Consider the following 51,035-nt stretch of genomic DNA (forward strand, 5'->3'; position numbering starts at 1 on the left):
CCGAGCAAGCTCGGCGGCCTGCCCGGGGGTCGGGTAGAAGCGGTACTTGAACGCCCGCTTCACAGCCCTGGACACGGCCCACACGATAACGGCCTGGATGGTGAACCTTGCGGTGACACCCGGGCAAACGCCTATCCGCCTTGGCGGCGGATCGGCTTTCCCTGCCCTGCTCCGCCGGAGTTCCGTTTCCTCCCCGGCCTGAAGGCCGGAGTATCCACGGAAGGAATCCGATGACGACACTCGTCGAACGTCCGGCCGCGGTCAAGGCGCCGCCTCGGCGCCGACCCGCGGCCCGGCGCTGGCTGCGGGCGGTGACGCCGCTGGCCCTGCTCGCCGGGTGGGAGGGCGGAGTCCGCGGCGGGCTGCTCGACCCGGACAAGCTGCCCGCGCCGAGCGCGGTGCTGGAGACCGGCTGGCGGCTCGCGCTCGAAGGCACCCTCGGCGACTACCTGCTCGACTCCGTCCAGCGGGCCGTCCTCGGGCTGCTCGTCGGCGGCCTGCTCGGCCTGGCGCTGGGCACGCTGGCCGGGCTCGTCCGGCTCGGCGACGACCTCGTCGACCCGACCGTGCAGATGGCCCGCATGCTGCCGCACCTGGGGCTGGTGCCGCTGCTCATCATCTGGGTCGGCATCGGCGAGTCCCTGAAGGTGACGCTCGTGGCGCTCGGCGCGTTCTTCCCCATCTACCTCAACACGTACTCCGGCATCCGCAACATCGACGAACGCCTCGTGGAGGCCGCTCGCACCTGCGGACTCTCGAGCCTCGAGCGCGTCTGGCACGTCGTGGTGCCCGGCGCGCTGCCGTCGCTGTTCCTCGGGGTGCGGCTCGCCTTCGCCGCGGGCTGGCTCAGCCTCGTCGTCGGCGAGCAGGTCAACGGGCAGGGCGGGCTCGGGTTCATGATGATGGAGGCCCGCGAGTTCAGCCAGACCGACGTCGTCGTGCTGGGTCTCGTCGCGTACGCGCTGCTCGGCCTGGTCTCCGACCTGCTGCTGCGCCTCGGTGAGAGGAGGTTGCTGGCATGGCGGCACGGACTGCGGGCCCGGTGACCGCGACCGGGGTCCGGCGGGCCTTCGGCGACGCCGTCGTCCTCGACGGGGTCGACATCAGCATCGCCGCCGGCGAGGTCGTCGCGCTGCTGGGCGGCAGCGGCTCCGGCAAGAGCACGCTGCTGCGCATCCTCGCGGGCCTGGACGGCGAGGCGACCGGCGACGTGTCCACCACCGGCGCCACCGCCGTCGTGTTTCAGGAGCACCGGCTGCTGCCGTGGAAGCGGGTCGCGGCCAACGTCGCCCTCGGCGTGCGCGGCCCCTCCCTCAGAGAGCGGGTCGATGCCGCCCTTGAGGAGGTCGGCCTCGCCGATCGTCGCGACGCCTGGCCCGCGGAGCTGTCCGGCGGGCAGGCGCAGCGGGTGGCGTTCGCCCGGGCGCTCGTACGGGAACCCGACCTCCTCCTGCTCGACGAGCCGTTCGGTGCGCTCGACGCCCTCACCCGCCTGCGGATGCAGACCCTCTTCGGCCGCCTGCGGGCGACGCATGGCTTCGCCGCGCTGTTCGTGACGCACGACGTGGACGAGGCGCTGCTGCTCGCCGACCGGGTCCTGGTCCTGGACGGCGGCCGGATCGCCGAGGACCGGCCGGTGCCGCTGCCCCGCCCGCGGGCCGTGGACACGCCGGGGTTCGGCGCTTCCCGCCGGTCGCTGCTCGATCTGCTCAACGTGCCGGTTGGTTGAGCTTCTCCACGCGATAGGTCAGATGGGTGGCCACGGCGGTGTGGTGCTGCTCCAGCGGGATGAGCGTCACCGGGCACGCCTCGGCGATCTGTGCGAACAGCGGCGTGCCGCTGCCGAGCAGCACCGGGGCAACGTGGATGGCGAGCCGGTCGACCAGGCCGGCTCGCAGCGCCTGCTGGATGATGCTCGCGCCGCCCATGATGTGCACCATCCGCTCCTGGGCGACGGTGGCCGCCGCGCGGATCGCCGCCTCGACCCCCTCGACGAACGTGAACTCCGTCTCGCCTCTGGTCACCGGCTCCTGCGGGCGGTGGGTGACGACGAAGACCGGCATGCCGTAGAGGCCGTTCTCGCTTGCCCAGCCGTCGGTCATGTCGTACACCTGCCGGCTCGTCACCACGGCACCTGACGCGCCGAACGTGTCCTTGAGCAGGCGCCTGCCGTCGTCAGTCCAGACCCATGCGTGCAGCGCGTCGCCGCCCGCGCCGAGCCCCGGGTGCTGCTCCAGGTCCGGCCCGGTGACGTAACCGTCCACCGACATCGAGATGTTCGCCTCGACCAAAGCCATGTTTTTGCGTCCTTCCGATGAGTTGCGGGTGTCGCCGTCGTCAGTATTGGAGTGTCCCTGCATCCGGAAGGACGAACCCTCGTGAACAAGATCATCTTCATGATGTCGATGTCGCTGGACGGCTACTTCGAGACGACCGAGCACAGTCTTGCCTGGCAGGACATCTCCGACGAGCTGCACATCCACTTCAACGAGGAGATCGCCGCCGCCGGCGGCATGCTCAACGGCCGGCGCACGCACTCGCTGATGGCCGGCTTCTGGCCGACGGCCGACGAGGACCCCGACGCGCCGAAGTTCGTCGCCGACTACGCCCGCATCTGGCGCGACCTGCCGAAGGTCGTCTACTCCCGCACCCTGCAGTCCGCGTCGTGGAACACCACGATCGTCCGCGAGGTCGTGCCCGCCGAGGTCGAGGCGCTCAGGGCGGCCGCGTCCGGCGACCTCTTCGTCGGCGGACCTGACCTGCTGACCACGTTCCAGCGACACGGCCTCGTCGACGAGTACCGCATCTACGTGCACCCGGCCGTGATCGGCGCCGGCAACCCGCTGTTCCACCCCGGCACCTCGCTGCGCCTGCGCCTGACCGAGTCCCGCCCGTTCACCAACGGCGTCGTCCTGCTGCGGTACGCGTCGTAGCCCCTCTTCGCTCTGTCTTGAGCGGCTTCAGTCGTGCTGCCCGGTGTCAGTGCTGCCCGGCTCAGTCGTGCTGCCCGGTGGCGCTCTCCGCGGCGCCGCCGGGTGGCGTCAGCAGCTCGAGCGCGGCGTGGTCGGGGCTGCCCGGATCGGCCCGGAACATGACGAAACGCTGCCCGTCCACGGCCGTCAGGATCTCCGACGTCAGCTCCAGGCGCCCCGCCCGTACATGTTGAAACGCCCGCCGCGAGCCGCTCTTCACCCGCACGTCATAGGTCGCCCACAGGTCCGCGAAATCGTCGCTGCGGTGCTGCAGGTCGGCGACCAGCGCGGCACGCTCCGGCCCGTCGGCGACCGTGCGCAGGTGCGCCACGCAGTCCTCCGCCATCCGCCGCCACGACACGAACACCTCCCGGGCCGCCGGGTGCGTGAACACGTACGTCACCAGGTTCCCCGGCACTGTCAGGCCTGGGAGCAGCGACCCGCCCTCCTCGTTGGCGGCGAGCAGATCGCTGGTCTGCGTCAGCACGTACGCCGGAGTCGGCCGCACCGTCTCCAGCAACTCCCGCAGCGCCGGCCTGACCTCCTTTCCCGACTCCTTGACGTCGTCCGCCGGACCGGCCAGGCGGTGCAGGTGCGCCCGCTCGTCGTCGTCGAGCCGCAGCACGCTCGCCAGCGCGTCGAGCACCGACCGGCCCGGGTTTGTGTCCCGCCCCCGCTCCAGCCGCGTGTAGTAGTCGACGCTCACCCCCGCGAGCGCGGCCAGCTCCTCCCGCCGCAGCCCCGGCGTCTGCCGCCGACCGGTCCCAGCGGGCAGCCCCGCCTCGGCCGGACTGACCCTGCCGCGCCGGTTGCGCAGGAACTCCCCGAGACTCACGGTCTGATTCTGCCGGTTGTCTGCTTCCCGGGAGGGGCCCTGCGAGGGCCCGGCCTGACCTGGTCCTCCCGCCCTTGTACGAACGGCGGCAGGCTGCTGGTCATGACACAGCAGCACGTCCTGGTGATCGGCGGCAGCTCCGGCATGGGCCTCGCCCTCGCCGCCCGACTCCTGTCCACTGGCCGCCGCGTGACGATCGCGGGCCGTTCCCCCGACCGCCTCGCCGCCGCGGCCGCCCGCCTCGCGTCCCCCGTCACCTGCGTCCAGGCCGACATCAGCGTCGAATCGCAGGTCGCCGCCCTCACGGACGACACCCTCGACCACGTGGTCGTGACGGCCGCCGACGCGGTGGGCGCCTACGCGCCGCTGCCCTCCTTCACGCTCACCGCGGCCACCGCGGTCCTCGCCACGAAGGTCCTCGGCCCCTGGCTGGTCGCCAAACACCTCGCTCCCGCCCTGTGCCCCGGCGGCTCGCTCACGTTCACGTCGGGCATCGCCGCATACCGCCCAGGCTCCGGCGCCTCGATGATCGCCACCGCCAACGGCGCCCTGGAATCCCTGGCCCGCTCACTCGCCCTGGAACTCGCCCCCATCCGCGTCAACGTCGTCTCACCCGGCTGGGTCGACACCCCCATCTGGGACACCCTCGCCGGCCCAGCGAAACACGACCGCCTGTCCGCCATGGCCGCCAAACTCCCCACCGGCCGCGTAGGCACCCCCGACGACATCGCCCAGGCCTTCCTGTCCCTCCTCGACAACCCCTTCATCACCGGCACCGTCCTCCACGCCGACGGCGGCCACCGCCTCGTCTGACGCTGTGCTTGCTCCACGGGCAAGCCCGCGGGGCGGCTTCGGTCATGGGTGGGGCGGCTTCGGCTACGTGCGGGGCGGCTTCGGCCGGATGCGCGTGACGGCGGTTGCCGCGTGGCGGGTGGTTGCCGTGTGACGACGGTGTTGGTGTGGCAGCGGCGGTGGCGTGACGGATTCCGGGCGGGCCGTACGGCACGCCTGCAGTCAGCGTTCGCGATTACGGAACGCACCGAGCGCCAACGGGACACCGATGATCCCGGCGAGCAGAGCGACCGCCACCCCGATCCAAAGTCCTGCACTCATGCGAGCCCTCGTGCCGCCACGCCTTCACGGCAAACCCACCCGAACCACCCGCACTCGCTCGACGTCCCGCTACCCGCCTCCGGTGCCGGGCCTCCTCCCGCCCCTGGCGCTCGCACCCTCCGGCACCCAGGGCGCTACCCGCCCGCCACAGAGGCTGGTCAATGCCCCTGAATGCGGCATTTGCTCCAGAGACGTTGCGCGATCTACACCCAATTTGATCTCCAAAATGTAGGTGGATTGCGCAACGTCGATGGCGAATTGAGGACAATTTGGGGCATTGATCAACGTCTGCATGTGGGGGTGGAAGTGGAGGTTCCTCACCGTCGCCGTATTCGCTCGCGCGGCCGAATCGCAAGCGTCGCCGTGGTGGTGCTTGCTGCGGCGACGTAATGGACCAGCGGCGTGTTCATCGCGAGGATGGGCGGCGCGTCATTTGGCGAGGGTTGCGGCGCTGGTGTTGAAGACGCTCCACGCCGTCGGCGGCTGCGCTGAGCGGCACCGGCGCGGGGTGCGGCGCCTTGCCGGGGTCAGCGTCGGCGGGCCGGTCGTACTCGCCGGAGTTCACACCCGCGCGTCCTTGCCTGCCACGCTCCCACGGCGTACTCGCGCCGGACCTGATGCAAGGAAGGCCGCGCCTCGCGGCGTGGCGGCAACTTCGGGCGGAGTCCACGCCCGCGGCAGCCAGCCTCGCGGCTCGGCGGTGAACTCGCGCCGGACCTGATGCTAGGAAGGCCGCGCCTTGCGGCGTGGCGGCAACTTCGGGCGGAGTCCACGCCCGCGGCAGCCAGCCTCGCGGCTCGGCGGTGAACTCGCGCCGGGAGTCCGCGCCAGCACGCTCCTGCCCGCCGCGCCCCTGCCGCCACGCCCCTGCTCGCCGCGGCCTTGCGGCGCGCCCGCCCGGCAGGGGCCGTGCCCGCGGAAGGCTGCCGATCGCTTCTGTGCTACCGGCGACCTTCTGGCCCGTCGCATGGGTGCCTGCTGAGCGGACGCCTGTTGCCAAGCGGCCCGCGCGAACAGACCTCCGCAGTCCAAGCGCTCTGCGAGTTAGAATTCCGCAGCCCAAGCGCTCTGCGAGTTAGGACTCCGCGATTGGAGCCTTCTGCGAATCAAAAGTCCCGTGCGTGGAGCCTGCTGCGGATCAGGACTCCTCGGGGGCGGGGGTCTCCTGCGGGCCGCCGCCGAAGCTGACCTCGTTGCCGTCGGGGTCGGCGTAGATGGCCTTTCTCACGCCGTTGTCATACGTCTCCGTTCTCGTCGGGGTGAGGCCGCGCTCGGCGGCTCGGGCCAGCCGCTCGTCGAAGTCGGCGACGAACACCGTGTGCATCGCGTGGCCGGCGCGTTCTGGAAGGAGCTCGATGTACAGATACCGGTGCTCGGCCAGCTCCCACACGGCCTCCGTGTCGTTCGGCTCGAACGCGGGCGGCTCGCCGAGCAGCTGCTCGTAGAACCGTCGCGCCGCTGTCAGGTCGCGCACCGCGATGCCCGCGAACAGGTCAACCGTCATGTCCACCATCCTCTCAATCGGCCCGTAGCGCGCGGGTCTGCTCGGTGATACGGGGTCATCCATCGAAGCCCGTGGCGCCGTCGGTCTGCTCGCGGAGGATGTCGGCGTGGCCCGCGTGCCGTGCGGTCTCCTCGATGAGATGGACATACAGCCAGCGCAGCGAAACCCGGCCCAGGCGCGGTGACGGCACCGTGTCGTCGAGCGCGAAACCGGCGCAGATCTCCCGCGACGTGGCGCACGCCGCCCGGTAGTCGGCGACGAGCGACTCGACGCTCGCGTCGCCGGGCACGTCCCAGTTGTCGCTCGGCGCCGCGCGGTCCCCGCCGAGCACGCCGTGGAACCACTCGCGCTCCACATCGGTGAGGTGCAGCACCAGCCCCGCTAAGGTGGTCCGGGACGGCACGAGCCGCCGTGAAGCGTCCACTGTGGACAGGCCTGAGACCTTGCGGACGACGATGTCGCGATACAGGTCGAGGAACGTTTCCAGCACATCACGCTCGCCGGCGGCGCTGACGAGCTCGTCGGGAGCGAGCGGTGGCGCAGGGCTCATAGGTCAACCATAGGATCTGGGTATGACACTTTCGCGGCTCCAGGACTCGCTCGACCTGATGTGCGCGACGGCGGCTCCCGATGCCGCCGCCGTGGCCGCGGTCGACGCATGGAGCCGGCGGACCGGGCTGGCGCTGCCGGCGGCCGTCCGCGAGTTCTACACCACCGACGTCTCCCTCGAGCTGTCCGACGGCGGCACCTGGACGCTGCCCTTCACCGACCTGTGGCGCGAGTTCAGCGGCGACGCCACGCTGTGGACGCTCGACGAGGTCCTCGCCGGGATGGGTGAGGAGAAGGTGTGCTTCGAGGCCGACGTCATGCGGATGCATCACGTGTACTTCCAGCCGGCGGGCGACGATCCGGTGCTGCACCACCACACGCGCGGTGAGGGCTGGAGCGTCGAGGAGGAGCCGTTCAGCGGCTGGTTGTTCGACTGGTTCGTGTCGTACTACAACGACTCCGGCAGCCCGGCATCGTTCTGGGGTCCGGACGCCGACCACGACGCGTCCGAGGAGCGCCAGCCGGTCCTGCCGTTCGGCAACGAACTGTGGCTGCGCGCCCGCGACCTGCCTGTGCCGGACGCGGTCGGGCAGGAGCTGACCCGCCGCCACGGCGAGCCGACGTCGGCCGGCGCGACGAGGTACTGGGGCATGCCCGACGGCCTCATCCAGGTCACCGGCGACGCCGGCGGGTCCGCCTGGTGGCTGCACGGCGACGACCCGGCGGCGTTGCAGCGGATCGCGGAGTCGGTGTGGTCGTTCGGCGACCTCGCGCGGACGCTCCGCAGCTCCACGATGTGCCACGACGAGACGGCCCGGAAACTCCTCGCGACGATGCGCGCCTAGTGCTGTGACTGGCGGGTTTCGGCAGCGAGGACCAGGCGGCGGAGGAGCTCGGCGAGGGTCTGCCGCTCGTCGGCGGTGAGCGCCTCCAGCAGGATCGACTCGCCGTGGTCCTCGCGGCCCGCCTGCTGCTCGAACGCGGCGCTGCCGGCCTCGGTCAGCCGTACGTGCACCCGGCGCCGATCCGCCGTGTCGCTCGTGCGGACTATCAGCCCAGCCTCCTCCATCGGCGCGAGCCGCGCGGACAGCGCGCCCCGGGTCAGCCCGAGCACGTCGGCGAGCTGTGACGGGCTCGTCGCGTACGGCGGACCCAGCCTCCGCAGCTTCATAAGGATCTTGAACTGCCAGTGCGGCAGCCCGTCCGCGGCCAGCGTGTCCCGGCGTAACTGCTGCGTGTGCCGGGCCAGGATCGAGAGCCGCACGAAGATCGCCTCTTTGACGGGATCGAGCCACGGCAGCTCCCGCTCCCACGCCTCGATGTGCTCTTCGACGTCGTCCTTCATCGCCGCTCCCGCCGCCCGAAGTAGTTTTCTTGAGGATAGTTTTTTCGATTACTACTGTCGCCGTCATGACCGAGATCGCAGTTCCCCGGCAGGTCCTCGCGTCGGCCGCCCGCGCCCTCGCCCACGCCGGCCGGTGGCAGGACGCAACGGCCCTGCTCGACTCGGCGCCGCCCGGAGACCCGCTGCTGGCCCTCACCTCGGCACAGGTGGCCGTCGAGTCGGATTGGTTCGCCGGTACGACCACCGCCCCCCAACGGCTCGCCATCGCCACCCGGCACGCTTCTTCACTCGACGACGAGGGACGGTGGGACCTCGCGTTCGCCGGCGTGCGGACCGAGTACCGGACCGTGCTGATGACCGACCAGGCCGACCGCGAGCCGGCCACGGCGCTCCTCCACCGCACCGCCACCCTCGCCACCACCGCGCCGGACGCGGTCCGCAACGGCTGGGCCGAGATGTACCAGGGCCTCATCTGCGACAACCTCCTCGACAAGCCGGACAACGCACCCGCCCACTACCTCGTCGCGCTGGAGGCAGGAGCCGCCGACCCGCTCCTCGCCCGCGAGGCGCTGCGCCACCTCGGCGGCCACGACCACGACCACGGCGACACCGAGACCGCCCTCACCCGCTGGCGCCTCGCCACGGAACTGGGCGCCGCCGCCGGCAACGTCCCGGGCACGCTGTCGCAGCAACTCCTCCTCGCCGTCGCGACCCGAGCCACCGGCAACGAAGCCGGCGCCCTCACCCTCGCCACCGAGATCGCCCGCTGGGCAACGGCCATCGGCGCGCCGGCCCTCGCCGCTCAGGCGACCGCCTTCCTCGACGGCACCGACCCATTCGCTCCACCTCCTCCGCTGGCAACAGCACCAACGCCCGCCCCGATCACGTCACAGCCGACCCCGAGGGGAACCTCGACAGCCACCGCAACCGAAGCCGCCATCACCGGCCAGATGCACACCGCGCCGGTGGTGGTCGTGCCGTTCATGACCGCGCCGCTGGCGACCACACCGCGGCAATGACGGGCGGGCGTCGCCACGCACACACCCAAAGCCACGGCGACCAGCCGCCCTCGCCGTCGGACGAAGCGCGGTGCCGTCGGTCAGGAGCGCCGAGCGGGCTCGTACATCAGCCGCCGACGCAGATCAGAAGTCATAGACCGTCACGGGCACATCGCGCTCGCACAGCGCCGAGACGACCAGCGGCTCGACCTTGTCCCACCGGCCGCCGGCCAGGCCGCAGCCGATCCTCGGCATGTGGACGGACGCGCCGAGGTCCAGCGCACGGTCACCGACCGCCGTCAGTGCCCGCCCGATCGCCTCATAACGAACCGGCGGACCGGAGCTGCCCGTCTTGATGCCGTGCTGCCCGATCATGTTGGCCACGAACACCGACGGCTGCACCTCCAGGACCCGGACGGCACCGAGGGCGAAGTCGTTGCCGGCGCGTTCGCGATGCCAGCGGCGGTAGTCGCGCTCGGGCTCGGGCCAGCGGCGGGACACGGCGAGGACGAATCCCGCGCCCCAGTGCCCCTGGTCGTTGCAGACGTGGGCGATGATCTTCGGGCCGCTCGCCTGCGGGCTGGTCGCGTCGCCTTTGGTGATTCGCAGTGGTGTCATGGCAGCGAGCATGCCAGCCGGGTACGACAAAATCGGCTCGGGTTCGTGACGTAGGTTCTCAGGATGGCTGAGCGGGTGGAGATCTGGACCGACGGGGCCTGCAGCGGCAACCCGGGCCCCGGCGGGTGGGGAGCGCTGCTGCGGTACGGCTCGGTGGAGAAGGAGCTGTGCGGTGGCGAGGCCACGCCGACGACGAACAACCGGATGGAGCTGACCGCGCCGATCCGGGCGCTGACGGCGCTGACCCGCGCGTCGGTCGTCGACCTGCACACCGACAGCACGTATGTCCGCAACGGCATCATGTCGTGGGTCGCGAAGTGGAAGCGCAACGGCTGGCGGACCGCCGCCGGCGAGCCGGTGAAGAACGAGGACCTGTGGCGGCAGCTCGACGACGCCGTCGCCCGGCACGAGGTCGCCTGGCACTGGGTCAAGGGCCACGCCGGCCACGTGGAGAACGAGCGCGCGGACCGGCTCGCTGCCCGCGGGCAGCGGGAGGCCCTGGAGGCGGCCGGAATGCCGGTGCCGGCGGCCGCTCCGGCGTCAGCGTCCCGCCCCGCACGCGCCACCGCTGCTCCCACCAGGGCCACCGCTGCCCCGGCCAGGACCGACGGCGTCCTCTGCCGGGCGCGGACGAAGTCGGGCAAGCCGTGCCCGATCGCGGCCCGCCCGTCCGGCCTGTGCCACGTCCACGACCCGGCGGTGCTCTGCGGCGCACCCACCAAGCGCGGCACACCCTGCGGCGTGGCGACCGGCGGCGGCCGCTGTCAGGCCCACGGCTAGGGCGACCTGACCACCCCCACGCGCCCGGCGAGCCGGACGGTGCGGAGATTCCCGCCAACGGGGATCATGCCGCAGCAGGCAACCGCGAGGCGCTCAGGGCAGGGCCTCGATGTCCGGACGGTCGCGGGCGATGCCGGCGGCCGAGGCACGCAGCGCCTGCTGCACCGCGAGAACGGCCGGAGCGCCGGCGGCCGTGGCGCGGGTCGCGGTGAAGATGGTCCGCTGGAGACGTTCCTCGCGGAGCGGGTGGGCGGCGATCTGCGGGAGCGCCGCGGTCAGCAGCGCGGGCAGGAGGGCGACGGCCCGCTGGGAGGCGACCAGGGCGCCGAGGACGAGCCCGTCGTCGCTGCGGTGCTGGATGCGGGGTTCGAAGCCGGCGAGCCGGTTGCAGACGTTGCGCAGGACCGCGTCCAGGCCGGTGCCGCGGTGACCGGTGGCCCACGCGGCGTCCTCACAGGCGGCGAGGGCGACCGGCGGGCGCGCGGCCAGCGGATGCGCCGGGTGCACGGCGAGGAGGACGTCTTCGCGTAGCAGGTCGCGCCGGTCGATGTCGCGCTGGCGGGCGACCGGGACCGGGTCGTATTCGATGCCGACGACGAGGTCGACGGCGCGGGAACGCAGCTCGTCCAGGGCCGGTGCGGTCTCCCGCTGGTGGACCTCGACCTGCAGGTCGGGGTTGGTGGCGGCGAGCCGGGCGAGCGTTGCGGGCAGGAGCGCGAGCGCGGGCGTCTGCACGATGGTCATGCGCAGGCGCCCGCCCGGGGTGTCGCCGATGGTGGCCAGTTCGGCGCGGACTGCCTCGTCGGCGGCGAGCGCGTCCGCGGCGTAGGAGGCCAGCCGGCGGCCGGCCGGGGTGAGTTCGAGGTTGCGCCCGACGCGGCGCAGCAGCTTGGCGCCCGCTTCCTGTTCCAGTTGAGCGAGCTGCACCGAGACGCTCGACGGGCTGTAGGACAGCGCGTCGGCGACCGCGGCGACCGTGCCGAGCCGGGCGAGCTGGTCCAGCAGGCGGAGCCGTCGCAGTTCCATCGTTCGGATTCTTCCACGGTTTTTCGTCAAGAACGTGCGCTGGTCACGAACGGTCTGCTCGGCGACCGTTGAGGGATGGTGCTCGTCTCTCTTGCCCTCGCCCCGGCCGTCATGGCCCTAGCCGCGCTGATCGAGCGGCGGCTCGGCCCGTCGGCGGCCGGCTGGATCGCGGCGCTGCCGGTCGCGTTCGCCGTGTCGGTGGTCGCCGTCGCCGTCGACACGACGCCGCACGCGGCCGCGGCGATGGCCTTGAGCGCGGCGCGGCAGGTGTCCGCGCAGGTGGCCTTCAGTGTCGCGTTCGCCTGGGTGCTGCGGCGGCGCGGGCTCCCGCTCGGTGTCGGGTGCGGCGCGCTGGTCTACGTCGCCGTCTCGCTGGTTGTTCAGCATGTACCGGACGCGCTCGCGCTTCTGGTCGCGGTGGGCGCGTTGGTGGCCGGCCCGCGGCTGATGCCCGCCGGGCAGCCGCGCCGGGCAGAGTTCCGGCACTGGATGGGCACGGCGCTCACCTGCGTCAGCGCGGCGGTCGTTGTGGGGGTCGCGGTGCTCGGCAGCCGGCTCGCCGGGCCCGACGTCGCCGGCGCGATCGCGGCCTTCCCGACGATGTGCGCGACGCTCACCGTGGTCGCCGCGACCCGTGACGGCGCGGCGGCGGGCGTGCACACGCTCGGGGGCCTGGTCCGCAGCCTGCCGTGCTACTTCACGTTCTGCCTCGTCGTCGCGCTCGTCACGCCGGTGATGGGTCTCGCCGCCGTGGGGTTGGGGCTGTTCGCGTGCCTTGCCGCGGCGGCGTTCACCTGGAGGTGGGTGCCGTTGGCTCCGAAGGTGGTGGCGGCCGGGGAGGGCTGACGGTAGAGGGGTGCGGTCACGAGGAGGGGCGCGGGCGGCGGCGGTTGAGGAGCCACCAGGCGGTGACGAGGTCCTCGGTGCGGTGCAGGTCGAGGCCGGTCAGCTCCTGGAAGCGGTGGACGCGGTAGCGGACCGTGTTCTGGTGGACGGCGAGGCGGCGGGCGACCTCGCGGACCTGCTGGTCGCACTCGAGGTAGACGCGGGTGGTGTCCTCGATGTCGGTGGTGGCGCGGGCCGGGGTGTCCAGGGCGCGCATGTGCCGGGCGGACAGGCCGGCGGCGATGCGGGTGTCGGACAGGACGAGCGGGCGCGGGCCGAGGTCGGTGAGGCGGACGAGCCCCGAGAGGTGGAACTGCTCGGCGGTGGTCAGCGCCAGGATCGCCTCCTGGAAGCCGTCGTGGAGCTGGTCGAGCGTCGCGGACGGGCCCGCGGCCACGAGGTGGCCGGTGAGGTGCTCGGGCGGGCCGGGGGCGATGAAGCCCAGGCACGTGCCGATCTCGGCGAACAGCAGCCGGTCCGCGGGCGTGCGCAGGGCCGAGGCGACGGCGCGGCGGATGGCGGCGGGGTCGGGGGCGCGGGCGGCGAGCGGCACGTAGCGGGCGCGGGGGTCGAGGGTGAAGAGGTGGGCGTCGCGGTTGATCTGCTCGGCGGGGAACGTGCCGCTGAGGACGCCGGCGGCGAAGGTGGAGCGGCGTTCGGCGTCGAAGTGTGCGCGCTCCAGGGCCAGGTCGTGCTGGACGCGGGCGAAGACGGACGACGCCTCGTTGGAGAACTCCCAGGTGCTGTCGTGCACGGCGAGGAGCAGGTCCATCGGCAGGCCCACCTCGAGGCCGACCTCGTCGAGGAGGGTGAGCATCTCGCGGGAGCCCATCTGATACCCGGCGGCGAGGACCTCCGGCGGGATGCCGCGCGCGCCGCGTTCGACGGCGAACTTGTTGAGCAGTTCGCGCAGCGCGCCGTCGGGGACGCGTAGGAAGGACAGCTCTGAGACCAGGGTGTCCATGAACTGTTGGGCGGTGGCGCGGATCTCCTCGTCGGTGAGGACGTCGTAGCCCGGCAGGTGGGCGCGGGCGAGTTTGAGGAAGCGGTGGCCGAAGGCGTCCTGTCTGGCGCGCAGCAGCTCGACGGCGGCGGCGATCGTGCGGCGGGTCGGCTCGTCGAGGGTGGCGAGGTCCGGCATGCCACGGCGGGACGGCCACGACGGCGGGATCGCGCTCGTCATCGGTTCACCGTACGGACTTTGTGCTCAGGAACAAAGGACGTTGGTTCGCACGCCGTAGCTGTGCAGGGGAAGCGCCGCCACACTGTGATGCACCTCATGGGCGCGTTTGTTCCCCGCGCCATCTCCTGCTTCCGCCAAGGCAAAGGTGACAAGGATGGCAAACAGGGCGTACATCCTCACGCTGCTGTTCGTCGGCAACCTGCTGAACTTCTACGACCGGGCGCTGCCCGCGGTCGTGCTCGAACCGATCAAGGAGGAGTACCGCCTCGACGACACGCAGGTCGGGATCCTCGCCTCGGCGTTCGTGCTCGTGGCCGCGATCGCCGGCGTCCCGCTCGGGCGGCTCGCCGACCGGATCCCCCGCAAGACCGTGGCCGGCTGGGGCCTGTTCGCGTGGAGCCTGTTCACGGCGGCCGGTGGCGTGCTGACCAGCTTCTGGGGGTTCCTGGCGTCCCGGGTCGGCGTCGGCGTGGGGGAGTCGAGCTACTCACCGGCGACCGGTTCGCTGCTGTCCGACCTGTACCCCAGCGAACGGCGCTCCCGGGCGAACGCGGTCTTCATGCTCGGCTTCCCGATCGGGACGCTGCTGGCGTTCTTCACCGCGGGCGGGCTCGCCGTCGCCTTCGACAGCTGGCGCGCGCCGTTCCTGATCGCGGCTGTTCCCGGTGTACTGGTGGCGTTCCTCGTCCTGCGCGTGCGGGAACCGGAGCGGGGCGCCGCCGAGCCAGCGCAGGACAACAGCCAGGAAATGCAGAAAATCAGAAGTGTCCGGTCCGTCTACGGGCTGATCATCGCGTTCGCCGGGTACAACTTCGCCGCGTACGCCATCGGCACGTTCCTCACCCCGGTCCTGCAGCGGTACTACGGGCTGGACCTGGTCGAGGCCGGCGCGGTCGGCGGGATCGTCATCGGCGTCACCGGCCTGGCCGGGCTGCTCGTCGGCGGCCGGCTGCTGGACGCCGCCGCCCGCAGGTCCGCCGCCGCCCGCGTCCACGTCGCCGTCGCCTGTCTCGCCGGGGCGGCCGTGTGCACCGCCGGCGGGCTGGCCGCCGGAGCGGACGCGTTGTGGCTGCTGGTTTTGCTGCTCAGCGTCGGGTACCTGCTCGGCATCATCTACCTCGCCGCCGCCGTCCCGGTCATGGCCGACGTGATCCGCCCGAAGCAGCGCTCCGGCGCGATCGGGCTCATGTCCGCCGTCGGCTACCTGCTCGGCGGCGCCGGCGGCCCGATCGTCGTCGGCATCGTCTCCGACGCGATCGCCGGCCCGGGCGCGTCCGCCACCGCGGAGGCGAACGGGTTGAAGACCGCCATGATGATCGCCGTGCCCCTGGCGTTCGCGGTCGCGGCGGCCGGCATGCTGCTGGCGGCGCGCTCCGTGCAGGCGGACCGCGAAGCGATGCTGGCGACCGCATGAACCACACCACCGTGCTCATCGTCGGCGGCGGCTTCTCCGGCATCGCGGTCGCCAGGGCCCTGCTGGCGGACAAGACGGACTTCGTCATCCTCGAGCGCGAGCCGGACACCGGCGGCGTCTGGCAGTCCAACACGTACCCCGGCTGCACCTGCGACGTGCCGTCACACCTCTACTCGTTCTCGTTCGCACCCAACCCCGACTGGTCGTCGACGTATTCACCGCAGCCGGAGATCCGCGTGTACCTGCGGCGCTGCGTCGAACAGTTCGGGCTGCTGCCGCACCTCCGCTTCGGCGTCGACGTGCTCGCGGCGCGGTGGGACGAATCCGAGCAGCGCTGGCACGTCACGACCAACGAAGGGGATTGGATCGCTCATGTACTGGTGAGCGCCGTCGGCCCACTGACCGAGCCGAAACTGCCGGACGTCCCCGGCATCGACCGGTTCCGCGGCACGACGATGCACTCGGCGCGCTGGGACCACGGCTACGACCTGACCGGCAGGCGGGTCGCGTCGGTCGGCACCGGGGCGTCGGCGATCCAGTACGTGCCGCACGTCGCGAAGCAGGCCGACACGCTGTACGTGTTCCAGCGCAGCGCCCCGTGGATCACGCCGCACGACAAGCGCCCGATCACCGACGCCGAACGGGCGGCCTACAGGAAACGGCCGCGCAAGCAGCGGTTCGAGCGCGGCAAGGTCTACGCCGGCAAGGAGCTGCTGGTGCTCGGCATGGCCAAGTACCCCCGGCTGATGAAGGCGCTGGAAGGCGTGGCGCGCAAGCATATGGAGCGGCAGGTCGCCGACCCCGAGCTGCGCCGCGCGGTTACACCCGACTACACCCTCGGCTGCAAGCGGATCGTGCCGTCCAACGACTGGTACCCGGCGCTGCAACGGCCCAACGTCGAGCTGGTGCCGCGGGCGCTGCGCGAGATCCGCGAGCACAGCGTCGTCGACGCCGACGGGGTGGAGCGCGACGTCGACGCCATCATCTTCGGCACCGGCTTCCACGTCACCGACATCCCGTTCGCCGACAAGGTCCGCGGCCGCGGCGGCGCGCTGATGAGCGACGTCTGGGCCGGGTCACCCCGCGCGTACCTGGGCGTGTCCGTGCCCGGCTTCCCGAACTTCTTCATGATGCTCGGCCCGAACTCCGGCCTCGGCCACAGCTCGATGGTGTACATGATCGAGGCGCAGGCCGAGCACGTCCGCCTGGCCGTCGCCGCGCTCGCGAAGGCGGGCGCCGGGAGCATCGAGGTCACCAGGGCGGCGCACGACTCGTACAACAGCGACATCGACCGCAAGATGGCCGGCACGGTGTGGGAGGTCGGCGGCTGCCGGACCTTCTACCAGGACGCCAACGGCCGCAACGCCACCATCTACCCCGACTGGACCTTCCGGTTCCGCCGCCAGGCCATCCGGTGGCGCCCGGACGCGTACACCCTGGAGGACGCCCGATGAAGGCGGTCACGCTCACCGACGGCCGGCTCGAGGTGGCCGAGCTCCCGAGGCCGCGGCCGGCCCCCGGGCAGCTGCTGCTCGCGGTGCGCCGGTGCGGCATCTGCGGCTCCGACCTGCACGCCCGCAAACACGCCGACGAGCTCGCCGACGTCCTCGCCGTGTGCGGCTATCCGCGGTACCTGCGGCCGGCGCAACAGGTCGTGCTCGGCCACGAGATCTACGGCGACGTCGTCGAACGGGGTCCTTCCACGACGGGCCGGATCCGCATCGGAACGCCGGTCGTGGCGGTGCCGCTGGTGCGCCGCGACCAGCAGGTCGACGGCATCGGCCTGTCCGCGGACGCCCCCGGCGGCTACGCCGAACACGTCGTCGTGCAGGAGTCGCTCACCCTGCCGGTGCCCAACGGGCTCGCCCCGGACATCGCCGCCCTCACCGAACCCCTCGCCGTCGCCTGGCACGCCGTCAACCGCGCCGAGGTGACGAAGAAGGACGTCGCGGTCGTGCTCGGCTGCGGCCCCGTCGGCCTCGCGGTCATCGCCGTCCTGAAGTCCCGCGGCGTCGCCACCGTCGTCGCCAGCGACTACTCGCCGGCCCGCCGTGCCCTGGCCACCCGCTGCGGCGCCGACGTCGTCGTCGACCCGGCCACCGGCTCGCCGTGGTCCGCGCTCGACGGCCACGGCTTCGTGACGGCGATGCCCGTCGAGTACGCCGCCGGCATCGACGCCATGGAAGGCCTCCACCGCCTGCCCGTGCCATGGTGGACCGCGTGGCGCGCCCTGGACCGGCTCGGCGCGACCCGCCCGAAACGCCCCGTGGTCTTCGAGTGCGTCGGCGTGCCCGGCATGATCGACTCCGTCCTGGCCGCCGCGCCGCTGCACTCCCGCATCGTCGTCGTCGGCGTCTGCATGGGCGCCGACGCGTTCCGCCCCGCCCTGGCCGTGAACAAGGACCTCGACCTGCGCTTCGTCGTCGGCTACACACCCCTGGAGTTCCGCGACACCCTGCACGCCCTCGCCGACGGCAAGCTCGCCGTCTCGCCCATCGTCACCGGCCACGTCGGCCTGGACGGCGTCGACGGCGCGTTCACCACCCTGGCCGACCCGGAGGTCCACGCGAAGATCCTCATCGACCCCACAATCCGATGACCCGACGCCACCTCAATGCCTGGCCGCTGGGCGCTCAGTCCGTCGGCTGAGCCTGCCGGGCCTGCCGGTCGCAGAACACCGCTTCGATCAGCCCGGCCAACGCCTTGGGGAACACTGCTGCCGGGTCGATGTCCCTGATGGTCAGCGAGGCGGTCAGGGTCTTGCTGCCGTCGGGCCTGCTGATCATCAGCGCTCCGTAGCCGCCCGGAGCGCCGCCGTTGTGGTGCACGATCGTGCCATTGCCCGGGCCCAGGTCCTGCACCCACAGCCCCAGCCCGAGGCCGAACTTGCCGTGCGGCGTGAGCATCTCGGCCAGCAGCGGGGCCGGCAGCAGCTTGCCGCCCAGCAGCGCGGTGATGAAGGTGCGGAGGTCGCCGGCGGTCGAGATCAGGTCACCGGCGCCGGCCAGCAGGGAGGGGTTCTGGCGGCTGACGTCGGCCACCTTCCACTCGCCGGCGTCCTGGTAGCGGTAGTAGCCGTGGGCGTGCGGCCCGGGGAGATCCGGCGAGGTGGCCGACACGACGGTGTCGGACAGATCGAGCGGCCCGAGGATCCGGCGCTGCGCCTGATCGGCGTAGGAGCAACCGGTGACCTTCTCGATCAGCAGCAGAGCCAGCGCGTAGTTGGTGTTGGCGTAGCTCTGGTCGGTGCCCGGCTCGAACCGCACCGGCTTGGCCAGCGCGAACCGCACCAGTTCCTCGGGCCGGTACGTGTGGAATCGATTATCCACCCACTCCTTGCCCTGCGAGGGGAGCCCCATCACGAACGTCCCGTCGGGGTCGGGCTCGCCTGTGTAGTTGTACAGCCCGCTGGTGTGCTGCAGCAGCATCCGGACGGTGATCCGCTCGTCCAGTCCGAGCTCGGGCAGGTGGTCGGCCACCGGGTCGTCCAGCCCGAGTTTGCCCTCCCCCACCAGCTGGAGCACCACGGTGGCGGTGAACGTCTTGAGGACGCTGCCCGCCCAGACCTGCCCGTTCGCCGGCGTCTCGGCGGTCTCGCCCAGCTTGCTCACTCCGGCGCGGCCGGCCCAGTCGCCCCGCTCGTCGTGGATGTGCATCTCCGCGCTGCCGAAGCCGGCGTCGACGAACGCCTCCAGGATCTGCTGCAACTCCGGACGATCCTGCCCGCCGGCCACGTCGTCGGCCGGGAGGTTGTGGGCGGTGATGTCGCCGTATTCGGTGGTCGCACGGATGTTCAGCTGGGCGGCGGCACCTTCGGAGTTCCTGAGCGTGTTGCGGATCCGGCCGGAAGAAGTGCCGGCGTCCAGGGAGGCCGAGACTCCGTGCGCGGCGCCGACCGAGATCGCACCGTGCTGCGTGCGCAGCACGACCGTGCCGCGCACGGCCTCGGTGATGCGGATGTCGCCCTTCTGGGTGCTGATCTCCGCGGGGCCGCCCAGACGGCCGACCGAAATGTCGCCGGCGTGGGCGACAAGGCGCACGCTCGCGGCCTCGTCGAGCTCGACCGCGCCGTGCGCGCCGTCGAAGATGACGTCGCCGAGCCGTCCCACGGCGCGGAACTCGGCGGCGGCCGCCTTCGCCTCGATCCGCGAGCCGGTGGGAAGCCGAACCGTCAGCTCGACGGATCCGGAGGGGCCGAGGACCTGGTTCTGCGTCGCGGTCCCGACCCGCAGGACCCCGTCGCTGTATGCAACGGTGGTCTGCTCCGCGGCCTTCACGTCGCGGCTTTTCGAGGCTTCCGCGGGCAGGACCTCGACCGTGGTGTCGGCCCGATCGGCGGCGACGACCCGGACGCGCCCTGCGGGGATGTCCAGTACGGCGGCAATCGGGGCCGGGGTGTCGAACTTCTGCATCATGCTCTCCAGGGGTTCGTTCGGGCATCCCCACTGATAGGGACGCCCATGGCGGATGTGGATGTGGAGGGATCGGTAAGCCGATCACGGGAGCCGTGCCGGGTCTTGTCGGGAGAGCCGCACGGATCCGGGCTCCAGCGGCCGTGACCGGATGGCGGGACACCGCTGCGCTCGCTGTGGACCTGCTCGAAGGCCGCCCACTGCGATGTGGGGAGTGACCGCCGGATCAGCGGAATCACCGCCTGTTCCTCGTGCGCCAGATGTCCTCGCAAGCCGGTGACGAGGGAATCGGCCAGAGCTCCGAGCTGGACGAGGCAGGCTTCAGGACCGGCCAGCAGTTCGTCGATCGTGGCGATGAGCTGGTCGATGGCCGCGTGTTCGGCCTCCATCGCCTCGAGCAGCACCAGCTCGCTCGGCCGGTCGGTGAGCTGCCGGCGCAGCGCCGGCCACAGCACCTCGTCCTCCGCACGGTGATGGCCGCGAACGGTTCGCTTGAACATTCGCCAGCCGGCCGCCGTTCGCAGGACCCGCCTCGGATCATCGTCGATCCGGACGGTGACACGGGCGATGTCTTCCAGTTCCCGACGCAGCACGTCGTGCGTGGCGTACATCGCGGTCATGTCCAGGGGCATGGTTGTGACTGTGCCGAGGGACCGTGTGGTGATCAACGACGACTTCGGCGGCTCTGCGGTAACACCCGGGTTACCACAACGCGCTGACCTCGGAGTTCACGTAGCCCCCGCCCCGCCCCGGTGGCGTTCGTGATCGTCTTCGGAGGCGTCGGCCGGTAGGCTGGTCCCACCGCGGACCGGAGGCAGGCATGGAAATACGAGACGTCGAGATTTTTTTGACCCTCGCCACCGAGCTGCACTTCGGGCGCACCGCCGAGCGGCTGCACGTCTCACCGGCCCGCATCAGTCAGGCCATCAACCAGCAGGAACGCCGCATCGGCGGAGCCCTTTTCGACCGTTCCAACCGCCGCCAGGTCCGGCTCACCCCGCTCGGCCGCCAGCTGCGCGACGACCTCCGGCCGGTCTACGACGGCCTGCGCGCCGGCCTCGAACGCGCTCACCTCGCCGCCCAGGGGATCACCCACGTGCTCCGCGTCGGCATGTTGCCCGTCAACGGCTACGACCTGCGCCCCGTCTGGGAAACCTTCCGGGCCCGCCACACGGGCTGGAAACTGCGCCTCCAGCAGGCATCCTTCGTCGACCCGTTCGCCGGGCTCCGCAACGGCGACATCGACGTCCTCGTAGCCTGGCTCCCGGTCGAGGAACCCGACCTCACCGTCGGCCCCATCATGTTCGCCGAGTCCCGGGTCCTGGGCGTGGCCGCCGACCATGAACTCACCCGGCGCACATCGATCCCGCTGGAAACGCTGGGCGATTTTCAGCAGCCGGAGGTGCCGCCGCCCACTCCGGAGTATTGGCTCGACAGCTACTTTCCCACCCATACCCGCACGGGCAGGGTCATCGAGCGCGGGCCGGTGGTGCGCAGCCAGGAGGAGTATCTCACCCTGATCAGCACCGGGGAGATCGTCACGCTCTTCCCGAGCCACGTGACCCGCTACTGGATGCGGCCGGACATCGCGTTCGTGCCGATGCGCGACATGAGCGCACTGGAATACGCACTGGTGTGGCACACCGAGTCAGAGACCGACCCCATCCGGGCCCTCGCCCGGACCGCGCGAGATCTCGGCCCTGTCAGCACATCGGACCTGACCGTGCGCTGACGCAACCGGATCGGACCAGGCACCATCCGTGCCGCCGGGGCAACCATGACAGTCCGTAGTGGATGACACACGATCGGGCGAGACCACAGTCGGATTCGAACCGGCGTCGACCGCTTTGCAGGCGGGCCCGGTTGCGGCAGCGATGCGTCCCGCCGTCGGCGCGGTTCGCGGCTGTGGCGCGGCCATTATTCTCATGTACGTGGGCGATGCGGACGAGGCCGCGCACGCGCGGCGGGATGCCCTGCTCGAAGAGGCGTTCCTGGCCGAGGAGCCGTGGGATCGCCGTCGGGCGCTGAGCATCCTGGCTCGCGACTGGCTCGCCGACCCCGACGTCCGCGAGTTGCTGCGCGAGTGCGCCCTTGGCGATCCGGACGGGGACGTCCGGGACGCGATGCTCGAAACCATCGCCCACCGCGGTCGTGCGGAGCCGGAGACGGTCGAGTGGCTGTTCGCGCTGGCGACCGGTGCCGATGAGCGGCGGCTACGGCGTACCGCGCTCGTCCAGCTCGCGCAGTTGCGTCCCGCCGATCCGCGGGTCCGGCCCCTGGTGCGGGTCCGGGCGGTCGACGACCCGGAGGGTTACGTTCGCCGCCAGGCCGTCGCCGCGTACGCGAGCGGCTGGCGCGACGAACCGGGCACCGTTTCGTGGCTGCTGGAGCGCGGCGTGGCCGACCCCGACCACAACGTGCGCCGGCAGGTGGTCAACTCGCTGGCCCGGCTGTGGCCGGGCCATCCGCGGGCGGGCGCGCACGTGCGCGGGCGCGTGCGCGAGGACGGACACAGCGCGGTGCGGCACGAGGCGGCGTACTGGCTGGCCCACGGCTGGCCCGACGCGCCCGGCACCGAGGCGGTGCTGCGCCGGTGCGCCGTCGCGGACCCGGCCGATAAGGTCCGCCGGTGCGCGATCGACGTGCTTGCCGGGTCGGCCTCGCATTCGCCGCCGTACGAGTACCGTCCCGGCCTGTGGCGTGACCGCCCCGGCGTGGTGGCGCTGGTTCGCGAGCGCGCGCTCGACGATCCGTCGCCGCTGGTGCGCCGCGCGTGCCTGGAGACCCTCGCCGCCGGTTGGACGGCCGACCCGCAAGTGCGCTCGATGCTGCGCGAGCGGGCCGTCGCCGACCCGGACTGTGCCGTGCGGATCGGCGTGTGGGAGGCACTGGTCCGCCGGTGGCCCGCCGATCCGTCCACAGTGGACCTCCTGCGGGAGCGGGCCGCCGCCGAACCCACCGACCTGGGGCGCCGCAACGCGCTGCGTGTTCTTGCCGAGGCGTCCGGTTGCGCCGAGTAGGCGCTGGCGTCACAGATCCAGGCGGTACCCCAGCCGCAGGCGCAGTTCCACGCACACCTCGTCGGCCGGGATCGTGTAGACCGCCGGGCCGCCCCAGTCGGCGTACTCCCGGTCGTGGTCGGCGATGTCGTTCTCGGACAGGTCGAGCAGGGTGAGCCTGTCGAGGGCCGCCGCGCGCAACAGTGCGCCCAGCCCGCCGCAGCGTACGTTGCGCAGCACCAGTTCCCGCAGGGCGGGCATCGACGCGTCAGCCAGTGCATCGAAGCCTTCCGGCGTCACCGGGTTGCCGCTGAGGTCGAGCCGGGTCACGGTGGTGCGCAGCGGGCTGTCGGTGAGTGCGCGGATGCCGTCGTGGCCGACCGCGTTGCCGACCAGCTCCAGGTGCGTCACGGCGGTCAATGCGGGGTTGGCCGCCAATGCCGCGGTCCCGCTGTCGCCGAGCTGGTTGTGGTGCAGCGCGAGCCGCTCCACGTCGGCGAACCGGGTGTCGGTGCGCAGCAGATCGTACGAGTCGGGCTCCAGCCCGACGTCGCGCAACGTCACCGACCGGGTCTGCGCGGCCCGGCTCAGCTGTTCGGCCAGCTCTCGATGCCCATCGCTCATGCGGTCTGCGCCTCTCCGTGGGAAGTACCGGTCATCGACCGTAGCGACCCATCGCTATGGTGCGGGGATGCCGGTTCGGCGGCATGGACCACCGAGTTGGAGTGCCTCCGTGCCGTTGCGACGCATCGCCGTGCTCGGGTTGACCATCCTGATGCTGACCTTGACGCTCGGTGGCAGCCGCGGCAGCAGCGGCCCGCCGGCGCCTGCTGTGGCCGCGCCGGTCGCGGCGGTGCCGGTGGTCGCCGAGCATCGGGAGCCGACGGTCCAACCGAGCGTGCCGAGCCCCGTGGCCTCGCCGTCCGTGTCGTCGCCGGTTGTCGTGACCGGCGACGGTCCGGCTGGGACGGTGCGCAAGACGGGGTCGGACGCGGTCGCGCTGACCTTCGACGACGGCCCGTGGGACGACACTCCCGCCGTGTTGGACCTGCTGGCCCAGTACCACGTCAAGGCGACGTTCTGCATGGTCGGCCGGCAGGTCGCTGCGCGCGCGGAGATGGTCCGGCGGATGGTCGCCGAGGGGCACACCCTGTGCAACCACTCGTGGAGCCACGACGAGATGCTGCGCACCCGTACGCCGGATCAGATCAGATCCGACATGCAACGCACCAACGACGCGATCCGGGCGGTCGCACCCGGCGCGGTGATCGGCTACTTCCGCGCCCCTGGCGGCAACTGGTCGCCCGGCATCGTGAGCATCGCGGCCGGCCTGGGCATGACGTCGATCTCGTGGACCGTCGACCCGCGGGACTGGAGCGGCCCGGGGGTCCAGTCGGTCGTGAACACCGTGCTGACGAAAACTCGTCCTGGTGGGGTCGTGCTCCTGCACGACGGCGCGGGGCCGCAGACGGTCGCCGCGCTGCGAACGATCCTGCCCGATCTGGCGGGCCGGTTCACCCTGATCGCCCTCCCGGCGCCGACCAGCGTGGCCCAAATACCACCACGCCGCATGAGCAGGGCGGATGAGTAGTCGGCAACCTGCGGTGCCTGGTGGCGCTCGTTTGTGCGGCACGTGCGCACCGGCCACGGTGGTCGGTGCGCACGTGTTCATGGTCGCTCCCGCGGCTCAGTGGAGCAGGTCGAGCCTGTTGTTGGTGTCGTCGACGAAGTAGACGCCGCGGTTCTCCGGTGCGATGGCGAGGCCGAACAGGGCGCCCGCGCCGAGGTCGTCGAGCGTGCGGAACGCGACCTGCGCCCTCTGGCACGGGTTGGTTTCGACGATGTTCCCGTCTCCGCTGTTGACGGTGAGCACGTTGCCGTTGGGTGCGATCGCCAGCCCGAGCGGGCCGGACAGGTGTCCGTTCTGGGTGATGGTGCGTCCGGTGCCGGCGCTCGTCTTGCGGTCGTCCGCATCCGGAATGGCGGCGATGCGGTTGGCGACGGTGTCGGCGACGTACAGCGTGCCGTCCCTACCCAGGCCGACTCCGGTCGGGCCGATGATCAGCGCATCCGGGTCGGTCTTCTCCGTGAATCCGGAACCGATGGTCGTGATCTTGCGCAGCGCCGGCGGCCTGCTTCCCTCGATCTTCAACTCGAGGCGCAGCACGGTTCCCTGGTTGGTGGTGGCGGGTACGCCGCCGACGATCCCGTTGAGGACATTCGTGACGAACAGGTCGACCGATTCCCCGTCATCGTCCGCGGTCATGTCCCACGGGCCGTTGATGCCGTGCCCGGAGAACGTCTCGCGCACCTTGCCCTTGCTGTCGAGGACGATCAGGCAGCCCGCCTGGGCCGTCGCGGAGGTGCCGTCGGCGGTGGGCAGGCTGCCCACGATGACCCAGCCGGTACGCAGGACCACGAGGGCGGTGGTCAACCCGACGCCGCCAGGGCACGCGCCCGGCAGTTTGTCGGCGTCGATCCGGGCGAACAGGCGGACTTTGCCGTCGCGGCTGATCTGCACGATCGTGGTGCCGGTGCCCTGCTGATTGTTGGCGTTGTTGAAGTTGCTGACCAGTACCTCGCCCTTGCGCAGATTGTCCTTGCTGCGTGGCACCACCGCGACGCCGTACGGGTTGACGTCGCCGTTGGCCGGCACCGTCGACGCGATGACGGAGGTCTTGTTGAACTGGTTGATGAACGGTGTCCTGGAGCGCCATTCGTCGGTCGAATGGGCCGAGGCGCTCGGGGCGAACGTTCCAGCCGCCAGCGCGGCAGCTGCCGCGCAAATGCCAGCCTTGAGTGCGAATTTCACGACCGTGCTTGCCTTCCTGTGTGTGGATCGTCTGACTCGGACGGCCGGAGTCTGCGACGGCCCGGATTTCCGATCGTCGGGTCAGACAGGTATGCGCTCCGCCATCGCCGCATCTCGCCGTGTCCGTCGCGGCAGTTGGCGGGTCGGCGGTGCCGAGTGCTTCCCCGATTCGTTCGGCAGAAACGTCGTAATCCCCGCCGCGGATACGAAATAGGTAGAAGAGTAGGAATAATTCCCAATTGGAAACCATTTTAAAAATGTTCTATATGTACGTTTTATAACTAAATTCGAGCAGGCGTGTCCGGACGCTCGCGGCTCGTGGCTGACGGGCCGATGGCACTGATGGTGCTGTTGCGTTTGCCGATCGGGGGCGCGTTCGAGCGAGTGCCGGCTCGGTCCTCAGGCGGCGGTGGCGAGTTCAATGAACGCTGCGGCGACGCGGAGCCCGCGCGGGGCGTCGGCGCCGAGTTCGTAATGTCCGCGGCGGAGGTTCTGCATGAACGCGTGCCCGGCGATGATCGTCTGCGCGGTCCGGTCGGTGCGTAACCCGCGCATCGGTCTGAGTCGCTGTTTGAGCTGACTATGGTGAGCGGCGCCAACCGCCCCTCGGCACCGGCCTGCCAGCAATTCTTGCGTCGTCATTGCCGTGGTCGCGGGTCCGGGTCGGTGGGTGGCGGCGCCGCGTATCAGGGCGTGCCGCGGAACGCGTCGACTCCGTTGCGCCATGTGGTGTCGACATCGGCGTGGGGTGGGAATCGATGGTTCAGCTCGAGGATGACCATCCCGTGCGCGAAGGCCCAGATGGCCCGCGCTCGTTCGAGATCGCCGCCTGTTGCGTTGACCAGCGGCATCGCGGCTGCCTCCTCGACGCCGGGAGTGATCAGGTCGCGACGCAGGGGCCTTTCGGTCATCAGCCGGTACAGGTTCGGCTGGCGGCAGGCGAAGTCGCGGTACGCGGCGGTGAGGGAGGCGATCGGATCGTCGGACCGTTCGACGGCCCGGGTGAACAGTTCGGCTTGTTCCTCGAAGCCCACTGAGATCAGCGCGGCCTCCAGCGCCTGCTTGTCGCGGACGTGTTCGTAGATCGACGAGGCGCGGATCCCGAGGTGGGCGCCGAGGCGACGCATCGACAGTGCGTCAGGGCCTTCCCGCTCGAGAAGCTCGCGCGCGGTCCGCACAATCTCACGGGCCCGCGGAGTGAGCTGACTCAGCGCCTGGGACGTCATCGGCCGTCCATGGGCCAAGACCCGAACATTTCGGAGGCAACCAATTCGAGGCCAACACGTGGAGCACGCATCTCACATCGCCCTTTCCGTGCCGCCCTAACGGTGTTAGGTTAGCAGCCTAACACCGTTAGGGTCAGGATTTCGGCAGTGATCCTAGCCGAGAAAAGGAGTACAGATGACTGTTAGTACCTCATCCGTAGCAGTCGGTGCCGTCGCCGGCTCCAGGCGGGTCCGTGGCCGCGTTGCGCAGGCCCTGCTCGTCCTCGCCGCATTGGGCGCCGTCGTCGCGGTGGTCAGCGCGGTCAGCACCGTCGCGGACGCCGGACCGGCCACGCGCATGGTCGAGACGTGGCGCATGCTCGGCTTCGGCGTCTTCGCCGGCGTGTTCCTGCTGCTGGCCTACCGGCCCCGGCTCTACGCCGGGATCTGGGAGCTTTCCATCCTCAACAAGCTCGGACTGAGCCTCGCCGCGCTGTCCTTCGGAAGCGAGACCGCCGACGCTCGCGCGGCCCTGATCGCCGACGGCGCGGTCACGCTCATGCTGCTGGCCGCATACATCCTCGCCCGGGGCTGGACGGCATGGTCAGCCGCACGGGCCATGGCGTGACGCAGGTTGATGGGCACCGACATGAGCAATGAATACAGCCGCAGGCTACGCAGCCTGCGAGTATTCGTTGATCAGGCCGCCGAGGATCGGACGCCGTTGGACCCGGGCGGCGGTGAGGTCGACGACCTGCGGTGGCGGGTTCGGTGGTCGCTGGCCGAGCGATCGGTGTGGCCGGTGGCCGTTGTAGTGCCCGGTATTACCGACGCGGCGGGGCAGCCGGATGACATGCAGCCAGCCCCATGCGGCGATCAGCTTTCGCATCGCGGCGCTGACGTGAGTGTTCAGGTCGTCCCAGATCAGCACGATCGGTCCGTCGAGTTGCTGGTGCGCGGCGTCGATCAGGGTGATGTGGTCGCGTCACCAGCGGATCGTTCACGAGCTTGAATCCGTCCAGGTCGATGAACAGGATCGCTGGGTTCGACCCCGAACTGGCGGCAGCGGCGACAGCCGCTTCGACACACTCGTAGAACAGTGAACGGTTCGCCAGCCCGGTCAAGGCATCGTGGAATGCCAGATGGTGAAGCTCTTCCTCGCGTTCGCGCAACCGCGCCTCGACGGCGCGGCGCCGATCGATGTCCTCCCGGAGCGCCGCGGTGGCACGGTCGACATTTCGCAGCGCGCGGCTCCGACTGCCGGCGAGGACGCCGATCAATGCGGCGAGCATTGCCGTCAGAGCCAGTCCACCGAACAGGGTCCAGGTGCTGGCGTTGCGGCTGACCGTAGCCAGCAGCTTCGTCGTCGGCGCTACCGTCAGCTGCCACTCCCGTTGCCCGGCGTTCAAGATGACGCGACGCTGAAGGTCGGCATCGAGCAGCGGAACGCCGCGTCCAATCGTCCCGATTTCCTCGTCAGCGTCCGACAAACTGACGCGTACAGCATCGTGAGGGACACTCGACAAGGCCTGATTCAGGAAGTCGATGCCGCGGACACTCATGGTGATCCAGCCTTCGAAGACCTTCGGCGCGAACTCGAGTCCTGGCTCGCATAGACCGGCGCGCCGAGCAGCACCGAGTGTTGCCGGTGTTCCGGCGCGATGTCCGCATCTCGGGGGACCTCGCACACCGGGCTGAACATGAGGACACCGTTCTGGCGGGCGGCGTCCAGCGCCGCGGCAACAGCGGGGTCGGCCGACACGTCGACGCCGCTCATGTCCGGGCCGTTGTCGAACGCCTCCTCGAAAATGACGAAGGCATGACTGCTGGAAGTCCCTCCGGGTGTCAGATGCAGATCCGGCTCGCCGCGATCCCGCCATTGGGTCTGGGTCCCCCCCAGCTCGGCGTTGCCTGCGGGCACGACGAACGCCACGCCCGATGCCCCGGGGAATCGGATCGCGTTGAACCCAGACGTCATGTGGTTGAAGTCTGCCCTGGTCAAATCGGGCCAGGCGCCGACAGCCCAAGCCAGGTCTGTGAGCGCTTCGCTGTAGAGGGCCACCCGGTCCGCCACGGTCAGGCGGATCTCCTCCGTGTAGCGGTCCATGACCTGGCCGGCGTAGCGGCTCTCGCCTCGACGTACGACATACGTCGCGCCGGTGGACAGGGCCAGCCCGGCCAGCAGCGTCGCGACGACGAGCAGGGCACCGACGAAGCCGCGCCGCGGCGGCACAACCTCACGGTCCAATTCCACGCTGGTACCTTCGGCACGCCACTCGACCGTCTGAGGTAATCGCCGTTTCCGCGCTCCGCCGTTGCCGTAACATGCGCCGCCACCCGCGAGGAGCTGGGGGTCAGCGGCGCCGGTAACAGGGCTACCGCGATCCCGGCCCAACCAGCCGGTACCGGCGCGAAATTGTGGGACAACGTGAGTCTCAGGCGCGGGATCGCACTGCTTGCAGGCGGCCCCGCACCTGATCCACCGTCAGCTGGACGACGGCTGGTGTCTGCCGGTACTCGTCATCGACGCCACATCCGCGTGTGGGGCGAGGTCATCGGATGTTGCGGCCGTGGTCCTGGGGTTGGGAGGTTTCCGGGTGCAAGGTGAAGTCGTAGATCTCGGGCAGTGCCGGCCTCTGCCTGGGCAGCCCTGCAACGCTGTCGGGCCCGCCGGTGCCCGTCCGGCGCTGCTGGCAGTCGTGCCACAGCTCACGGAGCGAGTTCTCGCCTTCCCTGATGGTCGCGACCTCGATCCCCTCATCGATGAGGGCGCGGCAGCGGTCAACATCGCCCGCGTTGAGCGCGGCCCGGGCCTCGAGTATCCGCACCCGGCCGTCGGCGCGGTGATCGGCATGCAGGCCCTCGACCGTCGTGAGAGCGAGGGAGGGGAGATCCGCGCGGACAAGGACATCCAGCAGTTCCTGAGCCAACGGCAGCAGATCGGGAGCCACCCGGTGGGCCTGCAGGTAGTAGCGAACCGCATCCGGCATCTGGCCGCGATGCGCCGCCAAGGCGCCGAGGTTGCGCCACGCCCACGCGTTCGGGGTGTCCTCGATCGACCGTGACCAAGCCTTCTCGGCTGCCTCGAGGTCGCCCTGGGCGGCATGCAGCACGCCCTCATGGAGCCGCGCGAGCCAGCCCTCCGCAGCTTTCAGATACGGTTCCCACGCCGCGTCGGTCTCGTACGACACCGGTGCGGTGCCCGGTGCCCCCGATGCCGCTGCCGGCATCTGGCCGGACGCGAGCAGGGTGATCCAGGGTTCCTGTTCAGGACCCAGCGTGTCGTCGGGAAACGGCGTTGCCGCGAGGACGAGGGAGTCGTCACCGGCCGCCGCGCGGTGACGCCGTTCCAGCGCCCCCCACCCCGATCCCAGACTGAGCGTCTCGACGGGCGGGTCGTCGGCCCATGTGGCGGCGGCGGCCAGCTCGGCATCGAGGCGCTCGCGCGTGATCAGGGAATCCAGACCGGCCTCGACTGCGGCCCGAGCCTGGCTCCAGTCGCTGCCGTGGGTCGCGCCCGGGTCCGCGGTCACCAGTCCGTATGCCTCGATCCATGACCAGCGGGTGCGGGCGGGCAGTGGAAGGTGTTCCAACTGTGTGCGGGCGAGCCCGGCCTGGATCTCCAGGTAGCCCTGTCCCGGTTCGGACAGCCATTCCTGCCAGCGCTTGCCGCCTGGGTGCTGGCCCCACAGGAACAACTTCCGGCCGGACAGGCGCTGTGTGGAGGCTTGCACGAGTCCCTCGCCGGCGCCGTCGAGGGCGGCGATCCAGCGCCGCTGCGTCGGTGCGATGTCGAAGAAGTAGTCGGCGGCTGCGCGGGCGCGGGTCGTGTAGGTGCGGTCAGAACCTTCGGACGTGGGAATTGGTACGCGGCGAACCACGCGCTCGTAGCTGAAGTGCCATGCGCTGTCCGCCGGTGCGATCACCCGGACGTCCGGTGCCTCCGGCACGGCAATGTTGGACCACCAGTAGACCGGCACCTCGTGGTCGTTGGGGTTGACGATCCGCACGTGGACGAGGAGCACGTGAGACCCGCGGGGGAGGTAGGCGTCGATCTGGAACACGATGCGTCGCATGCGTTCGAACTCGTACATCCGCAGTACGGGGGTGCCGTCCGGACGCTGCACTCGCGCTGCGTGCAGCGGCGAGCAGGTCGTCGGCGAGTGTCCGATCGTGCCGATGTTCCATTCCACTCCTCCGGCGACCCAGGCGTTGCGCAGCGCGAGGTTCGCCGGCTGGAACACCGGGTTGCGGAACAGCAGTTCCCGCCCGGTCGGCTTGTGGATCAACGACCAGAGCCGGCCGCCGACGTCCAGCAGGAACGTCGCTCGGAGCACCTCGTTCTCCAGCACGGCGACCCGGTGTTCAGCGGGTTGCCGGATCCGGTGGTAGCCGTCCTGCAGGAGGTACGGCATGACCGATGGCAGCCTGCCGTAGGCGATGTTCTGGCGCATCTCGTCGTCGGCTTCGGTGGCATCGGCGACGGCGTGGGTGTCTTCTCCGCCGAACAAGGGGGGAAGCGGGTTGTCCGGTCCGACCTCAGCGGTGGGCATCGCAAGGGTGGCAAGCCGTAGATCACTCACTGGTATACCAATCAGTCTTTCGCCAGGCAGGGTGGCGGATGAGGGGGAGGGACGGGCTACTTGCCGGCGCCGACGGTGAGACCCTCGACGATGCGCCGGCCGAGCCAGGCGTACACCGCGAGTACGGGCAGCACGACGATGACGATGCCGGCGAACAGGCCACCCCAGTTCGAGGTGTATTGCATCGTCCCGTACAAGCCGAGCAGTGCCTGCGGCAACATGTATTTGCTGGTGTCGGTGATGAGCACGAGTGCGAGCAGGGTCTCGTTCCACAGCGAGACGATGACCAGGATCAGCGCTGTGGCGATGCCTGGACGGGCCAGCGGCAGCATCACTTTGCGGAACGTGCGGAATCCGGAGCAGCCGTCGAGAGCGGCGGCCTCCTCCAACTCGGTGGGCAGCGTGCGGAAGAACCCGGTCAGCAGAAACACGGTGAACGGCAGGGAGGACGCCACGTAGATGAGGTAGAGACTGATCCGGTCGTCCCACCAGCCGACGGTGTCGTACATGGCGCTGCTGATGCTTTGCATCCACACGAAGATGGGGATGATGACCGCTTGCATCGGGATGCCCATCCCCGCGATGAAGAGCATGGTGATGGGGCCGCTGGACCGGCGGCCTGAGCGAGCCAGGACGTAGGCCGCGGGTGCACTCACCGCGATCACCGTCGCCGATGCCGCCGAGACGACCAGCAGCGAGTTGAGGAACGAGCTGCCGAGCTCGCCGACGGTCCACGCGTCTGTGAAGTTGCCCGGGTTCAGCGAGTCCGGCAGGTCGAAGGGGTCGGTGAAGATCTCCGAGCCGTTCCGGAAGGCCGTCATGGCCACCCAGAGCAGCAGGAAGACGTTGAAGGCGGCCCAGATCCACAGGATCGGGACACCGGCGAGGCGGAACGGCCCGGGCGGCCGTTGGGCGTGCCGGCCGAGTGCCGCTCGTTGTCGGGAAGGGGTTTCAGGGGGCGCGGCGGATGCCACGCTGTCGGTCAACTGCTCAGGCATGGGCGGGGTCCTCACAGGTGTGCTCAGAACTGGATCGCGTCGCGGCGCATCAATCGGCGCAGCAGGCCCACCAGCAGGACGATGAGCACGACCATCACGACTCCCATCGCGCAGGCGTAGCCCAGTTCGTAGGCCGGGTTCCGGCCGCCGGTGGAGACGAGGAACTGCTGGATGGTGAGCGTCCGGGAGCTCACCGGCGGGGCGTCGCCGGTGCCGGTGAACGCGTACACGAACTCGAAGATCCTGATCGAGTTGATGACCCACAGGACCGCGGCCACAGACACCACGTCCCAGGCCATCGGCAACGTGACGTGCCGGAACTTCTGGAACTCGTTGGCGCCGGCCAGTTCGCTTTCCTCGTAGTAGTACGCCGGGATCTGGTCCACTCCTGCCATCAGCAGGATGACGTAGAAGCCCGCGCTGACCCAGACGATGCCCACCATGATGGTCTTGAAGATGTTGTCGGGGCTGAGCCAGTTGGTCGCCAGGCCGTCCAGCCCGACCGCCCGCAGCAACGCGTTGACGAGGCCGTCCGGAGCCAGCAGCAGGCCCAGCGCCACACCGATCGCGATCGGCGAGACGATGTAGGGAAAGAACAGCACCGGCCGCAGGACCTTCTTCGCACGCATCCGGCGCAACAAGACGGTCGCGGCGAACGCCAGCAGGAAGATGCCGGCACCGCACGCCAGCACGATCTGGATGGTGTTGACGAAGGCGGTCTTGAAGACGTCGTCGTCCAGCAGGCGGCGGTAGTTGGCCAGTCCGACGGGCTTCATCTGGTCGCCCGCGCCCCGCCACCGTTGGAAGCTCACGTAGACGCCGAAGAACGCGGGGGCGACGAACAGCACGAGGTAGATCGCCAGTGCGGGGGTGATGAACGGCAGGTAGATCCGACGCTGCTGGCGGGCGAGTGCACCGTCGGCCCCGGTCCGGGGGCGGTTGCGCCGCCCCCGGACCGGTGTTGTGGCTACGGACATGCCCATCAGCCGTTGTTCGCGTGGAACTTGACGCTCTTGTCCTTGAGAGCGGCGACCAGCGCGTCGGCGCCGGCGATCTTGCCGTTGAAGAAGTCGGTGGCCGTCGTCGTCCAGACGTCGGTGACCCACCGGGCGGCCACCACGCCGCAGTTGTCGTCGGTCAGGAAGAAGTTGCCGTTGGCGGCGGCGTACTCCTTGGCGAAGTCGCTCAGCGTGGCGGGCGTGGGGACGTCGGTCCGAGGCGTCAGGTTCTCTGCCTGGGTGGCGATGGCGGAGATCTGGTCCTTGTTCAGGAAGAACTGGATGAACTTCTTCGCGGCGGCGGCGTTGCGGGCCTTCGCCGGGATCGCGAAGCCGATCGCCCCGGCCTCAGCTGCGGTGTTGCCCTTGCCGCCGTCCACCTTCGGGTAGGGCGTCGAGTGGTAGGAGATGACGGAGTTCGCGTCCTTGCCCGACTTCTTCAACGCCTCGCCGGTCTCGCTGGGCGCCCAGGTGCCCATCAGGAGGAAGTCGGTTTTGCTGCTGCCCGTGGCCCATGCGGTCTGCTGCGCCGGGAACTTGGTCGCGTTGAAGTCCGGCGGGAGGTACTTTCCGCTGACCAGTTGGGCGGTGTCTTTCGCCGCCGCGAGGATCGCCGGGTCGTTCCAGGTGGCTCCGGTCTTGTCCTGGCAGGCCTTGTTCAGCAGGCCGACCCCGCCGTGGCGCACGATGCTCCAGGTGAGCCAGTAGGTCACGTACCCGGAGATGTCACCGTCGAGGGCGATCGGGGTCCGGCCCTGTGACTTCAGCGCGTCCAGCCGGGCAACGAACTCGGACCAGGTCAGCTGCGGCTTCCCGACCAGGTCGGGGTGGTTCTTGCCGTTGAACCACATCGAGGTGCCGATGACCTCGTACGGCACGACGATGGGCTGCCCGTCGCTGGTCTGGGCGTTCTTGGTCAGCGCCGTGGGGATGACGTCGGAGATCTTCACCGACTCGCCGGTGATCTGCGAGGCGTACAGGTCCGCCAGGCCCAGCGCACCGTTGACAGCGCCGAGGTTGCTCTGCAGCGCACTGGCGTCCTGGTCGGTCAGGTCCGGCGGGTTGCCGGAGTTGAGCCGGGGGACGACCTGCTGCAGCACCTGGCGGCCGGCCCACTGCACCTCGACCTTGATGCCGGTCTGCGTGGTGAACGCGTCGATCGACGCCTGCAGCACCTTCTGCTGCGGCTCACCTTCCTTCCACATGGACCAGTAGGTGAACGTCGAGCCGGCTTCGGCGTCTTCCTTGCTGGAGCCGTTACATGCGCTGAGGCCCGTGAGGGCGAGCAGGCCGGCAGCCAGGGCCGCGACGGCGCGTGGAGCAGGTGTCGGATGAGGCATGTCTTCTATACCGCCTGTTCGGGTCGGTCGGCATCTTGCCGAGGGGACTTTGTTCGACTAGCGTCTGATCGAACTTAGTTCGAGCATTGTTTAGACTAAGTCCCGCCAAGTCAAGGCCCGGTGCCGTCCGGCGCTGAGGCGGACCAACGGAGGAGTTGTGCAGATGATGGCCGATGGGCCCGTGGAGCCGGTGGGGTTCGATGCGACTGCAGTGGCCGATCGCGGCTCGTCCCGACGGACCAACCTCGGGCTGATCCTGCGGCTGTTGCGTGACCACGGTGCCCGATCCCGCAGCCAGATCGCGTCCGATACCGGGCTGCCGAAGGCCACCGTCACCAGCCTGATCACCGAGCTCGTCGAGCGCGGTCTGGTCCGCGAGGGCAAGGTGGACCGCGGCAAGGCGATCGGGCGTCCCAGCCATGAGATCGAGATGGATGGGCGCAACATCTGCGGCGTGGGTCTGGAGGTGAACGCCGACTACATCAGCGCCGTCGCGCTCGACGGCCACGGCACTGTGGTCTTCGAAACCCGGGCCGGGGTGGACGTTCGCGGGTTGAGCGCCGAAGTCGCGGTGGGCGTGCTCGAACGGGTCGCCCGGCAAGGGCTGGAAGCAGTGCGGGCGAACGGTGTCGAGCCGATCGGGATGTGCGTCGCCACACCCGGCGTGGTCGATGCGGTGCAGGGCAACGTCGTCTTCGCACCGAACATCGGCTGGCGCGACGTGCCGCTGGCGGCGATGCTCCGGCAACGGCTCACGACGTCCGCACCCCGGCTGCAGGTGGAGAACGATGCGCGGCTGGCCGCTGTCGCCGAGCACGCCGAGTTCGCCCAGCGTGGCGTCTCGGAACTCCTCCTGATCACCGGCGAGGTCGGCGTGGCCGGCGGCATCATCTCGAACGGAAGACCGCTGCGCGGCTACGCCGGGCTCGCCGGGGAAATCGGGCACACCAGGTTTGGCTCGTCCGACCAGCCCTGCGTCTGCGGACGCACCGGGTGCTGGGAGACGGTGGTCGGTCTCTCGGCGCTGCTGAACCGCGCTACCTCTCCCGGCGACCCCGTCCGCGACCCGGCGACCGACCTCGAGGAACGGCTGTCGGAGCTGTTGCAGCGAGCCGCCGACGGCGACCAGCGCGCCCGCACCGCCCTGGACGAAGTCGCCGTCAACCTCGGAGACGGACTCGCCGTCCTCGCCGACATCCTGAATCCCGAGATCATCGTGCTCGGCGGCTACTTCGCGTTCTTCGGCGACTTCTTCGTGCCCAGCGTGCAGCAACGACTCGACAGTCGAGTCATGACGCCCGCGCTTCCGGGAACCACCGTCACCCGATCCCGGCTGGGCTTCACGGCCGCCTGCCGCGGCGGGGCGCAACTCGCGCTGGAAGCCGTCCTCCAGGACCCGAGTCTGGTGACGGCGCCCGCCATGGCCGGCAACCTCTGATCCACCTCTGTTGATTAACCCCCGATCTGCCCGAGCAGCGAACCCCCGTCGCCCGCAGGCAGCACACCCCCAAGGAGAGCCCCCATGCCCACCCCATCGCCGGAGTCAGCCAGACCCGACCAGCCGGACCCGACCCCCACCCCGTACAACCTGACCCGCCGTGGATTCGTCACCGCCGGCGCCGCGGCCGCGGCCGGGGTGCTGATGACGGTCTCGTTCGGTCACAACGCCGCTGTCGCCGCCCCCGACACGGACGCCCTCACGACGGACGCCCTCACTGTCGAACCGGATGACCTGGCGCCGATCACGATCTACTCGACGTCCTTCGAGGACGCCACCGATCCGACGTGGATCAGCAACTCCACCGCATACGACAGCAGCGCATCCCACACGGGAGCGAACTCGCTGCGCTACAGCCGCACCGACCCTGCCTCCTACACGGTGCCATCGGTGGCGGTTGCCGCGGCGCCGGCCCAGCAGATCACCGCATCGGTTTTCATCAAGGCGTCGGAACTGACCGGCGCCGGCGGCGCGACCCTCGCCATCGAGGCGTACTCCGCCGCTGGAGGCTGGCTCGGCGGTCGATACACCAAGGGCATCCGCCCCACCGAGTGGACCAGGCTCGAACTCGACACGTTCGACGTCCCGGCGAACGCCGCGAGGATCTCGACCCTGCTGTACCTCGAACGCGGCACGACCGGCACCGTGTCTTTCGACGACCTGACGGTCCTGCGCCTGCCCCCACGCTTGCTGCAGCCGGTTCTGGCCCGGCCGCCGTACCGCGGAACACTGCTGCCCGTCCCCGGCGAGGACCAGCGAATCCAGGTTCAGGTCCAGCTGCAGCCCCTTGACGGGGCGACGGCCCAGCACGTCGTCCAGATCGACATGTTCGACGCGGCCGGCGGGCTGGTCGATTCCCGTGTCTACCCCGGCGCCCCGATGCTGGAGCACTCCTACGACGCCGCCCGGCTCCCGCACGGCAGGTACCAGCTGCGCGTACGGGCACTCGCCGCAGGTACCAGCAACGTCGAACAGGAACGCCAGTTCACGATCACCAAGCTTCGCCGGCGTGACGTGCCCAAGTCGTACGTGGACGGGCACGGCCGGCTCATCCGCAACGGCAAGCCGTTCTTTCCCATCGGCATCTACGACGGCACCCGCGGTTCGAGCCGCGCGAAGATCATCCAGAACCTCAATGACATCCGCGGGTCGTTCAACGCGGTCATGGACTACAACCCGCCGAGCCGGGACACCCTCGACCGGGCGCACGAACGCGGCATCTCCTACATCTATTCGATCAAGGACTTCTTCTACAACTCGATCCAGCCGGAGAAGCCGGACGCGATCCGCACCGAGGCCGACGAGGTCCCCTACATCGAGCAGACCGTCCGGCAGTTCCGCGACCATCCGGCACTACTGGCCTGGTACGTCAACGACGAACTGCCGGTCGACAAGTTCGGCCGGCAGCTCGTCGCCCACCAGAACGCCGTGGTGGCCAACGATCCGCACCACCCCACGTACGCGGTGGACTACATCGTGCGGCCGGCGTACCTGCAGCTGCGCACCGCCGACCTGATCGGGATGGACGACTATCCGATCCGCGGCGAAGCCGGTGACACCATCGGCTCGGTCGGACGGCTCGTGGGCCAGGAGGTCCAGCTCTACCCCAACCGCGGCCAGTGGTCGGTGATCCAACTGCACAACCTCGGCAACTACGGGCAGCGCGGCCTCCGGCCGCCGACGCTCGCCGAGGTGCGCAACATGTCCTGGCAGGCGATCGCCGCCGGCGCCACCGGCCTGCTGTACTACTCCCGGTTCGACCTCGAACGGGATGCCTCCGGCGTGCCCTACCGGACGCTGCTCGACAACGCCAAGTCCGTTGTGAACGAGATCGGCAGGCTCAGCGACGTCATCCTGTCCACCGACCGGCTCGCCGACGTGACCACCACCGGCGGCCCCGGGCTGATGTGGACCACACGGGTGCACCGCGGCACCGGATTCTTGGTCGCCGTCAACGCCGCCAACACGAACCTGGGCGAGGTCACCTTCACGGTGCCCGGCCTCCGCAAGGCCCGCCAGTCCGGAGAAGGCCGGTGGCAGACGGCGAACGGGGCGCTCACCGTGGCACTGCCGCCCCTCGCGGTGCTGATCTACGAGCTCAAGCGCTGACCCGAACGACACACCAACTCAAGCGCTGACCCGAACGACACGCGAGCTCAAGCGCTGACCCGAACGACACACCAACTCAAGCGCTGACCCGAACGACATCCGCCGAGGATCGCCGTGCTCGGGCGATCCGCCATGCCCTCATGCGCAAGTTTCGACACCATCAGAGGAGAAGTAGATGAATGACGCAGAAGACCGTCCCGCCGAGGCGCAGGACGGCAAACACCCGGTCCACCGGCGCTCGCTGCTGCTCGGTGGCGCCGCGATCGGGTCAGCCGGACTCCTCGGCTCGGGCCTCCTGACCGGCCCGGCGTTCGCCACCGAGCTGGACACGACCGTGCCCGCCGCCGCGCCGGCCGGTATGACGCCGGCAGCCGCGCTGGCCGACACGACGCCGACCGTCGTGTACACGACCTCGTTCGAGGACGCCGACCCGGACTGGGTCTCGGACTTCACCGCCTACGACACGACCCAGTCCCGAACCGGCGCCACATCCCTGCGGTACACCAGGACGGACAGCTCGACCTACGTCTTCGCCGGCAAGAAGATCGCCGGCACCACCGACGCCTACGTCCCGTTCTCGGTGTCCGTGTGGGTGAAGACCGCCGGCATGCAGAACGGCGGAGCGTCCGTCTGCCTGGAGTGGTACGCCGAGGACGGCACGTACCTCAGCGGCGGGTACACGGGCGTCACCCAGTCCACCGACTGGATCCAGCTGACCGTCCCGCCCCAGGTCGCACCGGCGGGTGCGGCCTACATGAAGGCGATCTTCTTCCTCAGCCGCGGCGCCACCGGCTCGGCCTGGTACGACGACCTCACCATCACGAAGTACACGCCGAAACTGCTGCGTGCCACCCTTGCCGCACCCACCTACCGGGGGCTGCTCATCCCCGGCGATCACCGCGAGATCGACCTGCGGATCGGGCTGTATCCGCCCGCGGCGGCCCGAGCCTCGGACTACCGGGTGCAGGTGGAGCTCACCGATGCCGCCGGCCGGCGAGTCCACGCCCAGACCTTCGCCGGTGACCGCAAGCTGCGGTACACCCGCCCCGTCTCGAAGCTGGCCTACGGGGCCTACCAGTTGCGGATCAGCGCGAGGACCCGCAACGGCGAGATCGTGCAGGACAAGACCCTCCCGCTGCGCAAGCTCCGCCCGGACGAGGTCCCGACGACGTACCTCGACCAGCACGGACGGGTCCGCCACAACGGCGAGCTGTACTTCCCGATCGGCGCCTTCAACGGGACGACCACCGTCCAGAACCTCAACGACCTGCTCTCCGCGTCCTTCACCACGGTCCTGTCGTACCAGTTGCCGTCCCGACAGATCCTCGACGAGACCCACGCGCGCGGCATGACCACGCTCTTCGTCCACCGCAACGCCGATGCCAACGAGGTCCTGCAGTACAAGGACCACCCGTCGCTGCTGGGCTGGTACATCAACGACGAGACCCCCGCCGACACCGAAGCGGCCACAGTCCGGCCCCGCTACACCTCCGTCACCGACAACGATCCCAACCACCCGACCTACTCGGTCGACTACCGCGTCTGGGCCGGCGACGACGCCCAGTACGTCACCGACGCGTTCGGCACCGACCCCTACCCCATCTTCGGCAAGCCCACCGACCTGCCACGGCGCGTGTTCACCCACACCGAAGCCACGATCCGGGAGCTGCCCAACACCGCGATCTGGCCGGTCATCCAACTGCACAACCTCGGCAACTACCGGCACTTCGGGCTACGCCCGCCGAACCTCATCGAGGTCCGGAACATGTCGTGGCAGGCCATCGTGGCCGGTGCCACCGGATTGCTCTACTACTCCCGCTTCGACATCGAGCAGGACAGCACCGGTGTCCCGTACCAGATCCTGCTGGGCAACGCGCGGACCGTGGTCTCGCAGGTCCGTGAACTGTCGCCGGTCATCCTCTCCACCGAACGCGTGCCGCAGATCCGGGTCAACGACGACGACTGGTTGCGTTGGACCACCCGCCGACACGGCAACCGCGAATACCTGTTCGTGGTCAACCTGTCCAAGGAGCCGCGCAGCGTGACGTTCTCCGCCCCCGGACAGCGGCCGGCGCAGGTGCTCTACGAGCACCGAACGATCGAAAAGTCCCGAGGCAAGTACACCGACTCCCTGGACGGACTCGGCGTACACCTCTACCAGATGTCCGTCATCTGACGGCAACCGCCCCGGGGCTGCTGGGGCACCGCCAGCCCAGGCGGCCCCGGGTCGGACCCACCGCACCACCGATCGGGAGGAACGCACCAATGATCCGCCACTCATCAGCTGCACTCTCACGTACCACACGGCCACCCTGGCGATGGGCGGTCGTATCGGTACTCGGTATGACGAGCGCGCTGCTCGTCACACCGGTCGTCGACGCCACGACCGCACTCGGCAAGCCTGCGCAAGCAGCCGCGGCCCTGGTGGACCCTGCCACCCCGGCCAACGCCAGGCCGCAGGCAGCGAGCACGGCCCGGACCCTCGTCTTCAGCGACGAGTTCAACGGCACGACCATCAACACCGCCAAATGGACCAAACGTGACTGGGCCCGCACCGGCACCGTCGCCCCCGACACGTGGCGGTACGACCCGGCGAACGTGCTCACCGACGGCCGCGGCGCGCTCGCGATCGAGGTGAGGAACCCGGCGACGAACCGGTACACCGGGGGACTCATCGACAGCAACGGAAAGTTCGACTACACCTACGGCACGCTCGAGGCGCGGGTGCACACCCCGGTCAGGACCAACGGGCACCTCGCCGCCGTCTGGCTCCTGCCCACCGGAGGCCTCGCACCCGGCGGCAGGACCGACGGCACCGCCCGCGACGGCGCGGAGATGGACATCGTCGAAACCAACTACCAGACCGACAGGTACACGGTCACGCTGCACTGGGACGGCTTCGGCCCGCCCGCGCACCAGGGCTCAGGGACGATCGCCAACGCACCCGGGCTGCACAGCACCTGGTACCACACCTTCGGACTCAACTGGACCCCGACCAAACTCGAGTTCACCTACGACGGCGTCATCGTCCGCACCGTCACGGACCCCAAACTCATCAGCCAGGTGAAGGAGTATCCGCTGCTCTCGCACGAGATCCTCGACGCCTGGGCCGACGGATCCATCCGCGACACCGTCTTCGACTGGCACTCCACCATGTACGTCGACTACATCCGAATCTGGCAGTAAGCAGCGGCGTGCGACGGAGCACCCAGCTCCGGCCGCACCGCTGAACCGCGGCGGCCGGAGGCCCCCGCCGATCGATGACATCAGCAGGCCGTTCCCGGGTCAGTCGAACTCCTCGACATGACCTCACCTCCGGAGGCGGTCCGGTCACGTCCGTACCAGCGCCAGGCGGCCAGCCTGGCGCTGGTACGGGCCTGCGCCGGCACCGCGCAGCCCACACGCGCAGAGAGGAACACCGAGGTCATGCACCAAGGCCGAGAACGGCCGTCAGCCGGGGCGTCCGCAGCACGCGACGGCGCCGGGCACGTGGTGGCCCTCGATGTCGGCGGCACCGATGTCAAAGCCGCCATCGTCGCCGCCGACCACACGGTGATCCATCGCGTGCGGCGCCCGACCCGACGGGAGCACGGCGTCGAGTCCGTCCTGGCAACCATCACCGCAACGGCCGCCGACCTCGCCGCCGAGTGCCGGCGGCAGACAGGTCGCGCGCCGCTCGCCGCAGGCGTCGTTGTTCCCGGCATCGTCGACGAGCGAACCGGACGCGCCGTGTTCTCGGCGAATCTCGGGTGGCGGGACCTGCCGCTGCGGGATCTGCTCACCCAGCAACTGGACCTGCCGGTCGCGCTCGGCCATGACGTGCGCGCCGGTGGGATCGCGGAGGGCCGGCTCGGCGCGGCCCGCGGGGTGGACGAGTTCGTGTTCGTCGCCCTCGGCACCGGCGTCGCGGCCGCTCATGTGGTCGGCGGCCGCGCACAGCGGGGCGCCCATGGCGGCCAGGGAGAATTGGGGCACCTCGTCATCCGGCGGTGGGGCCCGCGATGTGGCTGCGGGAACGTCGGCTGCCTGGAGACCTATGCGTCTGCTGACGCGATCGCCCGCCAGTACATGCGCACAGCGGGGACCTTGTCCGACCCCCGCACAGACATCTCCGCCGAGCAGGTGTCCAGGTTGGCCCTCGCCGACGACCCGGTTGCCGGCGCAGTGTGGTCGCAGGCGGTGGCCGCGCTCGCGGACGGCCTGGTCGCGTGCGTGACGCTCTACGATCCAGCCCTGATCGTGATCGGCGGCGGCCTGGCCCGGTCCGGCCCCGCTCTGTTCGACCCGCTGCGTGCCGCACTGGCTGACCGGTTGACCTTCCAGCCGCACCCGGAGGTGGTCGCCGCCGAACTGGGCAGCGAGGCCGGCTGCCGGGGCGCCGCACTGTTGGCGCAGGACCTCATCACCTCGGCTGCATGGCACCCTGCCGCGGAAGCCACCGCATGATCCAGCACAGACACCGTCAACGCTGCTGTCGACGTCGGGCCGCAGGAGGACGGCACGATCATCCCCGAGCATGCCGACTCGACCTCTACCGCGGCGCAGGTTACGGCTGACGTCGCGGGATCCCGCACTCGTCAGGCATCGTGAGTCGCGTCGACGATCCGGGCCAGGGTTCTTGCGTCGGCGATGACGTGGGCGGGGTCGTCGTCGGACACGAACTCCATGAGGGCGTCGTAGGGGTGATCCGAGCGCTGCAGCAGCGCGAACACCTGCAGCCAGAGGGACGATCGGGCGGCCAGAGGCAGGCGGTTCGTGTGTGGCCACCAGGAGAAGACGTGCACTGCGGTGACCCAGGGCAGGACGTGCCGGAGGCCGGCGAGCGCGCGCGGGTCGTCGAGTCCCACCGGCGGCTGCCAGTACGTGCCCACCGCAGGGTGGTCAACCTCTTCGAGTAGCCGCACCGCGGACTCGGCCGTGTCGGTCAGGGTCCCGCCGTGAAATTCGAAGGCCAGCTGGACACCGGCGTCGGCGGCCTGGGCCGCAGCGGCGCGGGTCACCTTGATGACGGCATGCCGTTGGTCGGGTGCGGTCTGTGCAGAGCCGGTGTTGCCGGCCCAGATTCGGATCCGTGGGGCGCGCAGCGCCGCAGCGGCCTCCAGTACGGGAGCGAACTGGGTGATGCTGTCACGGCCGGGCCGGAAGTAGGAGCCGTACGAGGCGACTCGAATCCCCCGGTCACGGCAGTCCGCCCCCACCTTCTCGGCGCGGAGCGGGTCTCCGGGGGGCACGTGCACGTCGCCACCCCACTCGATGCAGGTGAGTCCGGTGCGGGTCATGGCGTCGAGGACACCCGCGACCGGCAGGTGTCGAAGCGTGACTGAACAGAGGCCCGTGCTGAGCGGTTGGTACGAATCAATGGACGGCATGTGTTCCCTTGGTTGCGGGCGACCGGCGGGCGGTGCGTCAGGACTACGGGGCAGGTGGTGTGTTGGGCCGGGGGCAGGTGTCGACGGGCTGTTGCCGGCCCGAGGCGGCGGAGGCGAAGGCGGCGGTGACCGTGGCGACCACGTCGCGACCGACGCGGGCGTCCACCGCGGGCGGGCGCTCGTGCCGGACGGCGGCCGTGAAGTCGCGGAGCTGGTCGCGGAAGGCGACGACCACGTCGGTGCCGACGTCGGGCGGCGGCGCCAGCTGCTCGACCCCGCCCGGGTGGGCGAGCCGGATGCCGCCCTCCCGGGATGCACGCAGGGTGGCCTCCGTGCCGAGGACCTCGATCTCGTCCAGATCGGCCAGGGCCTTGGTGGTCACCGAGACAGTGGCGAGAACGCCGTTGTCGAGCTCGAGATGGAGCAGTCCTTCGACCTCGACGGGGGTGTCGCGTCGTACGACAGTTGCGGAGACCCGGGATGGGCGGCCGTCGGCGATCCAGGTGACCCGGTCGATGCAGTGCGCACCGATGTTCATGATTGCTCCGCCGCCGGCGAGGGCGGGATTGAAGAACCAGGCCGGGCGTTGACAGGGTCGGTAGTCGGTGGCCCTGCGGTCCAGGATCGAGACCGGCCGGCCGACCGTTCCCGCCGCCACCGCCCGTTCGATCGCCACGGTCATCGGCAGATAGTGCTGGATGTGGCCGAGGAAGAGTACGACCCCGGCCTCGTCGCACGCTGCGGACATCGCGTCGCAGTCAGCCAGGGTGGTCGCCATCGGCTTCTCCATGAGTACGTGCACCCCGACCCGGGCAGCGGCGAGGGCCGGCGCCAGATGCAGGGCGTGCGGCGTGCAAACCGCGATCGCGTCGACGTTCATGACCAGGCTGTGGTGATCGGGGTGGACCGTGGCGCCGGTGAGCTTCGCGAGGTCCTCGGCCCGGCCCGGGTCCACGTCGTACACGGCTGTCACGTCGACCTCGGCGGGGAGGGACAGCGCGGCCTGTGCGTGGAGGCGGGCGACGCCGCCGGCACCGACGAGGCCGAGCCGAATGGGTCGAGGGTTGGGCATGGACTACCTCGCCGTCAGTCAGGGGAACCCGGAACATTGGCCGGAGGGCGGCTTCGTGGCTGTCGAGGCCTACATCGCGTCCTGGTTGCCGTGACCGCTCACCGCCGCACCAGGCGCGCCTGCACGGGACGGGCGTCGACGGTCCGGAACGACACCACCGTCTGGCCGCCCAGCTGGTGCGTCTTGCAGGGTTGGCCTTCGTCGACAGCCCGCCAGTGCCCGTGGAGGGTGACCCGCAGGGTGTGCGGCTTGCTGGGGTTCGCCAGCCACGGGCGGGAGTAGGGGCTGTAACGGCCGACGTACTCGCCGTTCTCGTACTGGTGCGGGTCTCTCCCGTCGTAGAGCCGCAGGTCGGGATCGCACACCGACAGCACGAGCCCTGCGGAACCGTCGGCTCGGGTGAGCAGCATCGACGGGGTGTCGACGCGGTGTACCGGGCCGTCCACGCCCAGGGAGCCGGTCGGGGTGAAGACCGCGTATCCGGTGATGCCGGTGGCCCGGTCGACGACGACGTGCGCGACGGTGTCGGCGCGCAGCACCTGGTAGGGCGCCAGTGCCGGATCCGCCATCGACGCGGTGAACGCGGCCATGCTCTCCGGGGTGGCGCCGACCACCATGGCGTACTCGTACCGGCCATCCCGAGGGGCGGTGCCGTGCCTGACCCACGCGGTGGCGAAGTTGCCCTGCGTCTCGGCGTCGGTGCCGTGGTGGCGTGAGGTCTGCGTGACCCGGGTCAGGCCGAGCCGCTGACCGGCGGGCACGAAGTAGCCCAGCCCACGGTCGTCGACCAGCCAGTGTGCCGCGTCGAGCAGGCGGTCGGGGCGTTCGTACGGGAACGCGGTGACCGGGATGGCCGCACTGTCGTACGTCGGGGCCGAGGTGCTGTCCAGCCGGGTCTGGAAGAGCGTGGTCTCGGTCTCGTTGGCATGGTCGGTGTTGGCGATGCCGGTGCCGATCGCGATGACGCGGTTGTCGAAGAGGAACACCGACTTGCGGGCCTCGTGGCTGCCGTCGTACTTGGGGTGCTCGCGTAGGTGCATCGCGAACATGCCGTGGTGGCCGTCAATGGTGTGTGCTCCGGCGAACGGTGACTCGGACAGCAGCATCTCCTCGATGGTGCCGGTCAGGTCGGCCTTCAGCTCCGGCCACGACTTGTGGATGCTGGTGATGCCGGGGCGGCGGTTCCAGTCGAAGCCGAAGGGGCTGTACCCGCTGTCGGCGTTGGTCACCGGGTCGCCGCGGTGCAGGACCTGGATGTGTCCGTAGGTGTTGTAGCGCCCGTACCAGTTGGAGCCGTCGTAGATCTCGGTGCTCCACAGGTAGCGGTTGTGTCCGCGTACGCTGACCTGCCAGTCGTCGCGCCGCTGGACCGCGAGCGCGCCGTAGTTGAGCGCCCACGCCCCAGCCGGCGCCCGCTCGGCACTGATCCCCCGGGCGGCGAGCCGGTCGGCGACCTTGCGCTGGCCGCTGTCGGGGGAGGCGGGCAGCAACCGCAGGAAGGCGGCACCGACCTCCGGGTCGAGGTCCGAGCTGCCGTCAGGCGTGCCGGCGATGGCCATCCACTGGTAGGCGCTGACGCTCATGCCGGTCGTCCCGCCCGGGTTGCGGCCGCTGATGGAGATGGGCCAGTGGTACTTGTTGCCATAGATCCGCATGGTCAGCAGCGCATGTTTCAGCGCGGCGTGGGCCGCTTCGGAGATCCGGAAGGCGCCACCGCTCAGCAGGTAGACGATCGGGGCCAACCCGTTGAAGGCGTCGCGTGCGTAGTCAGGGAAGAATCCGACGTGGTGGAACGCGGTACCGTCGATCTTGAGTCCGTCCTGAATCCCGGTGGTGGGCAACAGGGCAGTGCTGAGCCAGTCGACCAGCGCACGCAGGTGGGTGACCTGATCGGCTTCGGTGTCCTGGAGCAGCGCGACGGCCAGCATGCCCCGGGTCAGCGTGTTGAGGGTGTCCATGGTGCTGCCGTGCGCGTTGCGGTGCTTCCAGCCTCGGAAGATTCGCCCGTATCCGCTGAGCCAGGTCACGTCGGCGCGTAGCGCCTCGAACACTCCCGCCTCGCGCAGCACGTCCCGCATCAGGTAGATGGAGTTGTAGTAGCCGGGGGTGGCGTACCCGAGATGGTGGATCGTTCCCTGGCCGCTACCGTACGTCCAGCCCTGGTCGCGTAGCCGCGCCACGATCCGCAGGTACAACTCGGCCAGCGCCGGCCGGTGGGCTGGGCCGGCCGCGGCGTGCGCCTGCGCGATCCGCCCCATGAGGTCCATGACCGAGGTCAGGTTGACCGCGTTGACGAAGTTCCTGAGGTCCGCGGCGATCGCCGGCGGATAGATCTGCGACTGGTACGAGAACAGCGGCCGTCCGGGGGCGCCGGGATCGGTGCGTTCGGGGATGCTCAGGGCGTTGAGCTGGCTCGTCAGCGACGCGACGTACGCGTCGTCGACCCGGACGGGGTTGGTCACGTACTCGTTGACGTAGCGGGTCAGGAGGTTGTGCAGGGACGCCGTCTCAGCGCTGGTCGGCGCGGCCGGTGCGGGCCGGCGCTTCTGATAGAGCTGGTCGAACAGGTACAGCGCCTGCCAGTGCTGCTGATCCCAGTCGTCACCCTCGAGCCCCACCTCGGGTACCTGCGCGTCGCGGTTGGGGGCGTCGGGGCGCAGCGAGACGTTCAGCAGCAGCTGGTCGATCCACAGCGTGCCGGCCCGCCGCGGGGCGACGATCCGCAGCGTGTTCATGTCCGGGTGCGGCCGGCCGTGCATGTCGTAGTCGTACCGGACCCACGCGGTGCGCCAGCCCGTGAAGTTGAGGTGGAAGTCGAACCAGGCATCGGTCCGGCCGTCACGGCCGAACTTGAACCGCACCACGTCGTCCATGGCGGTTTCGTTGTAGACCCATACGGAGAAGGTGTCGACGGTGCCCTGCCACGCCTGGTCGGACAGCGGGGTCGGCCGGTAGGGGTCGCGTTCCCAGCGCAGGTGGGCGCGGACGGTGATGTCCGACCGGGCCGCGAAGTCCCACCGCATCGAGCGGGTGCCGCAGACGGCGGCACGGCCGCTGATGGCCAGCATGGAGCCCGCACTGGCCGTGATGTGCGCAGGGACGGCGGTCTCCAGCAAGAAGGCTGGTGGGTCAAGCTCCAGCGCACGCCGCTCCAGATCGGGCAGTTTCGCGCCGACGGCGAAGGCTGGTGCTGGCAGGAGGCCCGGGGCGGCGGGCAGGATCGACAGGGCGGCAGCGCCGTAGTACAGGAACCGACGCCGGGACAGGGCGGGGGAGCGACGCACGTCCATGGGCCTTCCTTCGGGGAGGTCCGGGCAGGTTGTGCGTGGACGCTAAGAAGCGCCGAGGGAAGGAATCAAGGCGTACTCGTTCCCGTATCGAAGACAGTGATGCAATGATTGCGCCCGTACTTGGGAGGGAACCGATGGAAGGGCTGTGGCCGCGCGCAGCCGGGACGGCGGACGGCGACGGGACCAGGCAGCCACAGACCTCCCGGGAGCTCAAGTTCCGGCGGCTCGCGGGGGAGTTGCGGCGCGGGATCATCGACGGCACCTGGCCGGCCGGAAGCAAGCTGCCGACCGAACAGTCCCTGGCCACGGAGACCGGCTTGTCCATCAACACCGTCCGCCGGGCGTACCAGGAGCTGGCCACGAGTGGCCTGGTGGTGCGCCGGCAGGGCGCGGGGACCTTCGTGACCACGCAGGTCGCCTCGGTGCCGGCGGGCCAGCGGGTGGTGGGTGTGCTCATCCCGGACATGACGCTGTACTGGCCGAGGGCACTGCACGGCATCGAGACTGCGCTGTCTGCGGCACGGGCCCGGATGGTGCTCGTGTGTTCCAACTATGACGCGCGGGCCGAGGACGCCGCGATCAAGGAATTGCTGGGGGCGGGCGTCGACGGCCTGTTGCTCGTGCCGTCGCTGCACGAGGTGGCCGACCCGCCGGCCCGGGTGGCCCAGTTGCGGGCGTTGCCCGTGCCGGTGGTCCTCGTCGAGCGCCGGCTGTTGGGTGTCGGTCCGGCGGACGCCATGGAACACGTGTGTACCGACCACGGCGGCGGCGCGTACGACGCGGTGCGGCACCTGCACGCTTTCGGTCACCGTCGGATCGGACTCGTGCTCCGGGCGGACGGCCCGAACATGGCCCCGATCAGGTCCGGGTTCGAGCAGGCCAGGGCCAGCCTTGGACTGCCGCGCATCCCGGTGCAGCAGGACCGGATGGCCGCGTGGGACGCGGAGCGGGCCGACCTCGCCCTGACGGGGCTTCGAGCGGACGACGTGACGGCGGCGCTGTGCTTCGGCGACCGGGAGGCCTGCCTGTTGCTGGGCGCGGCTCGGCGGGCTGGCGTGCGGGTGCCGCACGACCTGGCGATCATTGCCTACGACAACGAGTTCGCGGATGCGGCCGAGGTACCGCTGACCGCCGTCTCCCCGCCGAAGTTCCGGCTCGGCCAGCTGGCGGCGCAGGTGCTGTTGCAGCGCATGGAGTACGGCGAGGCCTTTCCGGTCCATCAGCTCCGCCTGCGTCCGCGTCTGGTGGTGCGGGCATCGTGCGGCGGACGGGGCGGTTCGAGCCCCGCCGCAAGGGGCACGGCACCGGCCCCCAGGGCGGGCTGACCGGGCGACGGCCCCTGCAGCACCGCCGGAACGTCCACACCCGCCGCCGCGGCGAACCGGCCAGCTCAGCGGACCCCGGCGCCGCCCTGATCCGCGCGGATCGCGTCACCCGGGCCGCCTTGCGTCGCCGCCGCGCGCAGCGCGGCACGGATCTGCTCACCGGTCGGCGGGCGCAGCACACACGCGGCTGGGCCGTGCGGGTCGGCGCCGGTGACGTCACGCCCGTCGACGAGCACCGACGGCGACGGGTAGTCCCCGACCCGCTCGAGCACCGTCACCGGCAGGCCGGCCTCCACCAGGCACGCGCGCAACAGGTCCCGCGTGGCGTCCAGGTTCGGGCAGTCCGGCACCGCGCGCAGCTCCACGATCACCCCACAAGTGTCAACCCTGTACCAAGGATCGCCCAACTCGACAACGCCCCTCCTCGCCGCCGAGTCGACCACTGCGGCGGCGGGGAAGGGGCGGTGCCGGACCTGCGCGCGTTCGGACGGGCGGGCCTACCCGGACGTGAGCGCCGGTCAGCCGGCGGCGGAGCGGAAGACCGGGTAGTAGCCACCGGACTGGCCGGCGGCGGTCGGGTGGTAGGAGATGCCGAGGTTGGCGTAGTTGAGCGCGTGCAACCACTTCTCGCCGTAGCTGCACAGCTGGTGGCCGACGAATATCGAGCGCACGTCGGCAAAGGTGAACCCGGCCTTGGCGGCGGCCGTCTTGGTGACGTCGTCGAGCAGGTTGATGCCCTCGTTGATCTTCGCGCGGGAGTTCGCGCTCAGCCCGACGCAGAACGTGCCGAGCTGGTAGAAGACCGGGTAGCCGACGACCACGACGCGGGCCGAGGGCGACCGGCCCTTGATGCCGTTGTAGACACTGGCGAGCTTTGCCGGCAGTTGGCTGCGCACCTTGTCCTCGGCGGCTTGCACGGCCGCGATGCAGTCGGTCTCGCCGTACAGCACACAGGCGGTCATGATGCTGGTGAACCCGATGTCGTTGCCGCCGACGGTGACGCTGACCAGGGTGGTGGTCGACGACAGGGCGGAGAGCTGGGTGTTGATGACATCGGTGGTCGTGGCGCCAGAGCAGGCGACTGAGCGGTACGACGCGGGCTTGACGTTGGTGTTGTACAGGGCGGGGTAGGCGTTGGTGCTGCGCTGGCACGAGCCGCTCTCGGCGGTGTAGTTGTCGGCGCCGACACCGGAGGCGTACGAGTCGCCGAGGGCGACGTAGCGACCGGTGGTGGCGGCGCTGGCGGGCGCCGCAGCGGCGAACGTGGCGCCGAGGGCGGCCGCCAGGCTCAGGGTGAGGGTAACGAGTCGGGATCTCCGCACGTCGCACTCCTGTTGTAGGGGGTGTGTCCGGAGATTGATATCAAGCTATGAATGCGGCAGATAGATCTATTCGCGCCAAATGACCAGACTGATCTATCGGTACGAATCGTCCGAATCGAACTTCCGAAGGCTGGGCAGGCTCCAGCCGGATGGGTTGGAGTCCGGAGCGGAGGCACTCGCGGCGGTGCGCGGAAAGGTTTGTTGTCATCTATGAACGCAGGTATCACTCTATTGAGGAACGTCGATCACGAGTCGGCGTCCGGAGATGGAGGAGTCTGCGTGAACCCATCCACGTTCCGCCGCGGCGGGGTCCCGGTGCTGATCGCTGCGACGACCGTGCTCGCCCTGCTCGGCGTGCCGCCGTCATCCGCCGTTGCCGCGCCTGCCGTACCTGCTGAGCCGGCGGGGACCGTCCAGGCCGTCGCCGCTCGGCTCGCCGGGCAGCTCGCGGTGTCGCTGCGCGACTCGGGCCAGCGGGATC

Annotated in this window: 47 protein-coding genes and 1 pseudogene; 22 read left to right on the forward strand and 26 right to left on the reverse strand. The window is 70.1% G+C overall.

Annotated features, from left to right (window positions below):
* Positions 1-240, reverse strand: a 240-nt coding sequence (locus ABD332_RS60380) for a helix-turn-helix domain-containing protein (protein WP_425552466.1), incomplete at its 3' end; no start/stop codon positions are given.
* On the opposite strand from ABD332_RS60380, the gene ABD332_RS57615 reads away from it, so the two are divergent.
* Both ABD332_RS57615 and ABD332_RS57620 read left to right on the forward strand, forming a co-directional pair.
* Positions 231-1,046: an ABC transporter permease gene (locus ABD332_RS57615; RefSeq protein ID WP_344515265.1), complete on the forward strand. Its 816-nt coding sequence runs from the start codon at positions 231-233 to the stop codon at positions 1,044-1,046. The genes ABD332_RS60380 and ABD332_RS57615 overlap by 10 nt on opposite strands.
* A complete protein-coding gene (locus tag ABD332_RS57620) occupies positions 1,019-1,729 on the forward strand; it encodes an ABC transporter ATP-binding protein (protein WP_344515267.1) in 711 nt (236 codons plus the stop codon). The genes ABD332_RS57615 and ABD332_RS57620 overlap by 28 nt, the downstream gene beginning before the upstream one ends.
* On the opposite strand, the gene ABD332_RS57625 is transcribed toward ABD332_RS57620, so the two are convergent.
* The gene (locus ABD332_RS57625; protein WP_344515268.1) at positions 1,710-2,297 is read right to left on the reverse strand and encodes a dihydrofolate reductase family protein; all 588 of its coding nucleotides are present in this window, start codon (positions 2,295-2,297) and stop codon (positions 1,710-1,712) included. The two genes, ABD332_RS57620 and ABD332_RS57625, sit on opposite strands and share 20 nt — an antisense overlap.
* An 81-nt stretch (positions 2,298-2,378) precedes the next feature.
* Here ABD332_RS57625 and ABD332_RS57630 point away from each other — a divergent pair, with 81 nt between their 5' ends.
* Positions 2,379-2,933 carry a dihydrofolate reductase family protein gene (locus ABD332_RS57630; RefSeq protein WP_344515270.1) on the forward strand — a complete coding sequence of 185 codons (555 nt, stop codon included), beginning with the start codon at positions 2,379-2,381 and terminating at the stop codon, positions 2,931-2,933.
* Between the two features lie 61 nt (positions 2,934-2,994).
* Here the strand turns inward: ABD332_RS57630 and ABD332_RS57635 are convergent, their stop codons facing one another.
* Positions 2,995-3,807 (reverse strand): helix-turn-helix transcriptional regulator, encoded by an 813-nt coding sequence (locus ABD332_RS57635; RefSeq protein ID WP_344515272.1) that lies wholly within the window; start codon positions 3,805-3,807, stop codon positions 2,995-2,997.
* 102 nt (positions 3,808-3,909) lie between these two features.
* Here ABD332_RS57635 and ABD332_RS57640 point away from each other — a divergent pair, with 102 nt between their 5' ends.
* A complete protein-coding gene (locus ABD332_RS57640; RefSeq protein ID WP_344515274.1) occupies positions 3,910-4,620 on the forward strand; it encodes an SDR family oxidoreductase in 711 nt (236 codons plus the stop codon).
* Between the two features lie 1,438 nt (positions 4,621-6,058).
* On the opposite strand, the gene ABD332_RS57645 is transcribed toward ABD332_RS57640, so the two are convergent.
* Positions 6,059-6,424, reverse strand: a complete 366-nt coding sequence (locus tag ABD332_RS57645) for a VOC family protein (RefSeq protein WP_344515275.1) — start codon at positions 6,422-6,424, stop codon at positions 6,059-6,061.
* Between the two features lie 55 nt (positions 6,425-6,479).
* Entirely contained in the window at positions 6,480-6,974 is a 495-nt protein-coding gene (locus ABD332_RS57650) for a DinB family protein (protein WP_344515276.1), read from the reverse strand.
* Between the two features lie 22 nt (positions 6,975-6,996).
* Between ABD332_RS57650 and ABD332_RS57655 the strand changes: the two genes are divergently transcribed.
* The gene (locus ABD332_RS57655) at positions 6,997-7,818 is read left to right on the forward strand and encodes a hypothetical protein (protein ID WP_344515277.1); all 822 of its coding nucleotides are present in this window, start codon (positions 6,997-6,999) and stop codon (positions 7,816-7,818) included.
* On the opposite strand, the gene ABD332_RS57660 is transcribed toward ABD332_RS57655, so the two are convergent.
* Positions 7,815-8,318 carry a MarR family winged helix-turn-helix transcriptional regulator gene (locus ABD332_RS57660; protein WP_344515279.1) on the reverse strand — a complete coding sequence of 168 codons (504 nt, stop codon included), beginning with the start codon at positions 8,316-8,318 and terminating at the stop codon, positions 7,815-7,817. The genes ABD332_RS57655 and ABD332_RS57660 overlap by 4 nt on opposite strands.
* 65 nt (positions 8,319-8,383) lie before the next feature.
* Between ABD332_RS57660 and ABD332_RS57665 the strand changes: the two genes are divergently transcribed.
* Entirely contained in the window at positions 8,384-9,337 is a 954-nt protein-coding gene (locus ABD332_RS57665) for a hypothetical protein (protein WP_344515280.1), read from the forward strand.
* 123 nt (positions 9,338-9,460) lie between these two features.
* Here the strand turns inward: ABD332_RS57665 and ABD332_RS57670 are convergent, their stop codons facing one another.
* Positions 9,461-9,934: a macro domain-containing protein gene (locus tag ABD332_RS57670; protein ID WP_344515282.1), complete on the reverse strand. Its 474-nt coding sequence runs from the start codon at positions 9,932-9,934 to the stop codon at positions 9,461-9,463.
* 63 nt (positions 9,935-9,997) lie between these two features.
* On the opposite strand from ABD332_RS57670, the gene rnhA reads away from it, so the two are divergent.
* Entirely contained in the window at positions 9,998-10,714 is a 717-nt protein-coding gene (gene rnhA / locus ABD332_RS57675) for a ribonuclease HI (protein ID WP_344515284.1), read from the forward strand.
* 93 nt (positions 10,715-10,807) lie between these two features.
* Here rnhA and ABD332_RS57680 read toward each other — a convergent pair whose 3' ends face one another.
* Entirely contained in the window at positions 10,808-11,740 is a 933-nt protein-coding gene (locus ABD332_RS57680; RefSeq protein WP_344515286.1) for a LysR family transcriptional regulator, read from the reverse strand.
* A 75-nt stretch (positions 11,741-11,815) separates the two neighbouring features.
* Between ABD332_RS57680 and ABD332_RS57685 the strand changes: the two genes are divergently transcribed.
* The gene (locus ABD332_RS57685) at positions 11,816-12,586 is read left to right on the forward strand and encodes a hypothetical protein (protein WP_344515288.1); all 771 of its coding nucleotides are present in this window, start codon (positions 11,816-11,818) and stop codon (positions 12,584-12,586) included.
* 16 nt (positions 12,587-12,602) lie between these two features.
* Here the strand turns inward: ABD332_RS57685 and ABD332_RS57690 are convergent, their stop codons facing one another.
* Positions 12,603-13,808, reverse strand: coding sequence for a PucR family transcriptional regulator (locus ABD332_RS57690; RefSeq protein WP_344515290.1), 1,206 nt, complete (start codon positions 13,806-13,808; stop codon positions 12,603-12,605).
* 154 nt (positions 13,809-13,962) lie between these two features.
* Here ABD332_RS57690 and ABD332_RS57695 point away from each other — a divergent pair, with 154 nt between their 5' ends.
* From ABD332_RS57695 to ABD332_RS57705, 3 genes are read left to right on the forward strand one after another with little or no spacing between them, the layout of a single operon-like run.
* Positions 13,963-15,222 (forward strand): spinster family MFS transporter, encoded by a 1,260-nt coding sequence (locus ABD332_RS57695; protein WP_344515292.1) that lies wholly within the window; start codon positions 13,963-13,965, stop codon positions 15,220-15,222.
* Positions 15,219-16,676 carry a flavin-containing monooxygenase gene (locus ABD332_RS57700; RefSeq protein ID WP_344515294.1) on the forward strand — a complete coding sequence of 486 codons (1,458 nt, stop codon included), beginning with the start codon at positions 15,219-15,221 and terminating at the stop codon, positions 16,674-16,676. Before ABD332_RS57695 ends, ABD332_RS57700 begins: the two co-directional genes overlap by 4 nt.
* Positions 16,673-17,821: a zinc-binding dehydrogenase gene (locus ABD332_RS57705; RefSeq protein WP_344515296.1), complete on the forward strand. Its 1,149-nt coding sequence runs from the start codon at positions 16,673-16,675 to the stop codon at positions 17,819-17,821. Before ABD332_RS57700 ends, ABD332_RS57705 begins: the two co-directional genes overlap by 4 nt.
* 34 nt (positions 17,822-17,855) lie before the next feature.
* Here the strand turns inward: ABD332_RS57705 and ABD332_RS57710 are convergent, their stop codons facing one another.
* Both ABD332_RS57710 and ABD332_RS57715 read right to left on the reverse strand, forming a co-directional pair.
* A complete protein-coding gene (locus tag ABD332_RS57710; RefSeq protein WP_344515298.1) occupies positions 17,856-19,634 on the reverse strand; it encodes a serine hydrolase in 1,779 nt (592 codons plus the stop codon).
* A complete protein-coding gene (locus ABD332_RS57715; protein WP_344515300.1) occupies positions 19,634-20,266 on the reverse strand; it encodes a hemerythrin domain-containing protein in 633 nt (210 codons plus the stop codon). Before ABD332_RS57715 ends, ABD332_RS57710 begins: the two co-directional genes overlap by 1 nt.
* A 188-nt stretch (positions 20,267-20,454) precedes the next feature.
* Between ABD332_RS57715 and ABD332_RS57720 the strand changes: the two genes are divergently transcribed.
* A complete protein-coding gene (locus ABD332_RS57720) occupies positions 20,455-21,366 on the forward strand; it encodes a LysR family transcriptional regulator (RefSeq protein WP_344515302.1) in 912 nt (303 codons plus the stop codon).
* 58 nt (positions 21,367-21,424) lie between these two features.
* Positions 21,425-22,654: a HEAT repeat domain-containing protein gene (locus tag ABD332_RS57725; protein WP_344515304.1), complete on the forward strand. Its 1,230-nt coding sequence runs from the start codon at positions 21,425-21,427 to the stop codon at positions 22,652-22,654.
* 9 nt (positions 22,655-22,663) lie between these two features.
* Here ABD332_RS57725 and ABD332_RS57730 read toward each other — a convergent pair whose 3' ends face one another.
* The gene (locus ABD332_RS57730; protein WP_344515306.1) at positions 22,664-23,257 is read right to left on the reverse strand and encodes a leucine-rich repeat domain-containing protein; all 594 of its coding nucleotides are present in this window, start codon (positions 23,255-23,257) and stop codon (positions 22,664-22,666) included.
* A gap of 109 nt (positions 23,258-23,366) precedes the next feature.
* Here ABD332_RS57730 and ABD332_RS57735 point away from each other — a divergent pair, with 109 nt between their 5' ends.
* Entirely contained in the window at positions 23,367-24,224 is an 858-nt protein-coding gene (locus ABD332_RS57735) for a polysaccharide deacetylase family protein (RefSeq protein WP_344515308.1), read from the forward strand.
* A 96-nt stretch (positions 24,225-24,320) separates the two neighbouring features.
* Here ABD332_RS57735 and ABD332_RS57740 read toward each other — a convergent pair whose 3' ends face one another.
* From ABD332_RS57740 to ABD332_RS57750, 3 genes and pseudogenes are all read right to left on the reverse strand, one after another.
* Positions 24,321-25,445 (reverse strand): NHL repeat-containing protein, encoded by a 1,125-nt coding sequence (locus ABD332_RS57740; protein WP_344515310.1) that lies wholly within the window; start codon positions 25,443-25,445, stop codon positions 24,321-24,323.
* Between the two features lie 399 nt (positions 25,446-25,844).
* Positions 25,845-26,036, reverse strand: a pseudogene (locus ABD332_RS57745) (DDE-type integrase/transposase/recombinase); the annotation flags it as partial.
* Between the two features lie 95 nt (positions 26,037-26,131).
* Complete coding sequence (locus tag ABD332_RS57750) at positions 26,132-26,671, reverse strand: TetR/AcrR family transcriptional regulator (RefSeq protein ID WP_344515311.1); 540 nt, start codon at positions 26,669-26,671, stop codon at positions 26,132-26,134.
* Between the two features lie 175 nt (positions 26,672-26,846).
* Here ABD332_RS57750 and ABD332_RS57755 point away from each other — a divergent pair, with 175 nt between their 5' ends.
* Complete coding sequence (locus tag ABD332_RS57755; protein WP_344515313.1) at positions 26,847-27,278, forward strand: hypothetical protein; 432 nt, start codon at positions 26,847-26,849, stop codon at positions 27,276-27,278.
* 196 nt (positions 27,279-27,474) lie between these two features.
* Here ABD332_RS57755 and ABD332_RS57760 read toward each other — a convergent pair whose 3' ends face one another.
* The 6 genes from ABD332_RS57760 to ABD332_RS57785 form a co-directional block, all read right to left on the reverse strand.
* On the reverse strand, positions 27,475-28,212 hold the full coding sequence (locus ABD332_RS57760; protein ID WP_344515315.1) for a diguanylate cyclase: 738 nt from the start codon (positions 28,210-28,212) through the stop codon (positions 27,475-27,477).
* Positions 28,209-28,904, reverse strand: coding sequence for a CHASE domain-containing protein (locus ABD332_RS57765; RefSeq protein ID WP_344515317.1), 696 nt, complete (start codon positions 28,902-28,904; stop codon positions 28,209-28,211). Before ABD332_RS57765 ends, ABD332_RS57760 begins: the two co-directional genes overlap by 4 nt.
* A 298-nt stretch (positions 28,905-29,202) precedes the next feature.
* Positions 29,203-31,203: a DUF5107 domain-containing protein gene (locus ABD332_RS57770; protein ID WP_344515319.1), complete on the reverse strand. Its 2,001-nt coding sequence runs from the start codon at positions 31,201-31,203 to the stop codon at positions 29,203-29,205.
* Between the two features lie 86 nt (positions 31,204-31,289).
* The gene (locus ABD332_RS57775; protein ID WP_344515321.1) at positions 31,290-32,231 is read right to left on the reverse strand and encodes a carbohydrate ABC transporter permease; all 942 of its coding nucleotides are present in this window, start codon (positions 32,229-32,231) and stop codon (positions 31,290-31,292) included.
* Positions 32,232-32,254: 23 nt separating this feature from the next.
* Positions 32,255-33,208: a carbohydrate ABC transporter permease gene (locus ABD332_RS57780; protein WP_344515323.1), complete on the reverse strand. Its 954-nt coding sequence runs from the start codon at positions 33,206-33,208 to the stop codon at positions 32,255-32,257.
* A gap of 5 nt (positions 33,209-33,213) precedes the next feature.
* Positions 33,214-34,569, reverse strand: a complete 1,356-nt coding sequence (locus ABD332_RS57785; protein WP_344515325.1) for an ABC transporter substrate-binding protein — start codon at positions 34,567-34,569, stop codon at positions 33,214-33,216.
* A 163-nt stretch (positions 34,570-34,732) separates the two neighbouring features.
* On the opposite strand from ABD332_RS57785, the gene ABD332_RS57790 reads away from it, so the two are divergent.
* The 5 genes from ABD332_RS57790 to ABD332_RS57810 all read left to right on the forward strand — a co-directional run bounded on the left by ABD332_RS57790 (position 34,733) and on the right by ABD332_RS57810 (position 42,622).
* A complete protein-coding gene (locus ABD332_RS57790; RefSeq protein WP_344515347.1) occupies positions 34,733-36,007 on the forward strand; it encodes an ROK family transcriptional regulator in 1,275 nt (424 codons plus the stop codon).
* Between the two features lie 84 nt (positions 36,008-36,091).
* Positions 36,092-38,176 carry a hypothetical protein gene (locus ABD332_RS57795; protein ID WP_344515327.1) on the forward strand — a complete coding sequence of 695 codons (2,085 nt, stop codon included), beginning with the start codon at positions 36,092-36,094 and terminating at the stop codon, positions 38,174-38,176.
* A 175-nt stretch (positions 38,177-38,351) separates the two neighbouring features.
* Entirely contained in the window at positions 38,352-40,352 is a 2,001-nt protein-coding gene (locus tag ABD332_RS57800) for a hypothetical protein (protein ID WP_344515329.1), read from the forward strand.
* Positions 40,353-40,519: 167 nt separating this feature from the next.
* Entirely contained in the window at positions 40,520-41,362 is an 843-nt protein-coding gene (locus ABD332_RS57805) for a glycoside hydrolase family 16 protein (RefSeq protein WP_344515331.1), read from the forward strand.
* 240 nt (positions 41,363-41,602) lie between these two features.
* A complete protein-coding gene (locus ABD332_RS57810; RefSeq protein ID WP_344515333.1) occupies positions 41,603-42,622 on the forward strand; it encodes an ROK family protein in 1,020 nt (339 codons plus the stop codon).
* A gap of 131 nt (positions 42,623-42,753) precedes the next feature.
* Here ABD332_RS57810 and ABD332_RS57815 read toward each other — a convergent pair whose 3' ends face one another.
* From ABD332_RS57815 to ABD332_RS57825, 3 genes are all read right to left on the reverse strand, one after another.
* Positions 42,754-43,455 (reverse strand): sugar phosphate isomerase/epimerase family protein, encoded by a 702-nt coding sequence (locus ABD332_RS57815; protein ID WP_344515335.1) that lies wholly within the window; start codon positions 43,453-43,455, stop codon positions 42,754-42,756.
* 133 nt (positions 43,456-43,588) lie between these two features.
* Positions 43,589-44,617, reverse strand: a complete 1,029-nt coding sequence (locus tag ABD332_RS57820; RefSeq protein WP_344515337.1) for a Gfo/Idh/MocA family protein — start codon at positions 44,615-44,617, stop codon at positions 43,589-43,591.
* 98 nt (positions 44,618-44,715) lie between these two features.
* Positions 44,716-47,907 (reverse strand): chondroitinase family polysaccharide lyase, encoded by a 3,192-nt coding sequence (locus ABD332_RS57825; protein WP_344515339.1) that lies wholly within the window; start codon positions 47,905-47,907, stop codon positions 44,716-44,718.
* A 35-nt stretch (positions 47,908-47,942) separates the two neighbouring features.
* On the opposite strand from ABD332_RS57825, the gene ABD332_RS57830 reads away from it, so the two are divergent.
* Entirely contained in the window at positions 47,943-49,232 is a 1,290-nt protein-coding gene (locus tag ABD332_RS57830) for a GntR family transcriptional regulator (protein ID WP_344515341.1), read from the forward strand.
* A gap of 65 nt (positions 49,233-49,297) precedes the next feature.
* Here ABD332_RS57830 and ABD332_RS57835 read toward each other — a convergent pair whose 3' ends face one another.
* Both ABD332_RS57835 and ABD332_RS57840 read right to left on the reverse strand, forming a co-directional pair.
* Positions 49,298-49,603, reverse strand: coding sequence for an alkylmercury lyase (locus tag ABD332_RS57835; protein ID WP_344515343.1), 306 nt, complete (start codon positions 49,601-49,603; stop codon positions 49,298-49,300).
* Positions 49,604-49,750: 147 nt separating this feature from the next.
* A complete protein-coding gene (locus tag ABD332_RS57840; RefSeq protein ID WP_344515345.1) occupies positions 49,751-50,554 on the reverse strand; it encodes an SGNH/GDSL hydrolase family protein in 804 nt (267 codons plus the stop codon).
* 279 nt (positions 50,555-50,833) lie between these two features.
* Between ABD332_RS57840 and ABD332_RS57845 the strand changes: the two genes are divergently transcribed.
* The coding region (locus ABD332_RS57845) for a hypothetical protein (RefSeq protein ID WP_344505260.1) at positions 50,834-51,035 on the forward strand (202 nt) is incomplete at its 3' end.

It is taken from the genome of Dactylosporangium maewongense (assembly GCF_039531485.1).
Classification (GTDB): Bacteria; Actinomycetota; Actinomycetes; order Mycobacteriales; family Micromonosporaceae; genus Dactylosporangium; species Dactylosporangium maewongense.

Coding starts and splice junctions, on each gene's coding strand:
- ABD332_RS57615 (WP_344515265.1), top strand. CDS start 231: ATGACGACACTCGTCGAACGTCCGGCCGCGGTCAAGGCGCCGCCTCGG.
- ABD332_RS57620 (WP_344515267.1), top strand. CDS start 1,019: ATGGCGGCACGGACTGCGGGCCCGGTGACCGCGACCGGGGTCCGGCGG.
- ABD332_RS57625 (WP_344515268.1), bottom strand. CDS start 2,297: ATGGCTTTGGTCGAGGCGAACATCTCGATGTCGGTGGACGGTTACGTC.
- ABD332_RS57640 (WP_344515274.1), top strand. CDS start 3,910: ATGACACAGCAGCACGTCCTGGTGATCGGCGGCAGCTCCGGCATGGGC.
- ABD332_RS57645 (WP_344515275.1), bottom strand. CDS start 6,424: ATGACGGTTGACCTGTTCGCGGGCATCGCGGTGCGCGACCTGACAGCG.
- ABD332_RS57650 (WP_344515276.1), bottom strand. CDS start 6,974: ATGAGCCCTGCGCCACCGCTCGCTCCCGACGAGCTCGTCAGCGCCGCC.
- ABD332_RS57655 (WP_344515277.1), top strand. CDS start 6,997: ATGACACTTTCGCGGCTCCAGGACTCGCTCGACCTGATGTGCGCGACG.
- ABD332_RS57660 (WP_344515279.1), bottom strand. CDS start 8,318: ATGAAGGACGACGTCGAAGAGCACATCGAGGCGTGGGAGCGGGAGCTG.
- ABD332_RS57665 (WP_344515280.1), top strand. CDS start 8,384: ATGACCGAGATCGCAGTTCCCCGGCAGGTCCTCGCGTCGGCCGCCCGC.
- ABD332_RS57670 (WP_344515282.1), bottom strand. CDS start 9,934: ATGACACCACTGCGAATCACCAAAGGCGACGCGACCAGCCCGCAGGCG.
- rnhA (WP_344515284.1), top strand. CDS start 9,998: ATGGCTGAGCGGGTGGAGATCTGGACCGACGGGGCCTGCAGCGGCAAC.
- ABD332_RS57680 (WP_344515286.1), bottom strand. CDS start 11,740: ATGGAACTGCGACGGCTCCGCCTGCTGGACCAGCTCGCCCGGCTCGGC.
- ABD332_RS57685 (WP_344515288.1), top strand. CDS start 11,816: ATGGTGCTCGTCTCTCTTGCCCTCGCCCCGGCCGTCATGGCCCTAGCC.
- ABD332_RS57690 (WP_344515290.1), bottom strand. CDS start 13,808: ATGACGAGCGCGATCCCGCCGTCGTGGCCGTCCCGCCGTGGCATGCCG.
- ABD332_RS57695 (WP_344515292.1), top strand. CDS start 13,963: ATGGCAAACAGGGCGTACATCCTCACGCTGCTGTTCGTCGGCAACCTG.
- ABD332_RS57700 (WP_344515294.1), top strand. CDS start 15,219: ATGAACCACACCACCGTGCTCATCGTCGGCGGCGGCTTCTCCGGCATC.
- ABD332_RS57705 (WP_344515296.1), top strand. CDS start 16,673: ATGAAGGCGGTCACGCTCACCGACGGCCGGCTCGAGGTGGCCGAGCTC.
- ABD332_RS57710 (WP_344515298.1), bottom strand. CDS start 19,634: ATGCAGAAGTTCGACACCCCGGCCCCGATTGCCGCCGTACTGGACATC.
- ABD332_RS57715 (WP_344515300.1), bottom strand. CDS start 20,266: ATGCCCCTGGACATGACCGCGATGTACGCCACGCACGACGTGCTGCGT.
- ABD332_RS57720 (WP_344515302.1), top strand. CDS start 20,455: ATGGAAATACGAGACGTCGAGATTTTTTTGACCCTCGCCACCGAGCTG.
- ABD332_RS57730 (WP_344515306.1), bottom strand. CDS start 23,257: ATGAGCGATGGGCATCGAGAGCTGGCCGAACAGCTGAGCCGGGCCGCG.
- ABD332_RS57750 (WP_344515311.1), bottom strand. CDS start 26,671: ATGACGTCCCAGGCGCTGAGTCAGCTCACTCCGCGGGCCCGTGAGATT.
- ABD332_RS57755 (WP_344515313.1), top strand. CDS start 26,847: ATGACTGTTAGTACCTCATCCGTAGCAGTCGGTGCCGTCGCCGGCTCC.
- ABD332_RS57760 (WP_344515315.1), bottom strand. CDS start 28,212: ATGAGTGTCCGCGGCATCGACTTCCTGAATCAGGCCTTGTCGAGTGTC.
- ABD332_RS57770 (WP_344515319.1), bottom strand. CDS start 31,203: ATGCCCACCGCTGAGGTCGGACCGGACAACCCGCTTCCCCCCTTGTTC.
- ABD332_RS57775 (WP_344515321.1), bottom strand. CDS start 32,231: ATGCCTGAGCAGTTGACCGACAGCGTGGCATCCGCCGCGCCCCCTGAA.
- ABD332_RS57780 (WP_344515323.1), bottom strand. CDS start 33,208: ATGTCCGTAGCCACAACACCGGTCCGGGGGCGGCGCAACCGCCCCCGG.
- ABD332_RS57785 (WP_344515325.1), bottom strand. CDS start 34,569: ATGCCTCATCCGACACCTGCTCCACGCGCCGTCGCGGCCCTGGCTGCC.
- ABD332_RS57790 (WP_344515347.1), top strand. CDS start 34,733: ATGATGGCCGATGGGCCCGTGGAGCCGGTGGGGTTCGATGCGACTGCA.
- ABD332_RS57795 (WP_344515327.1), top strand. CDS start 36,092: ATGCCCACCCCATCGCCGGAGTCAGCCAGACCCGACCAGCCGGACCCG.
- ABD332_RS57800 (WP_344515329.1), top strand. CDS start 38,352: ATGAATGACGCAGAAGACCGTCCCGCCGAGGCGCAGGACGGCAAACAC.
- ABD332_RS57805 (WP_344515331.1), top strand. CDS start 40,520: ATGACGAGCGCGCTGCTCGTCACACCGGTCGTCGACGCCACGACCGCA.
- ABD332_RS57810 (WP_344515333.1), top strand. CDS start 41,603: ATGCACCAAGGCCGAGAACGGCCGTCAGCCGGGGCGTCCGCAGCACGC.
- ABD332_RS57815 (WP_344515335.1), bottom strand. CDS start 43,455: ATGACCCGCACCGGACTCACCTGCATCGAGTGGGGTGGCGACGTGCAC.
- ABD332_RS57820 (WP_344515337.1), bottom strand. CDS start 44,617: ATGCCCAACCCTCGACCCATTCGGCTCGGCCTCGTCGGTGCCGGCGGC.
- ABD332_RS57825 (WP_344515339.1), bottom strand. CDS start 47,907: ATGGACGTGCGTCGCTCCCCCGCCCTGTCCCGGCGTCGGTTCCTGTAC.